This window comes from Lacticaseibacillus baoqingensis, from assembly GCF_003946165.1.
GTDB classification, from domain to species: Bacteria; Bacillota; Bacilli; order Lactobacillales; family Lactobacillaceae; genus Lacticaseibacillus; species Lacticaseibacillus baoqingensis.
Map to the genome: position 1 here is coordinate 1 of NZ_RHOI01000004.1, position 57671 is coordinate 57671.

Here is a 57671-nt window from a genome sequence, read left to right on the forward strand (position 1 = left end):
CGTTTTACTAAAGAAGTTTTCGGGTAAACCTGATAACTGACGGGCAAAGTCAGCTGCCCGATGATGCAGTCGCAGTAGGTGGGAGCCTGAAAGGCGTTTGACCACTGTGTCAATGACACGCGAGCTGCAAGCCACCGAATTTATTCGGTGGTAGTTGACATAGACATTTCCTGCCGTCAATTCTGCCAGCATTTGGTCAAGGCGGCGCTGCTGGGTCGCTTGTTGCTTGGCGAGAGCGATCCAATTGAGGTAGTCGGTCCGCTGGTATAGCGGCCGCGCCGCGTAAGCCGCCGTTACGCCTGCTGCTACCATGGCTTGGGCAATCGTTTCTGGCACCGGCACGGCTGCGCGCCGCTTTGCTGGGGTGTGCAGATCAGCATGCGTCAAACGGTAGTGGGCGATACGGGTGATCAAATCAAGCGGCAATGGCTGATCATAGGCAAACTGAATGGCGCCTTTTGACGTCTGATAGGCTTTGAGCTCCGCAGCAAACGCCGCGATTGGCGCTGCAGTCGGGTAGAAACCCACATGCGTTTTGTGCACGCCAAAATACACCAGCACGCGTTGTTGCCAAAAAGCAGGAATGCCATAGCTGATCCGCTCCTGTGCGTTGGGCAGGGCCGTTTTTAGCGTTGCATACAGCGTTTGCAGGTGCGGTTGGGCAGCAGGTGGTTGCGCTTGAATATAGTCTGTGATCACCGTCATCATGGTAACCTCCGATTTTTTGCTGATGCTGTCTACAAAATATCACATGCAGACGGTTTGATGTTGTGAAGTGCTGGATCCGGCATTGGGGCAGCAAGTCCGCCGTGAACTGATTCACCGCTTGGCTATTTGGGCTTGTTTCCCGGGCGGTCACGGTTAACAATCACGATATACAGCAGTTCCAGCACGAGCGGCAAGCCGATCACCGCGAGGATCACCCAGCCGATGATCGGGTGCGAATAGATGTGCCACTGAATGGTTTTATAGCCGCACCACAAAAATCCCAGGATAAATATGGAAGCAATCCAGTGGCTCAAGCGATTGTCACCATTGAACTTTTGGCCTGCTTTGAGATCTAAAACGGTGGTTTTGATCAATCTGATCATGAGCGGCCACGCCTTGATGGCAACAGGAGTGAAATCAATGATGAAGCGAACGGTCTTGCCGATGAACCAACCCACTCGGGCACCGACGTCTTTGGCCATTGGGTGATCGAGCTCGTCATAAGTCTTGACCTGGTGGGGGTTGCCATTTTCGTCATAAATCGTTTTTGGCATGATTTGCTCCTTAAAAGTTCAAATATTCTGGTGGGCAGAGGAACAATAAGACTGGCCCGAGAATAAACCCGCAATACCCGATGAAAAATCTTGCCCAAAGCCGCATCCAGGTTTTGACGCCCCAATCTTCTTGGACAGACTCCTTGGCCCAACGCGCCTTTTGATCATTGAAGGTGCGACTGACTTCGACGCTGCCATACTTCACCACGTCCCAGTGCTTTTCCGTGCGCTCATAAGCTGCGCGCGCTTCTTTTTGCACGTCAGCATATTTCTTTGGCACCACCAATCCGCTCAGTGGACCGTACACCAGATTATCAATGATCAATTTATAGAAGAACACGTCGATGCCAAAGACAAGCACCGCCAATATGGTCGTAAACAGCGCGCGGCTCAACGATATTTCAGTGAGATTTGAAAACATGACAAAGACGATGAATATCAAGGTGACCATATAAAGCAGCGGGATGGGGCTAAAGAGGTACTTGAAGTGGTTGCGTTGCATACTGGCCAAATATCTTTGAAAACGAGAGGGTGTGGATTGATTCTCCATGGTTGAAAGCTCCTTGAATTGTATTTTGGTGCTAGTGGTGAATAGATCGGTCAATTTTTAATAAAAACATAAAGAATAAAAGGGCCGTTTTTGAGTATACGCTGTGCAAGGGCCTGCGACAATTAAAAAGTGCCAAGCCGCAAAAAACCGTTAAGCACCAGCTTTTAAGCCAGTACCAAACGGCAAGGTGAAAATCAGTTTTAGCGGCATTCACCAACTCGGTCACTGGCCTGGTTCAGCCGCAAAGTCGCCGCTAACGCCAGTGCACCCATGGCGATCCCGCCTAACGGGGTGAACCATATGCCCCAATGTGTCAAGAGCTGCCCACCAGCAAAAGAGCCGATCATGATGCCGACATTGAACCCGGAAATGTTCATGGCCGAGGCTAGTTGGGCATCCGCTGGCAACTCGGCTTCGGCGATCTGCATGGTCATTAATTGCAAGCCAGGGACGTTCATAAACGCGAGCAAGCCTAAGATCATGACCAAAACCAAGCCGATGATATGCCCTTGCAGGCCCCAAAACATAGTCAGCATCAACAACGTCAGTGCCGCAAACATAGCACTTAATGCCTGCAACGGGGTGTGATTGGCGAACCGGCCGCCTATACTATTGCCAAGCGCCACGGCTGCGCCATAGCCGAGCAAGATCCAAACACTGGCGCTGGCAGACCAGCCTTGTTGCGTCAAAATCGCCCCTAGATACGTGTAAACTGGAAAGCTTGCACCATAACCCAGCGCGGTGATGACCAAGCCAGCACGCAGCCTGGGATTTTGCGCCAGCCGCCAGATTCCGCCGCGAGCACTGACTGGCGGCAGGGGCAAGTGGTTGGGGACCAACCAAATATTGGTCACCAACGCCACCACCCCTAAAGCGGCAATGAAGACAAAGGCCACGCGCCAGCTGGCATGTTGGGCGATGAAAGTCCCCAGCGGCACGCCAGTCACTGTGGCGACGGTTAAGCCGGTAAACATCGTTGCGATCGCGCTGGCGCGCTTATCGACGGTGACGACATTGGCTGCGATAACCGTTGCGACGGCCATAAACAAGCCATGGGCCAAGGCGGCAATGACGCGCCCCACAAGCAAGATGGCAAAGCTGCCGGCGCTGGCGGTGACGAGATTGCCGATGATGAAGGTGACCATCACCGCAAGCAGCAGCTGCTTGCGCGGCAATTTGGCGGTGGCTACGGTCAATAGCGGGGCACCAACCATGATCCCGGCGGCATAGGCCGACACCGTCAAGCCGGCGGTACTTAATTTGATCCCAAAGGCGTTGACGATCAAGGGCATCACCCCGACGCTGATGAACTCGGTCATGCCAATGGCAAAAGCGCTGAGTGCCAGCGCCAATAACGTTAGTTGCGCATCAAAATGATGCGTCGTGGTCATTTTTTGCATTTCTACCTCCTGAATGAGCTTGTCTTAGCAACAGAGATTGATTATACTTGCCAGGCACCAAACAACAAGCATGCACTATTTTGTGCCTTACGCACCTTTTAGTGCCTATGGAGGGCAATATGACCACTTACAATATTGGCGTCGAAGCGACGATGGAAATCATTGGCGGCAAGTGGAAGGCCATCATCTTGTGTCACTTGCGGCACCAAGCGATGCGCAACGGTGAATTGCGCCGGGCGATCCCGCAGATCACCCAAAAAATGTTGACGCAACAGTTGCGCGAGCTGGAACATGACGGTATCATCAGCCGCACGGTTTTTGATCAGATCCCGCCGCATGTTGAATATGCGTTGACAGCGCGCGGTGACAGTCTTAGCGGATTGTTGAATCAGCTTTGCCGCTGGGGTGAGGCGCTGATTGACAGTCGCCGGGCGGCAGGCGAGCAGATCACCTTGCGTCACCGCGATGATGTCAATTTGCTGCCGCCAGAGGACGCACACGGCGCCGAGAATCAAAAAGGCTAGCGCCGCTTGATTGCGGCGCTAGCCTTTGTTTGGTTTTGTTGGTGTATGGGTGACTGCGATCAGCCGCCACAAAGTCGTCTGCAGGGAATGCCAATCAGGAGATTCTCGGTTGGTTTAGGCCCACGCAATGTGGGCGATCGCGTATTCTTGAATGAGTTTAGGCCCCTTTTTCGTGGTGATCGTGACGGTGCTGCGCTCCTGGTATGGTTTGACGGTACCGGGGATGATCGCGTCGATGACGCCGTGGAGTTGTTGTTTGTCGATGGTCTTGACCTTGACTGGCCGCTTGGTCAACAAGGCATCCTCTAGTAAACTGATGATCTCCGTGGTGCGTTGGCTCATAGAGATTCCTCCTTTGCACATTGCAACCGATTACATGCCTAGTATATCCAATCTGAGGCGACTTGTCAGTAGGCAAAACCGCCTGCCGGCTTGCCTATTTGCGGCTTTCCCGTGGTGGCCAAGGCTTTGCGCGTCAAGGGAAAAGTTTACCGTGATCAAAAAACCCAAGTCGCTAGGACTTGGGTCAAGGGGATAGGGGTTAGCTGACTAATAAGTCGATAATGGCAGCAGTTGGGATCCCAGTGAAGTATTCATTGAGATCTAACGGGGCCAATGCCGCTTCGATGTGGTCGCGGTCGAAGATGACACCGGCCAGCGCATCGGCGACGGCTTGAACATCTTTGGGCCCGAAGAAATCGCCATAGAATTTGACGTTGGTCAACTTGCCGCCGTCAGTGGTCAAGCGCGCGTCGATGGTGCCCATATCAAAATGCTTACGCTTTTGGGTCGTGTATTCAGGCGACTTGCCGAAATTCCAATCCCAATTGGAGAAAACTTCAGCATTGATCTGATCGATCGCCACTTGGTCAGCAGCGGTGATGTGATATTCACGGTCTTTGATCGCATCTACTGAATCCACTCCAAACAACCGAGTGAGCAGGATATCGCGAAATTCTGGGACTTCCAATTGTTGATATTGCGCATCCAAGTATGGCCGCAGATTCGTCACGCGGCTGCGCACGCTTTGAATGCCTTTAGAGGCGATCTTGTCTGCAGGGACGTTTAAGACCTTCGGCACTTCACTCATGTCCACGTTGAGCATCAATGTCCCGTGGCAAAACGTTTTGCCATTGCGGCTATACATGGCACTGCCTGAGAATTTGCGTCCATCAACTAAGATGTCGTTGCGCCCGGAAACTTCTGCCGTCGTGGCGCCCATACTATGCAAGGCGTCGACGATCGGTTGCGTGAAAGATTTGAAGTCGCCGAATTCTTCAGAATCAGAATCGACCACAAATGAGAAACAAAGATTGCCCAGGTCATGATAAACCGCACCGCCGCCAGAAGTCCGGCGGGTGACGACCACATTGTGTTGTTCAATGTAGTCGAGGTTCAACTCTTCTTGAGCGTTTTGATTACGGCCAATGATGACACTTGGCGCTTCATAATAAAACAGCAACAATGGTTCATCAAAATGCTTTTGGTTCATCAAATATTGTTCGGTCGCAAGGTTTTCGCGAATGTCGTGCGACGGCATGATCACGTAATACATGAGATTTTTCCCTCCTTAGCGTACTGCCTAATTGTAAGCGTTAGCCGGCAAAATGAAAAGGCTTGCACACAAAGTAATTTGTGCACAAGTGTCTGATGCCGAGCCATCAGTGTAACACTGCCCAATTTTGACCAATACACCACCAAGCTCGTGCGCTACTGCACACGGCTCAGGTGCAAAGCCCTTCAGACTGGGGTATAATGGCTGGCATATAAGCAGGAAGGGGATTTGTGCATGACGACAAGGTATCAAGATGATCTCTATGAAGCAGTGAATGGGGAATGGGCGAAAACCGCCACGATCCCAGATGACAAACCAACGACTGGCGGTTTTGCTGATCTGGCTGATGAGGTCGAAAAAAAGTTGATGGCAGATTTTGATGCCGTAGCCACAGGCCAAAAGCAAGCACCTGACCAATATTTTGCCCAGGCCGTGCAGTTGTATCGATTAGCCGGCGATTTTGCCGCGCGGGACGCTGCCGGGATCCAGCCGGTGATCAAGCGTTTGGCCCCGCTGGAAGCAATCGCCGATCTTGCCAGTTTCAATGCGCAAGCAGCGCAATTAGATCAAGACTTATTCCCATTGCCATTTAGCGCAGGCGTTGAGCCGGACATGAAAGACACAGCCCATAACGCCTTTACGATTTCTGGGCCAGGCACGATCTTGCCGGATACGACGTATTATGCCAAAGACAACGCCCAAGGCCAGCAGCTTTTGAGCATGTGGCAGCAAATGGCGGCGCAAGTCTTAGCGCAAACACCTTTGAGCGCAGCAGACCAAGCCCAATACCTGCAAGATACGGTGGCTTTTGATGCTGAAATCGCTAAACACGTCAAAAGCTCAGAAGAATGGGCCGATTATCCTAAAGCCTATAACCCATATCCATTCGCTAAAGTCGCAGACCAATTTGGCCAGTTTGACTTCACCACCTATGCCGATACATTATTGCCGGCGCATCCAGATACGGTGATCGTGGCCGATCCGCGGTTTTTGGCAGAATTCACGCAGTTGTTCAATGCCGACAGCTTCACCGCGTATCGGCACTGGGCATATGTAACCGAGTTATTGAGCAACACCGGGTATTTATCCGATGAGCTGCGTATCTTAGGCGGCAGCTTCTCGCGGGCTTTATCTGGGTCCCCAGCCGCGCCAAGCCATGAAAAACACGCTTATCGTTTAGCCAATTCCTTCTTCGCCGAACCGATCGGCATGTATTATGGCCAAACGTATTTTGGCGCCGCTGCTAAGGCAGACGTGACGCAATTAGTTGAAAAAATGATCGCCACTTACAAGCGCCGGTTAGCCAATTCCGCATGGCTGTCGCAGCCGACCAAAGACAAGGCGATCGTTAAGTTAGACACGATGGTCTTGAAGATGGGCTATCCTGATCAAGTCAATCCGATGTATCAACAGCTGCACATGCCAGCTGACGCGGACTTATTAACGACGGTGACGGCTTTGGCGAAGACCCGGCATGCCTATCATTTAGCGCAGTTGACCCAACCGGTTGATCGTGGGGAATGGGCGATGCCAGGGCATTTAGTCAACGCCTGCTATGACCCATCGCGCAATGATATCACCTTCCCAGCAGCGATCCTACAGGCACCATTTTATGACCTGAAGCAATCGGATAGTGAAAATCTTGGCGGCATCGGCGCGGTGATCGCGCATGAAGTGTCGCATGGGTTTGACAATAACGGGGCGCAGTTTGATGAATTCGGCAATCTGGCCGACTGGTGGCAGCCAGACGATTACGACCACTTCCAGACGCTGACGCAAAAAATGATCGCGCAATTTGACGGCTTACAAACCGCTGCCGGCAAGGTCAATGGCAAACTGGTGGTGTCTGAAAACATCGCCGATGCCGGGGGCTTAGCGGCGGCGTTAGAGACTGCGCAACGCTTGGATGATACCGACTTGCACGCATTCTTTATCAATTGGGCGCAGATCTGGCGGCAAAAGGCGCGCAAAGAATATCAACAGCTGTTGTTATCGATCGATGTGCATGCGCCGGCTGAATTGCGGGCCAATGTTCAAGTGCAAAATCTAGAGGCTTGGTACACCACGTTTGATGTCCAACCCGGAGACGGCATGTACTTGGCGCCGGATCAGCGCATTACGATCTGGTGAGGATGACCAAGGCATCATAAAAAGCTGAGCAGGCATTTTGCTCAGCTTTTTGGTTGTCAAAAGGGGGATGGCAATGGAATTTTCAATTGATCCGCAGATTCAAGGCGGCTTGGCGCTTACGATGCTTGAATTTATCAATCACGATGAATGTCCGGCACTATGGCAGGAGAAATTAACGCCACTTTTGGCGCAGATCGCCGCACATGATGACTTGGCGACGCTGCGCGCAGATCCAGCGATTCAAGCGACTAAAGCGGCGTATAAAGCCGTGGGTAAAGACCCAAGCCGTTATCGCCCGTCTAGTGACAGCTTATGGCGGCGGGTGATCAACCACAAGGGCTTGTATCACGTCAATGCCTTAGTTGATTTGAATAATGCGCTGTCGCTGCAATTGCATTTGCCCATTGGCAGCTATGATCAAGCCCAGCTCACGCCGCCGTTGCGCTATACTGTCGCGGAAGCTGGCGCCAGTTATCCGGGAATCGGCAAAGCCGCGATCGACTTGAGCCAAGGGTTGGTGCTGGCAGATGCCAAAGGCTATTTTGGCAGCCCAACTGCGGATTCGAATCGGGCGATGATTACCGGCAACACCCGCCAGGCGCTGATGGTGGTGTATTTGTTTGGTGCTTGTGACCCTGAGGCGATCCAGCAATTGGTGGCTAACCAGGCGCAACACTATTTAGACCAGGCCCAAGTGCTGCAACAGGCAGTGATTTGGCCTTAATCCACTAAAAACACTCAGCCACGCCGTTGAAGACGTGGCTGAGTGTTTTTGTTAGTCGACGATCACATAAGACTTGATCGCTTGGCGCTGGTCCATCGCTTGGTAAGCGGCATCGATGTCATCCAAAGCGAATGTTTGAGTGAAGACTTTGCCAGGAGTGATCTGGCCGTTCAAGACGGCATTAAGCAAAACTTGCTTATCGTAAGTCGTGACCGAAGCCGGGCCGCCGGCGATCGCGGTATTGCGGAAGAAGACTGGCGTGAGGTCCATTTCTGGATTGTGCGGCACGCCGACGCGGCCGACTGTCGCGCCTGGGCGCCCGACTTTGACGGCGGTATCCACTGACTGTTCAGTGCCGACACATTCCAACACGGCGTCAGCACCGGCGCCATCAGTCAAAGCCATGACTTTGGCGACGCCGGCATCACCGCGTTCGGCGATGATATCAGTGGCGCCAAATTCTTTGGCTAAAGCTTGCCGATCAGCATGGCGGCTCATGGCGATGATCCGCTTGGCACCGTGCATTTTAGCTGCAATCACGGCGCATAAGCCCACAGCACCGTCGCCGACAACGACTACCGTGTCGCCAGGTTGCACATGCGCCACGCGAGCGGCGTGGTAGCCGGTGGCCATGACATCAGCCAAAGCCAGCAAAGATTTGAGCATGCCTTCGCGATAATCTTCAGGGTGGCCTGGAACCTTGATCAAGGCCCATTCACCATGTTGGAAGCGCAAGTATTGGGCTTGGGCGCCATTGCTGAAGTTATCCTTGTGATTCAAGCACCCGCCTTCAAACCCGGCGCGGCAAGCGGCACAATGACCGCAGCCATGGGTGAATGGGGCGATGACAAAATCCCCTGGGACCACGGTGGTAATGGCCTCTCCGACGGCATCAACAATGCCTAACGCTTCATGTCCGCTGTTTTGGGCGTGTGGGGCCATTTGATCTTGGCCGCGATAGCCCCATAAGTCAGAACCGCACACACAAGTGCGGACCACGCGAATGATCACGTCATCCGGGGCTTGGATGGCGGGCTTGGCGACGTCTTCGATGGCGACTTGGCCGACTTTGATAAAACGGGTTTCCTTCATTGATAGTGCCTCCATTTTAATTGATGGGTTAAGTATGCGAGTTTGTGGTCTAGAGCGCAAATACTTGTTGGTCGGTGCCAATATGCTTCAAAAGCATGGACAACGCCACGCCGATGGGCGATTACCTGACACGAGCGCTAGGCCAAAACGAGGACATGTCCTATAATTGGGCATGTCCTCGTTCAGGTTACTGCTTATTTTTTTTATCTGTGCGCGTCTTCTCGTCGGTTGAATCTTCCTTCTTGAGGTCTGCGTTCGGCTTGTTCTTCTCCAGCGGCACTGTGGCGAACTTGTCGAACATTTCGTTCCAATCATTCTTATTATTGATGTGTAAAGCCATCGCGGCCACCTCCAGTTGCGCTCAGTATAGCATGCTCTTGGGGTCGTGGCAAAGCCGTATCATTATACGCTTGACGCAACTGGCGACAAAAGCCGGTATCACTCCCGGATAACTGGATGCCGCACCCTATTTTTCTATGAATATTCATTGAATAAAAATGAATACTGGTGTATAGTATGGCCTATAGAAATTTGGGGAGGATGTTTTGTTTTGAAAAAGTTAATGCGTTGGTTCATGGCGCTGGCCTTGAGCCTAGTCGCCATCGGTGCAGTTGGGGCCCATTCGGTCTACGCGGCAGATGACAGCCTGGCGAAGGTAAAAGCCAAGGGTACCTTGGTGATGGGGACCAGTCCGGACTACGCACCGTATGAATTCTTGGTCAACAAAAACGGCAAGAACCAAGTTGTCGGCATTGATGTGGAAATCGCCAAGAAGATCGCCGCAGATATCGGCGTGAAGCTGGAGATCAAGCAAATGGACTTCGACTCGCTGTTGGTGGCATTGGAGACACACAAAGTGGACATGGTGTTATCGGCGATGACCCCGACGGCGGAGCGCAAGCAAAGCGTCGATTTTTCGCAGATCTACTACACCGCCAGCCAAGACATCATTGTCAACAAAGCAGACGCCAAAGTCTACAAGAACGCCGAGTCGTTTGTCGATAAAAAAGTCGGCGCCCAAACCGGGTCGCTGCAAGCCGACTTGGTCAAGAAGAACATGACCGATTCAAAATTGCTCGGCCTCTCTAAGGTCACCGACTTGATCTTGGCCTTGAAGTCCCATAAGGTCGAAGGCGTGGTCGCTGAAGAACCAGTGGCCAAAGCCTATGTCGAAAACGATCCCCAATTGGCATTAGTCAAATCCGGGTGGGCGTTAGATCCAGAAGAAAATGGCCAAGCCATTGGCTTTACCAAAGGTGATGATACCTTAGTGGCGGCGGCAAACAAGTCGATCGCTGAGATCAAGCAGCAACACTTGATCGCCAGCTACACCAAAACCGCCGGCCAGTATATGACTGAAAACACCGCCAACACCTCTATGTGGCACTATTGGCAGTATTTTGCCAAAGGGGTCGGCTATACGCTATTGATCACCGCGATCTCTGTGGTATTCGGGTTGCTGTTAGGCACGTTGTTTGCCTTGATGCGCTTAGGCCACAATCGGTTGTTCCATAGTTTGGCAGTCGCTTATATCGAATTCGTTCGCGGCACGCCATTGATGATCCAAGTGATGTTTGTCTACTTTGGGATCGGCTTGTTCGTGGATATTCCGGCCTTGACTGCCGGGATCATTGCCGTGGCCTTGAATTCTGCGGCTTATGTCGCTGAGATCATCCGCAGCGGGATCGATTCGATCCCTGTGGGTCAAACCGAAGCGGCCCGGTCTTTGGGACTGTCGACGCGCCAAACCATGACCAATGTGGTGTTGCCGCAAGCGGTCAAAAATATTTGGCCGGCATTAGGCAACGAATTCATCTCGTTGATCAAGGAAAGCTCCATTGTGTCGATCATTGGGGTCACAGATTTGATCTATCAATTGAAAGTCGTGCAAACAGCCACTTATAAAGGCGTCGCGCCGATCTTTGTCGCAATGGTGATCTATTTCGTCCTCACCTTCAGCTTATCGAAGGTATTGGGGCATTTTGAAAGGAAGATGCAACATGACTAAACCATTAATTCAAATCAACCATCTGGTCAAAAAATTCGGCGATAACGTCGTTTTGAATGATATTACCGAAACCATCAACCAAGGCGACGTAATCGTCGTGATCGGTGCTTCTGGTGGTGGGAAATCGACGTTCTTGCGCAGCTTGAACTTGTTGAACGTTCCGACAGCTGGAGATATCGAGTTTGAAGGGACCAACTTGGTCGGCTTATCTGAAAAAGCCCTTGATGGTGTCCGTGAAAAAATGGGGATGGTGTTTCAGCAATTCAACTTGTTCCCAAACATGACCGTCTTAGAAAATATCAAACTAGCCCCAATGAAGGTCAAAAATACCGACGATACCCAAGCCACTGCCAAAGCCCACGAATTGCTCAAGCAAGTCGGCTTGGAAGATAAAGCCGATGCTTATCCAGCCAGCTTATCTGGCGGCCAAATGCAGCGTGTCGCCATTGCCCGCGCCTTGGCGATGGAACCAGACGTGATGTTGTTTGATGAACCGACATCAGCACTGGATCCGGAAATGGTCGGCGAAGTGCTTAAGGTCATGCAAGACTTGGCGAAGTCTGGGATGACGATGGTGATCGTGACTCATGAAATGGGCTTTGCCCGCGAAGCCGCCGATCAAGTTTGGTTCATGGATCAAGGCGTGATCGCCGAAAAAGGCACGCCTGAACAGATCTTTACTGCACCTAAAGAAGCCCGGACCAAAGATTTCTTGTCTAAAGTCTTGGCCCAATAAGCAGGGATCAGCCGTTGGCAACTTGCCAGCGGCTTTTTTTTGCCGTTGGGACCCAGTCGTTTCCCGAAAAATTGGGAAAGCGGTGTCTTTTTTGCCCGGTTGGGTTGCTCAAACCGCATCAGACCGCTAAACTGGAATAGGCGCACGCCAAACCTCAAGAGTTAGAAGGAGTTAATATGCCACAAGCACTCATTATCAATGTCACCTTAAAAGACCAACCGCAACCTACATGGCGGCGGCTGGCGATCGCGACCGATACCACTTATGCGCAATTACACGAGATCATTCAGTTGGCTTTTGACTGGACGAATTCGCATCTGTGGGCGTTTTCCCCAGCTGGCCAAGCGCGCCAATATGTCGCTGAATTAGATCCTGATTGGCAAGCGCAAGGCCCAAAACAATTGCGGGCCGCCGACCATGCGGTGGATGCCGATTTGGCGGAAGGCAGCGTTGATTACGAGTACGATTTTGGCGACTCGTGGCACCATGAGATTACTTTAGAAGATATGCGCTGGGAATCGTGGTTATTGCCGACTTGCCTTGATGGCGCCGGCGATGGCGGCCTTGAAGATGGCGGGCACGCCTTTGACAAAGGCGCCACTGTGATCGCCTTGAACGGCTGGGGCAACTTGCAAAAGCCTAATTTTGATCTGAGTGCCGATTCCCCTTTGAAGACGACCATGGCCACCGGCTGGGAAGCGCTGCAAACCACTGGGGCGTTAGATGATCTGTTGAGCGATTATACCGCCGGGTCGATCACGGCGATCTTAGAAACCTTAGGCGCGGCAATGCAGCACCAAACCGCTGCACCGATGGATCAATGGCAAGCCAAGCAAATCGATGCCGCCATGCGCGCGGTGCATGAACAAGCCAGCGCGCATCCGCAGGGAGAACATCAATACGCCTTTTTTGTTGAAGTGGTGGCCACGTTCTTGTTATGCGCTGCCGATCAAAAGGTGCTGGCACTGGATATGAACACCGTCACCAAATTATTGACTGGCATTAAAGCCGCTTATCCAAAGGAATTAGACGTTTTGGAAATGGGCTTTGAACATCCTGACGATGTGCCGGCAATCGCCAACGAAGACGATGTGCGCGCCTTGGTCAAAGGCTGGACTGATGACTTTTTAAAGAGCAACGAATACCAGCTGCTGCCAGCCGGTGTCCCGGTCAAGACGGTGTATGACTTCACGCGGATGTTTGCCGAAGTGATGTACGAGCGCATGGCGCAGATTCCGCAAGCTTGGACTGTGGAAGGGGTATGGGAAGTCGTTGGCCGCTATTTCGTGACCAACGTCATCTTATCGCAACAAGAATTTCAACAGCTCGGACCAGTGTTGAGCGCCTTTTGTAAGTACTTGTACCGTGCTCAGCGAATCGATGAAGACTTGGCTGAAGATGTGGCTGATGCCGGGGCGCAAGCGGCGTTGCTGGCCCAAGATGAGACGAATTTTGGCCCGGCCAAAAAAATTGGCATTGCGATGAGCAAAGCCAATATCGACCCCCAAGATAAAGCGGCGGTGCATCAATTCGTTGATGACTACAATCGCGGCGAATCTGCGTATCAGCCTAGCCAAGACTACTTAGATTGGCCGCATGCCGAAAAATGGCAGCGCGGCGTGGCGACGCGCGTGCACAAAGCTGCGGTCGATAATGCCCAAGCAGTTGCAGATGAGCTGAACGATCAAGACCACGTCGTATTGGATACCATCGTCGCAATGGTCGATCGTATGTATGCCGCGCACCTGCAATCACCGCAAAAGTGGCAAGCCGACACGACTGAAGCCGTGGCCAAGCGCGTTTTGCAATCATTGCCAAGTACCCAGCGCGATGCTGGTGCCACCTGGTTGACCACTTACTTAACCCAGCTGCAGGCACATTCCAGCATGTCCAAAAAGAAGATGCGGGAATTGCAAGCTGCCATCCAAGCCGGGCGGGCACAGCTTGGCACCAGCGGGCGCAAGCTGTCCAAGAAACAAGCCAAGCGGCTATTGAAAAAGCGCCGCAAATAATTTAACCCAGGGCTTTGGGGCTGATCCTTAATTCGCGTCTTTGCCTCATGATCGCAACTTGTCGATCGTGGGGCAGAGGCGTTTTTTTATGGGCATAGGCGCAAGGGTCAGGTACAATGAAAGCGGATACAAGCAATCAGGCGGAGGAGGGTTCACCATGACGGACAACGAACGGCTGATTCGGGCTGGAAATGCACATTACGGCGTGCGTGGCAAACAGGCGATTTGGGCATATTTTGCCAATTTTGTGAATTATACCGGGCGCAGTACCCGCGCCGAGTGCTGGTGGGCGCTGTTGGCAGTCAGCGGCGCGATCGTGGTGATCGCCGGGGGGTTGTTGCTGGCAGTGTTTGGCTCGTTTCAGCGGTTGGCGTCTGGCAATAGCGGCGAATTACATGGGTTGCGCGTGGTTGCACTGTTATTATTGCTGGCATTTGCGTGGGCCGCGCTATGCTCGCTTTGGCCCACGGTGGCGTTGTTGATCCGCCGGAGTCGCGATGCTGGCGTGCCATGGTGGGGGACTGGGTTGCTGGCAGTCCTTTTGTTGGTCAGCTTGTGGGGGCGGCAATGGGGCGTGTGGGCCAATGCGGGTTTAGCGCTGGCGGCCATTGGACTATTGGGGATCAGTCTGTTGCCCAGTCGTCCGCTGCCGGTGATGGTTGCTGCACCTGGTTGGTCGCCGCGCGTCTTGACTTGGGTGCAAGTGGGGTCAGGGTTGATCGGATTGGTTTTATTCGTGGCGACGCTCATGTTTCCAGCTGGACTTTGGGGCTTTTTTGGCTATTTGGTCTGGGTGGGCATGGTACAAGCCTTTTCATACTCGCAATTGGCGGCTAACCGTCGGCGCTTGACGTTGCTGTGGCAGCTCGCAGACACATTAGGCTATGGGCCAAAAGACATTCAGCAGTTGGCTGGACGCTATGGGTCCTTAGACTGGGCAGCGACTCGCCCGGAAAACTTGCAATTTGTGCCTCGCCAATCTGTGCAACTGGCAGTGATCAGCCAATTACAAGCAAAGCTGGCTGCACAGGAATAACAAAAAAACGGCTGGACATTGTCCAACCGTTTTTTTGAGGTTAATTTCGGGCATGCCTAAAGCCGTAAGCGAAGTATACGATCATCCCAAAGGCAAACCAGATCAAGCTCATGATCCAAGTTTCCGCACTCAATTGGCTCATCAACAAGAGGCAAAACAAGAAGCTGATGATCGGCACGACCGGATACCCTGGCACTTTGAAGCCATCATTGCTGATTTTTTGATGGCGGCGCAAGGGGATGATGCCGATCGACACGAAGGCAAAAGCAATCAAGGTGCCGATATTCACCAAATTGACCAGTTGGGTCAACGGCACAAATCCACCCATGACAGCGATGATCAAGGTCACCGTCCACAAAGCGTTCAATGGCAGCTGGTGGGTGACTTTCCCAAACCACCGCGGCAGCAGCCGGTCACGGCCGATCGCATAGACTAAGCGCGACGACGAATAGATCATGGTGACCATCATCGTGAACATTCCGGCTAACGCGCCTAATGCGATCACCCCTGAAAGTTTGGGTTGATGGATCGCGTTCAAGGCAAAAGAGACGGGATCGGCGACGTCTAAGCGGGTATATTTGACGATCCCAGTTAACACGATCGCGACTAAGACATATAAGATGGTGGCGATGATCAAGGTGCCGATGATCCCGCGCGGCAAGGTTTTTTGCGGTTTTTTGACTTCTGGTGCTGATGCCGATACCGCATCAAAGCCCAGATAAGCAAAGAAAACCGTTGAAGCGCCGGCCAAGATCCCTTTGGCCCCAAAAGGCAGATACGGGTGCCAATTCACCGGGTGCACATAAAATGCGCCAACTATGATGAAAATCAAGATGATGCCTAACTTCACGACCACCATCACGCGGTTGACTGCCATTGACGTGCGCATCCCGCGGCTCAACAAGATCCCGATCAACAAGACCACCACCACGGCGATCAAGTTGAAATAGGTGCCATGAGCCGGATCAAACGCACCGGTGATCGCCTTGGGGATCTGCAAGCCAAAGCCGGCGATGAAGCTTTGAAAATAAGCAGCAAAACTTGTCGAAACCGCGGCGACTGCCAGCATATACTCCAAGATCAAGGCCCAGCCAATGACCCAGCCGAAGATCTGGCCAAAAACGATGTTGCCATATGCGTAAGCGGAGCCGGCGACGGGCAATGCCGACGCAAATTCGGCATAACACATCGCCGCCAAGCTGCACACCACTGCGGCTAAGACAAAGGCTAAGGTGATTGCCGGACCGGCAGTGGTCGCTGCCACTGTACCTGGGAGGATGAAGATCCCAGTGCCGATCACGGCGCCAATGCCTAAGGCAATCAAATCGCGCGTGGTCAAGGTGCGAGCAAGTTGGTGATCGGCTTTGAGGGTCTTATCTAAGTCGGGTTTTGCCGTGAGGCGTTGCCATAAACTCATGAGGATGATGACTTCTTTCTAATTTGTCAACGAGGGGGTCAGACTTTACCGTGTTCTTTTTCTTCAAGATACTTCTTTTGGTCAGGCACATATTTGAACGTTGGGTCGATCGCTTTGTCGATCGCATCAAAGCTGGCTTGCATTTGATCGCTCAATGCCTGAGTCACTGAGTCGGTCAATTTGCCGGCTGGCACCGTGATCGGGTCGCCAAAGCGTACGGTCACGCGCTTGCGCAAGAATAGATGTGAGAATTTCACCGGGCCTTGATAAACCGCTGGCACGATCGGCACCTTGCCTAACTTGGCGATCAAGATCGCGCCGCCTTTGAGTTGAGATGAATAGCGCGAACCAGAAGGGAAAATGATGATGGATAAGCCTTGATTTTTCATCATTTTCACTGGGGTCTTGATCACACTGGGACCAGGATGGGCGCGGTCAACGCCAAACGCGTTGGCATGCGTCAAGATCCACCGCAAAATCGGGTTTTGGAATAACTCGCGTTTGGCCATGAAGCCGACTTTGCGCGGACTGGCCGCCAGCGCAAAATAAATTGGATCCCACCAAGTGCGGTGCGGCCCGACTAACACATACGGGCCATCAGGCAAGACTTCCTTATTCTCGTAATGAGCGTTGCCATTGATGATCGCCACGATGATGCGGGCGACAACGCGGATGAACGAATAAAACATGAGGGAACTCCCTTCGTGATTTCAAAATTGAATCTATTATACCATTAACGATCTGTTCGAATCGCAGGTCTGTTTTAGTATACCGTATGCGGCAGCTGGCGTAAAAAGAGCCAGTGGTTGCGCCCCTCAGCGGATTTTAATGCGCAAGCGCTTACGTAAACGGTATAATGAACTTGAACCATAATGAAGGGAGTCTTGTGTATGCCTATCTTGATGACGCGGCCAACCACCACCGCGCAGATTGACCAACGGCTGGCGAATTTTTCTGGGGTGCCGACAACCGCTTGCCGGCCAGTGCCAAGCTTTGAGTTGCGTGCCGTGGCGCAAGCGGCCAGCCGCCAGCATCCCCAGATCACTTGTTTAAAAGTGCGCTTTGACGATCACGATCACTTGATCAGCGTTTCCGCCAGCGGCACCAGCAGCGGTGATGCCGTGGGCGATGACTTGCAAGCCGACGCTGAGGCGGTCGCGGAGTGGTTGACGCAAGCCGTGGCGGCTGAAACGCCGGCGCGGTTGTTTAGTTCAGACCACGAGACTTGGCTTTATTTGCATGAGGCGCCAGGCGATTGCATCCTTTTATACGAAGATTAACCTTGTGGCCGTTTTGTGACTAGAAACGGTCTTTTTGCATCTGATTAATAAAGGAGTGACGTGATGTCTGTCAATGATTCGCTGGACCCATATTGGGAAGACTTTCAGCAAGCACCTGAGTACCAGCGCTTAGCGCTATATGCTAACCCGCTGATCCAGCACTTTTTTGCCGCGGTGAGCCAAGCAATCATCGATTCAACGCTGCCGTTAAAACAGTGGCGAAAACAACAGCTGGCGGAACAAGTCACTGATTTTGTCACTGCCGCAGGCGATCCTCCTGACGCGATCGGGGATGTGATCTTGTTGGGCAAATATCGGGTGTTTGCGATGGTCATGACTTTTTTGGCGAAGCGGCAGAAGCTGGGGATCAGTGCTGAAGCGCTGCCGCTTGTGTGGCAGCAACTGGAACGCCAGTACGATCTGGACTCAGAGTCTTCGCGTGCAGATGAATACTTTTTATCGACGTTACCGTCGTCAGTTTCAGGTTTGGCTCAGTGGCAGTCGTATACGGCGGCGGATATCGCCGATTATACCCAAGCGTGGGTCGATGATTATGTCGCCAGCGCTGCTTGGCGGCAGCGGCCAATGGGGGTGTCTCGGGAATTCTTGAGTACGACGGTCGCTGATTTGACGACACTTGCATATGACCGCTACCGTAAAACGCCCAAGACTTGGACGAAGCGGGTGCTGCAAGAGACATTAAGCTGGAAATTTGTCTGGCAACAGCCGCTCACAGCGACTGGCGCAGCGCTGATCGTGCCAGCGTTGACCGCGTGGTTGGCGTGGCTTGGACAAACTGAGCGCCTCAATGCCAAAAAAGCCGCTAATTATCAACGGTATTTGCGCGCCCTTGAGCCTGAATTTCTAAAACAGATGCAAGATGAAGAGCTGTTTTCGACAGGCAAGCTTTTGTACACGCACATGGTTGCTTTTGGTATCGATCCCAACGCGGAAGCGGCCGTTGACGCCTTTATGGATCAAGTGATCGGCTATCGCGACGAAGACCTCATGCAAGAAGTGCAAGCGTTAATGCCGGAAGCGGCGTTGGCGGATCAAGCCGATTGGGAAGAGGACTTTGAAGCAGATGAATCAGCTCTCGTCCCTGACGACGTGCGCGCTATCCTCGACGACGAACAAGCGATGCAGCAAGCAGCTGAATTGTACGATCCCGACTCTGCCGCCAATTATTTGCAAGCTGACCATCTGCCGGCTAAAGGCCCTCGGCAATGGCAAAAAGCAGTGGCGCAGCAAGTGCATGCACAAGGGGTCCAAGCAGGGTTGCGCTTGTGGCTGCAACGCGATCGCTATGCGCTGCCACAAGGCTGGCAAGCACCGGCGATCGTGTTGCAAGTGACGCAACTATTCGATCTATTTTATGCCCAAGACTTAAGCACCCCCGCCAGCTGGACGCCTGCGATGTTTGCCGATTTTGGTGATTGGTTGCGCCAAAATGAAGCTGGCCAGGCGCTGTTGTTGCTGTATTCGAGCATGCTTGCGGCGCAAGCGGCGGCTGGATCGCTGCCAGCCGCTCAAAGTTCCAGCTTACAAGCCGCATTACGCGGTGAGCCTATGTCTGGAGCTTTCAAAGCCAAGCCGGGTAAAGTGATCTCACTGCAACAAGCAAAAGCGCAACTAAAACACAAACCCCGCGCTGAACGCTGATGACCACGCGAGACGCAAAAAAAGTTCCGGCCGCAATTGCAATCCATGCAAAGCTGACCGGAGCTTTATTCGCGTGTGCTGGCGGAGATTATAGCTTGTTGCCGCGCGCAGCAATGATTTTTTGGCCAAAAGTGCTATCGTATATTTTTGCGAGTTTTTCGCGAAACTCAGTCGTCGGAATCGCCTCACCAAAAAGCGGGCTGCCAGGCTCTAATAGCAAGCCAAAGCGCAAAGGCCCTAGGTCCAGCGGCGCAAAGCCAAAACCAGACAATATTTGAGTGACGACCGGCCGGATGTCGTCATGGTCGGTGGCAAAGGCCATCGCTCGCGGAAGCGTGGGTTTGCGATCAACTTCGATTTCCAAATCGTGGTAGCCCATATGGTTAAAGGCCTTGGCTACTTTGCTTTGGGCTAACCAGTCCTGGATCACTTCAGAGCTGGAGTGGGTCAGATCAGAGATCTCATTGACCGTGCCATCGACTTCGACCCAATAATTGGTTGCATCTAAAACGATCTTGCCCGCAAATGCTTGCGGGTCAAGGTCGCGGTAATGACTCAACGGGATGGCTAAGATGATCACATCTGCTTGGGCGACTAACGCGTCAGCAGTGGTGGTCACTGCGCCAGGCGCTAAGGTGTCGATCACCCATTGCAATTGGTCCACTGGACGGCGGCTGGCGATCAAGAGCTTGAAGCCGGCTTGAGTGCCAAGGCGGGCTAAGGTTGAGCCTAATTTGCCAGCGCCTAAAATACCGATCGTTAAATCAGGCATTAGCGGCACCTCCTAAGAGTTCTTTGACCCGCGGGATGACTTTTTGCGCATAGTTGCGAATCGTCGCGGTGCGCTGGTGCAGCAGCTGCCCGCCAGTACCATAAACCAAATCGAAGCGCTGCATGTCTAAGGCATTCATGTTTTTAGCAATTTTTTGGGCCACTTGTTCAGGGGTGCCAACGTAATAGGAACCTTTATCGATTTCAAATTCGAATCGATCCCGGGTCATTGGTGCCCATCCCCGGTCGATGCCAATGCGGTCCATTTCGGCTTTGATATATTGCCAGCCGACTTTTTTGGCCTCATCTTCATCATCGAGGATGATCCCATGGGCGTGCATCCCCAACGGCAGTTCTGGCTTATTCATTTGTTTGACAGCTTTGTGGTATAAGTCGACATATGGACGAAAACGTACTGGCTCGCCGCCGATGATGGCGATCACCACTGGCAGCTCATAGTAAGCGGCACGAATGATCGATTCAGGCGAGCCGCCGACAGCCAAAGTCGTGGCGATGGTTTCGCCAGCTGGCAGTTTTGGATACACAGTGGTGTCGGTGAGCTTTTGGGTGAATTTGCCTTCCCAATCGATCGCGCCGCCAGCCAGCAGCTTTTCCCACAGCTCGATCTTTTCTTCAAAAAGTTCGTTGTAGTTTTCCAAGTCATACCCGTATAATGGGAAAGACTCGGTAAAAGAGCCGCGCCCGAGCATGATCTCTTCGCGACCGTTAGCTAACGCGTGCAAGGTACTGAAGCGTTCAAAAACCCGTACGGGATCATCAGAACTCAATACGGTTACCGCCGTCCCTAATTTGATATGCCGAGTGGTCGCAGCCAATGCCCCTAAGACGATTTCAGGGCTGGAAATCGCAAATTCTGAGCGGTGATGTTCACCTAAGGCGATCAAGTCGATCCCTAAGCGGTCTGCCAGTTGGCCTTCAGCAACGACTTGGCGCAGGCTTTCTGCGCCGGTCATCGGCGTGCCATCATCTTTAAAGGCTAAGTCGCCAAACGTGTTTAAACCAAATTGATAAGTTGTCTTGTTCATGGGTACCCCTCTGTTTTCTCTTACTTTTAGTAAGTATAACGGATGTGGCCAATAATGCAAGTCCTGATCAAGGGGCTGAGCGTGAAAAGGCGGCTTTGCCGATCAACTATGGCAATTTTAGATGATGGAACAGGCCCACAACGATCGGTGAAAATCGCGATCAGCCCATGCAGGGTGCCGTTCAGGCGATGAGCTTAAGGAGGGATAAGATGACGAAGCAAACGCGCTTGCGCACATTGCTGATCGGCTTGGCGCTGGTCGCCTTGGTCATTTTAGTGGTGTATTATTGGCCGCTGCTCACTCAGCTGCAACATTGGCGCTTTGATCGCGCGGGTTTTATTCATGCCTTTCGCCACCGCGGGTGGTTGGCGGTAGGACCACTGGTGTTATTATTGATCGGCGTCAGTTTGATCCCCGGGGCCCCGAATTCGGTGATCGCGATTTTAAGCGGCGTGTGTCTAGGCGCCCCGTTGGGATTTGTCGTGAATGTGATCGGCTTAAGTGTCGGCAATTCAATAGGGGCACTGTTCGTTGATCGCGTCGAAGCACGCCGCCATCGGCAACAGCAGCCTTCGCGATTATTGGAGGCGCTCTTGAAAATGCGGCACCCGCGTTTAGGGGTGCTCATCGGCTATGCCGTGCCATTCATTCCCAATACCTTGGTGCATGTGGCGGCTGGCGAATTAGCCTTGTCTCGCCGCATGTTAGTGTCTACGGTGGCACTGGGAAGCATCCCGACCGCATTTTTTTATGCCTTTGGCGGGGATGCGGTGTTACAAGTCAAGCCGGCGCGGTTGGCAGTCGTGGCCGCGTTGCTTGGTGCGTCAGCATTGGCGATCGGGTTGATCCGGCACGATCAGCGTCAGCGGTGAGCAATTGCCGCTTGAAGCCGGATTGGGTATACTGATCAAGCAGATCAGCGCTGTGAACAGTGATTTTTGAGGTGAAAAGGAGTTCGTCATGGCATTACTTCCCGGGGAACGGATCGATCAACTGCAAAGCGCAGGCGTGGCGATCATTCAATCGAAACAAGTTTTTGCGTTTTCATTAGACGCGGTCTTGTTGGCAGATTTTGCGGTGGTTAAAAAGCATTCGCGGGTAGTCGACTTGGCGGCAGGCAATGGGGCAGTGGGGCTGTTTGTGGCGCCGCAAACCGACGCACAAGTGACCTTGATCGAATTACAAGCCCGCTTGGCCGATATGGCGCAGCGCTCTGTGGCCTTAAACGGGTTGACCAATGTCGATGTCTTGCAATTGGACTTGAAGCTGGCACCGACAGTGATCGCTAAAGATTCGGTGGATGTCGTCACTTGCAACCCGCCGTATTTCAAGGTGGCCCCAGGGCATGTGACTAATCCTAACGACCACTTAGCGTTAGCGCGCCATGAATTGACCACGGATTTTGCCACAGTGGCCAACACCGCTGCGGAATTGTTGAAATATCAAGGCAAGGCGTTTTTCGTCCATCGTCCGGACCGGTTGGCGGAGTTGTTGCAAACATTGGTTGACGCGCAACTGGCACCAAAGCGCTTGCGCTTCATTCACCCCAAAGCCGATCGTGAAGCCAACATGGTTTTGATCGAAGCAATCAAAGCCGGCAAGCCGGATGGCATCCGGATCTTGCCGCCATTGACGGTGTATCAAGCGGATGGCCAATATTCTCCGGCAGTGCAGGCGGTGTTATATGGCAAGTGAAGGTCCGTTTTATTTTTATGTCTTACAATGTGCTGATGGCAGTTTTTATGGCGGCTTCACCACCGATGTCGGCCAGCGCGTGGCCACGCATAATGCGGGGTTAGGGGCGAAATACACCAAGCAGCGTTTGCCAGTGCGGCTGCTGTATGCCCAAGCGTTTGCGTCGCGACATGACGCTTTATCTGCCGAGTGGCATTTCAAACATCAAAGCCGTGCTGCCAAAGAAGCCTTTTTAGCGGCGCATAAAGTTGCCTGGTAGGGCTTGTCAAAGCCTAATGGATAGCGTAAACTATTACGAGTGCGATATGCACAAACCACATTGGTGCTGATCATCGCTGGGGTGCTCGCAAGAGTCCGGCGGTGGCGTGAGGCCCCAAGAGGAAAAAAACCTATGGAGGATTCATAATGTCTGTATTAAGCATGAAACAACTGCTTGAAGCTGGTGTCCATTTCGGTCACCAAACTCGTCGCTGGAACCCTAAGATGAAGCCGTTCATCTACACTGAACGCAATGGTATCTACATCATCGATCTGCAAAAGACCGTTAAGATGATCGATGATGCCTACAACTTCGTCAAGGATGAAGCAGCGCAAGGCGGCATCTTCTTGTTCGTTGGGACTAAGAAGCAAGCCCAAGACTCGATTGCTGAAGAAGCAACTCGTGCCGGCCAATACTACGTTAACCATCGTTGGTTAGGTGGTACCTTGACCAACTGGAACACCATCCAAACTCGGATCAAGCGCCTTAAAGACATCAAGAAGATGGCCCAAGATGGCACCTTCGACAAGTTGCCTAAGAAGGAAGTTTCCTTACTCAAGAAGCAAGAAGACAAGCTGACCAAGTTCCTTGGCGGGATCGAAGACATGCCTCGCATCCCTGATGTGATCTTCATTGTTGATCCGCGCAAGGAAAAGATCGCGGTTTCTGAAGCCCAAAAGCTGAACATCCCGATCGTTGCGATGGTGGATACCAACACCGACCCAGACGACATCGATGTCATCATCCCGTCTAACGACGATGCGATCCGTGCCGTTCGTCTGATCACCGCGAAGATGGCTGATGCGATCATCGAAGGTAACCAAGGCGAAGACCAAGGTGAAGATGATCAACAACAAGCACCTGCTCAAGATGCGCCAGTTGATTCCATCGAAGACATCGTTGAAGCCGTTGAAGGCGACAACAAGTAATTCAATTTAATCGCCGTCTGAAGTTCTCGCTACTGCAAGAATCTGCAGGCGGCGATTTTTTAAGAAACCGCAAGCAACCGCTTGCTAAAACCTTAGGAGGAATAGATTTATGGCTATCACCGCTGCTCAAGTTAAGGAACTGCGTGACCGCACCCAAGTTGGGATGATGGATGCAAAGAAGGCTTTGGTTGCCGCTGACGGCGACATGGACAAAGCTATCGACGTTTTGCGTGAAAAAGGCTTGGCCAAAGCTGCTAAAAAAGCGGGCAATATCGCCGCTGAAGGCTTAGCAGAAATCGCTATCGACGGCAATGTCGCGGCTGTTGTAGAAGTTAACTCCGAAACGGACTTTGTCGCTTCAAACGACAAGTTCCAACATTTTGTGACTGGTGTTGCAAAAGCCGTTGCGGCTAACAAGCCGGCTGACCAAGCCGCTGCATTGGCATTGGATCTTGACGGCCAAACCATCGACGAAGCCGCTAAGGCATTAACCGCTGTGATCGGCGAAAAGATCTCCTTCCGCCGCTTTGAGATCGCAGAAAAAGCTGATGGGGATAACTTCGGTGCTTACTTGCACAATGGCGGCCAAATCGCAGCCTTAGTCACCCTTGAAGGCGGCGATGAAGAAACTGCCCGTGACATTGCGATGCACGTTGCAGCGATCAATCCGAAGTACTTGGATCGGTCCCAAGTGCCAGCGGCTGAATTACAACACGAAACCGATATCTTCACCGAAGAAACCAAAGCAGAAGGCAAGCCTGAAAAGATCGTGCCGCGCATCGTTGAAGGCCGGGTCAACAAGTGGCTCAGCGAAATTTCATTGGTCGACCAAGAATTCGTTAAGGATTCCGATAAGACGGTGGCTGAATTTGCCAAGAGCAAAGGCGCTACGGTCAAAGGCTTCGTCCGCTTTGAAGTGGGTGAAGGAATCGAAAAGAAGGCCAACGATTTCGTTGATGAAGTCATGGGTCAAATCAAATAATGTGCTTTTAGCGGTGAAACCATTGCGGTGAACTGCTGATCGATGGCTCTGTATCCCAACTGATCGTTGCGGTACAGAGCCATTTGTGTGTCGTCTTGGGGGTTGGCTGCTGGTGCAGTTGAATCAAACTCCCGCAAGCGCACAGATTATGGTAAGATATTAACAGCAAACAGAAGGGAATCGTGACAATGGTTAAATATAAACGTATCGTGTTGAAAGTGAGCGGCGAAGCGCTCGCCGGCAAAGAAGGCTTTGGGATCAAGCCCCCTGTGATCGCCGACATCGCCAAAGAGATCAAAGCGGTACATGATCTCGGGGTGCAAATTGCCATCGTTTGTGGCGGCGGCAACATCTGGCGCGGCGAAACCGGTGCGCAAATGGGCATGGAACGTGCTCAAGCCGATTACATGGGAATGTTGGCCACGGTGATGAACGGGTTGGCCTTGCAAGACAATCTCGAAAGCTTAGGGGTGCCGACACGGGTGCAAACTTCCATCGAAATGCGCCAGATCGCTGAACCCTACATTCGCCGCAAGGCCGTGCGTCACTTGGAAAAAGGGCGGGTCGTGATCTTCGCCGGCGGTACCGGGAATCCTTATTTTTCCACTGACACGACGGCAGCGCTGCGCGCAGCTGAAATCGATGCCGATGTCATCTTAATGGCCAAAAATGGGGTCGATGGGGTTTACAATGCGGATCCTAATAAAGATCAAACGGCAACGAAGTTTGATTCTCTGACCCACATGGACATCATCAACAAGCAGCTAAACGTCATGGACTCGACGGCCAGCACCTTGTCGATGGACAATGATATTCCGCTGGTGGTCTTCAACTTGAATGAACCCGACAACATCAAGCGCGTTGTTCAAGGCGAAAACATCGGCACAACGATTCAAGGGAGAGAATAAATCATGGCAAATGCTGTAATCGATCAAGCAAAAGCAAATATGCAAAAATCCGCAGACGCGTTGTCTCGCGAATTAGGCTCGATTCGCGCCGGCCGCGCCAATGCCGGCTTATTGAACCGAATCGAAGTCGAATACTACGGGGTGATGACCCCATTGAATCAAATGGCTGCGATCACGACCCCAGAAGCGCGGGTCTTGTTGGTCACGCCATATGATAAATCCGCTTTAAAAGAGATCGAAGCGGCGATCAACATGTCTGATCTGGGGATCAACCCGGCTAACGACGGTTCGGCGATCCGCTTAGTGGTGCCGCAATTGACTGGCGAACGCCGCCAAGAGCTGGCCAAAGAAGTCGGCAAGTATGCTGAAGAAGCTAAGATCGCGGTGCGCAACGTGCGGCGTGAGGCGTTAGACAAGCTTAAGAAGCAAGAAAAAGCCAGTGAGATCACCGAAGATGACTTGCATCGGTATGAAAAAGACATCCAAAAAGTGACCGATGATGCAACTAAAAACATCGATAAGATCGCTGCGGATAAAGAAAAAGAAATCACCGAAGGCTAACTGTCAAGCGGCGTTTTCCATAATAGGCTGGGCCCATGCGTGTGCCTAGCCTATTTTCGTGGCATCAAAGCGCTGCCGGACATGACAAGCCGTTAAACTTTACTGCGTCTTAAAGGTGAAAATCGTCGCGGCGCTTCTACCGTTGCGGGTTTTCTGCTACAATCAATAAGAATGGGCTCAAAAGCCACAGCGCGTATGCGCACTGCAAAAGGAGGCATCAGCCGTGAAGGCTAACCAAAATGCGCCCCGGCTAGATCCAGCCAAGATCCCAGCACATATTGCGATCATCATGGATGGGAATGGCCGGTGGGCGAAGAAGCGCCTTTTACCGCGGATCGCGGGGCATAAACAAGGGATGGAAGTCGTCAAAACGATCGCTAAAGCTGCCAGCCATCTCGGCGTCAAAGTTTTGACGTTATACGCGTTTTCAACCGAGAACTGGAAACGGCCAAGCAGTGAGGTCAATTATTTGATGAAACTGCCGGTCGATTTCTTTAATACCTTCGTGCCAGAACTGATTGCCGAAAACGTTAAAGTTCAGGTGATGGGGGAACTCGACGCCTTGCCTGCACACACTCGCCAAGCGGCAGAAAATGCGATGGCAGATACTGCCGCTAATACCGGGATGATCTTGAATTTCGCGCTGAATTATGGCAGTCGGGATGAGATCGTGCAAGCGGTACGCCAGCTGGGGCAGGCGGTGGCAACAGGCGAATTGGCGCCTGAAGCGATCAACGAAAAGACGATCAGTGCGCAGTTGATGACCGCTGACTTAGGGCCACTTGCGGATCCAGATCTCTTGATCCGTACCAGCGGTGAAGAACGGCTTTCGAATTTCTTATTGTGGCAGTTGGCTTACAGTGAGTTGGTGTTTTCACCAACTTTGTGGCCTGACTTCACCCCAAACACCTTGCGCGATGCGATCGCTGAGTATCAAAGCCGCGATCGGCGTTTCGGGGGTTTGACCAAATAATGAAGGAGTTTTTTAACTAATGAAACAACGTGTTATCACCGCCGTGGTGGCGTTAGCGATTTTTATCCCAATATTGATCGCTGGCGGGATCTGGTTGGAAATCGCTGCCAGTGTGTTGGCAGTTATTGCGATGTCGGAAGTTTTTATCATGCGCAAGCGGATCATCATGTCCAGCGACTTTTTGTTTGCGGCGATCGGGACCTTGTTGGTGGTTTTTCCTGACAGCTACTTTAAGTGGCTCCCGGCGCATATCAACCGCTTGGATCTGATCTATATCGCCGTGGCGTGCTTGTTGTTGGTGACGGTGGCCACTAAAAATCGGACCACGTTTGATGATGTGGCGGTTTCGACATTGAGCTTGTTTTACATCGGCACTGGTTTCCACAATCTGATCACGATCCGCAATGGGGCAGGGTTAGATACGTTGCTGTTTGCGATGGTGATCGTTTGGCTGACAGATTCTGGTGCTTATATGGTGGGACGCAAGCTCGGCAAACATAAGCTTTGGCCGGCGATCAGCCCGAATAAGACTTGGGAAGGCAGCATTGGCGGCAATGTCGTCGCGTTGGTGTTTGCGGCGATCTACCTGCGCTTCTTCCCGCAATTGTATGCCTTTTGGCCAATGATGGCGCTGGCTTTGTTCTTGTCAGTCGTCGGTCAGCTGGGCGATCTGGTGGAATCAGCATTGAAACGCTATTATGGGGTCAAAGATTCCGGCAAGATCTTGCCAGGACACGGCGGGATCTTAGACCGCTTTGACAGTTTGCTGTTAGTCTTGCCGATGCTGCATCTGTTTGGCATTGTCGCGTAAAGGAGTGAAGCAATGAGAACGATTATCGCGTTTATCATCGTTTTCGTGATCTTGGTGCTGGTGCATGAATTTGGGCATTTTTTCTTTGCCAAGCGCAGCGGGATCTTAGTGCGCGAGTTTTCCATCGGCATGGGGCCCAAGCTTTTTGCTACCCGGCGCAATAACACCACCTATACGTTGCGCTTGCTGCCTTTAGGCGGTTATGTGCGGATGGCAGGTTGGCAAGATGAAGACGATGAGATCAAACCAGGGACCATGCTGACCTTAACGCTCAATGAAGCCGGTGTGGTGACGCGGATCAACACGTCGAATAAAGTGACCTTACAAGGCGGCGTGCCTGTGCAAGTGGATCATTTGGATCTGGTGAATGATTTGTCGATCACCGGGTATGAAAATGGTGATGACTCGGCGTTAAAGACTTTTGTTGTGGATCATGACGCCACGATCATTGAAGCAGACGGTACCGAAGTGGTGATCGCACCTAGTGATGTGCAGTTTCAAAATGCCAGTGTTTGGCGGCGGTTGTTAGTCAACTTCGCTGGGCCAATGAATAACTTTATCTTGGCGATCTTAGCGTTTATCGTGGTCGGCTTCATGTCTGGTGCCCCGCAGATGAACACCAATCAAATCGGGCTGGTCCAGGCCAACTCGCCGGCAGCCAAAGCCGGCTTGCAACCAAACGCTTACATTCAATCGGTCAATGGCACCAAGATCACCGATTTCACCAGCTTGCAAGCTGCGATCCAAAAGCACCCAAAGGCGCCTTTGGCCGTGGTGGCTAAGCAATCCGGCCGCGTACAAACGATCACGATCAAGCCGAACAAAGCCGGGGTGATCGGCGTGGGGGTGCACACCGAAAAAAGCGTCGGCCCCGTGGTCAGCTATGGCTTCACCCAAACTTGGGATCTGACCACGCGCGTGTTGACGGTATTGAAGTCGATGGTCACCGGTCATTTTTCATTGAACAAACTAGCCGGGCCAGTCGGGATCTATAAGATGACAGAATCCTCGGCGCAAGGCGGTTTGGTTTCGTTGATCGTCTTTTTAGGGTATTTGAGCTTGAATCTGGGGATCATGAACTTGATCCCGATCCCGGTTTTAGACGGCGGCAAGATCTTACTGAACTTGTTAGAAATCGTGCGGCGAAAACCGCTATCGCAGGAAAAAGAAGGCATTGTCACGCTGATCGGTGCCGGGTTGATGGTCTTATTGCTGATTGCAGTGACCATCAATGATATCATGCGGGCGTTTTAGCTGAGCGGCACTGTATTGGCAACAACGGCGCAAGCGTTGGGCTTGGGCTGATCTCACTTTGGAGGCTTTTAATTTATGAAACAATCACGTATGTTTATCCCGACCGTCAAAGAGGTTCCAAACACCGCGGAAGCGAAGTCGCACCGCATGATGTTGCGTTCCGGCTTTATCCGCCAGGTATCAGCTGGGGTATACGCGTATTTGCCATTGGCAGAGCGCGTTTTACAAAACATCGATGATATTATCGATGATGAAATGCAAAAAATCGATGCCGTCAAAATGCGTATGCCGGCGATCATTCCCGCGGAACTCTGGGAAGAATCAGGGCGTTATGCCACTTACGGTCCGGAATTATATAAGTTCAAAAACCGCCATGATCGGGATATGATCTTAGGTCCGACTCATGAAGAAACCTTCACGGATATGGTCAAGAACTCCTTGAACTCGTACAAGAAAATGCCTTTGGTCTTATATCAGATCCAAGACAAGTTCCGTGACGAAGACCGCCCGCGTTATGGCGTGTTGCGCGGCCGTGAGTTCATCATGAAAGATGCTTATTCCTTCACCGCTAACGAAGCCGACTTAGACACGGTGTACAAGCAAATGGAAAAAGCCTACACGAATATCTTTAACCGAGTCGGTTTGAACTTCCGCACGATCATTGGTGACGGTGGGGCCATGGGCGGCAAAGACTCCAAGGAATTTTCCGCGATCGCCGAAATCGGCGAAGACACCATCGTGTATTCAGACGCGTCTGATTATGCGGCTAACTTGGAAATGGCCACCAGCATGGCGCTGCCGCAACAAGCTCACGCAGAAGCACTGCCGCTGGAAACGATCGACACTGCAGAAGCCAAAACCATTGCTGAAGTGGCCAAGCGCCTAGATGTGCCGGAAAGTCAGCTGATCAAAGCCGTCTTGTTCATCGCGGATGAAAAACCAGTGTTAGCGCTGGTGCGCGGCGATTACGAAATCAATGATACCAAGCTCAAAAACTTGCTGGGGGCAGATTTCTTAGATTTGGCCACGCCGGAACAAGTCCAGGCCACTATGCATTGTGAAATCGGCAACATCGGCCCAGTCGGGGTGCCAGATGATGTGCAGGTGATTGCTGACAATTCCTTGCAAGGCTTGACGAACTTAGTCGCTGGCGCTAATCAGCCGCAAAAGCATTTGCAAAATGTCAATCTTGACCGTGATTTCACTCCGGAACAATTTGCTGATATTCGCTTTGTGACCGAAGGTGAAGTGTCCCCAGACGGGCAAGGCGTCTTGCACTTCACGCGCGGGATCGAAATTGGTCATATTTTCAAACTTGGCACTCGCTATTCCAAAGCGATGGGGGCGGACTTCTTAGATGAAAATGGCCGCGCTCAACCGATCATCATGGGTTCTTATGGGATCGGGGTCTCGCGTTTGTTAAGTGCCATTGCAGAACAGCAAGCCGATGATAATGGTTTGGTTTGGCCAAAAAACATTGCGCCATTTGATGTGCATGTGATTCCTGTCAACACTAAGAAGCAAGAACAAGCCGACTTGGCCAACGCGATCACGGCGCAACTAGAAGCCGCAGGGTACGCTGTCTTGTTAGATGACCGCAATGAACGCCCTGGGGTGAAGTTTGCCGATTCTGATTTGATCGGGTTGCCGGTACGCATCACCGTTGGTAAAAAAGCGGCAGATGGCATTGTCGAATTGAAGCTGCGCAAGTCCGGTGAGACATTAGAAGTGAAGCAAGCCGAATTGATCAATTCGTTGAAGATCTTGCTTGACCAGTTGAACTAGCGCAACTGTACCCATTAAATTTTACCGGTTTTTAACGCAGGCTTTGACCGCGGATCCAACGCAGTCAGGGCCTGCGTTTGCTTATGCCATCAAGGTTTTAGCGGTGTTGTCGCCAACGCCAAAAACAGGTAAGCTAAGAGATGACTAAACGCACCGATCTGGGTGCCAAACGAAAGGGGCAGTCCGTTGGCCTTATCGAAACACGAAATGTTCATGAAATTGCTGGAACAACTCCAGCTGCCAGATGAGCTCAAAAACTATCCCGGCTTTGCGCAAACCACTGTTGAAACGGTGTTGGTCCACGCGCAATCACGCCGCTACGAATTCACGCTTGGGGTGCCGGCGATTTTACCGGTGGCTGTGTTTACCCCATTTGAGCAGCACTTGCAAGCGGCGTTTAAAGACATCGCCCAAGTCAGCTTGACGATCCATGCCGCAAAACCCGCGGTCTCTCAGGCCCTTTTGGCCGGATATTGGCCTTATGTCATCACCCACGCCGGCATCCAATCGAGCTTGGTGTATGAGCTATGTACCAAGCAAGAACCCCAATTAGAAGACGGGCGTGTCACCTTGATGGCCGAAAACGAACCAGTGCGGCAATTTTTGATCAATCAAGGTTTGGGCAAGCTCGAAGCCGTTTATCATCAAGTGGGTTTCAGCAGTTTACACCTCAATGCCGTCGTCGATGCCAAACAAGCGGATGCCCAAATCGAAGCATTCAAGGCGCAAAAAGCACAAGAAACCGCTGCAATGGCTAAACGTGCCGCCGCTGTCGTGCAAAAACGCCAAGCGGCTCAAGCGGCTGACCCCAATGCCGGTAGCGGCCCGATCCAACTGGGGCGCGGCATCAAAAGCAATGATGAACCGCAACAAATGGTCACCATCACCCAAGAAGAGCGTTCGGTCACCATCGAAGGTTATGTGTTTGATGTCGAAGTGCGGTCACTGCGCTCTAACCGCAAGCTGTTGATGTTGAAAGTGACGGATTATACGTCGAGTTTTTTGGTGAAGAAATTCTCCAATAACAGCGAAGATGAAGCGACCTTCGAGCGGATCAAGACGGGGATGTGGCTGCGGGTCCGCGGCAGCGTGCAAGAGGATAATTTCTCGCGGGAATTGACGGTGATGGCGATGGATGTGCAAGAAATCAAGCACCCGCAACCGCAAGATAACGTGGAAGGGCCCAAGCGTATCGAATTGCACTTGCACACGAATATGTCCACGATGGATGGCATGACCAGTATCACCGATTATGTCAACCGTGCGGTCAGCTGGGGCCATGACGCAATCGCTGTGACTGATCATGCCGGGTTGCAGGCGTTTCCAGAAGCCCATTCGGCTGCGGCCAAGAAGCTGAAAATGCTTTATGGCGTCGAAGTCAACTTAGTCGATGATGGCACGCCTGTAGCTTACAACGCTGATTCTGATCGCGAGTTGGCCAGTGCCGAATATGTCGTGTTTGATATTGAAACCACCGGGTTATCAGCGGTATACGATAAAATCATTGAAATCGCGGCGGTGAAGATGCAAGACGGGCAAGTGATTGGCGAATTTGAAGAGCTGATCGACCCTGGGTTCCCACTTTCCGAATTCACCATCAATTTGACGCACATCACCGACGATATGGTGCGCGGCAGCAAAACCGAAGCGCAAGTATTAGAAGCGTTTCGCGCGTTTTGTGGCGATGCGATCATGGTCGGCCATAACGTCACCTTTGACGTGGGCTTCATCAACGCGGGTTATCAACGCCTCAGCCAGCCGCTGATCGCCAATCCGGTGATCGATACCCTTGAGTTATCGCGGATGCTGCATCCTGAGCGGAAAAACCACAAGCTCGACACCTTGACCAAGGCATATAAGATCGCCTTGGAAAACCATCACCGGGCCAATGCCGATTCTGAAGCGACGGGTTATTTGCTCTATGCCTTAGAAAAAGAAGCGGCGAAACAATATGCCATCACCACTTTAGACCACCTGAATGATCGCGTCGGCACCGGTGATGCTTGGAAGCAAAGCCGGCCCACGCATGCGGTGATCTTAGCCAAAACGCAAGCAGGCTTGAAGAATTTGTTTAAGCTGGTGTCCATGTCAAATGTCGAGACGTTTTATCGGGTGCCGCGCGTTCCGCGCAGCCGGCTGCAGAAATTGCGCGAGGGGCTGATCGTCGGATCGGCTTGCAGCAATGGGGATGTTTTCACTGCCATGATGCAAAAAGGCTACGCTGAAGCCGCAGAAAAGGCCAAGTTTTATGATTACTTGGAAGTCCAACCATTAGCCAACTACTTGCCGCTAAAAGAAGCAGAATTGATCAAAGGCGACGCACATCTAAAAGACATCATCCAAAACATCATCAAGATCGGTCAAGCACAAGACAAACCGGTCGTTGCCACTGGTGATGCGCATTACCTTGATCCAAACGATGCCATTTATCGCAAGATCTTGATCCACTCGCAAGGCGGTGCGAACCCGCTGAATCGGCATAGCTTGCCTGATGTGCATTTTCGCTCCACGCAAGAAATGCTGGACGATTTTTCATGGTTGCCAAAAGAGCTGGCCCGCCAGCTGGTGATCGATAATACACATGTGGTCGCGGATTGGATCGATGATGATATTTCGCCGGTAAAAACACAGTTATATACCCCAGAGATCCCTGGTGTTAACGAGCACTTCGAAGCCGACGTCATGAAAACTGCCCATGAACATTACGGCGATCCATTACCAGAAATCGTTCAAAAACGCTTGGATAAAGAGCTAAAGTCGATCATTGGCAACGGGTTTGCGGTGATTTATAACATTGCCCAACAGCTGGTGCTGAAATCTAACAAAGACGGGTACTTAGTTGGGTCGCGGGGGTCTGTTGGCTCCAGTTTGGCTGCGACCATGTCTGGGATCACCGAGATCAATCCCTTACCGCCGCATTATCGTTGTCCGCAATGTCAGTATTCCGAATTTTATACTAAAGGGGAATATGGGTCCGGGTTTGATCTGCCTGACAAAAACTGCCCGCAATGTGGGACTGAATTGATCAAAGATGGCCAAGATATTCCGTTTGAAACCTTCTTAGGGTTCCATGGGGATAAAGTGCCTGATATCGATTTGAACTTCTCTGGGGACTATCAGCCAGTCGCGCATAATTACATCAAAGTCTTATTTGGTGAAGATCATGCGTTTCGGGCAGGGACGATCGGCACCGTGGCCGATAAAACGGCGTATGGTTATGTCAAGGCCTATGAACGCGACACTGGGCAGATGATTCGCGGTGCGGAAATCGATCGTTTGGCCAAAGGCGCTACTGGCGTCAAGCGCACCACCGGCCAGCACCCGGCTGGGATCTTGATCGTGCCGGAAGATATGGATATCTATGATTTTTCACCGATCCAATATCCTGCCGATGATCAAAACGCCGCTTGGAAAACCACTCACTTTGATTTTCATTCGATCCATGACAACATTTTGAAGATGGATGTTTTAGGTCATGATGATCCTACCATGATCCGGATGCTGCAAGATCTTTCCGGCGTCGAGCCGAAGTCTATTCCGATGGATGATCCTGGGGTGATGTCGCTGTTTTCCAGCACCGAAGCCTTAGGGGTGACCCCGGAACAGATCAATTCCAAAACCGGGACGCTTGGCGTGCCGGAATTTGGGACCCGCTTTGTGCGCGGGATGTTAGAAGAAACCCATCCCCAGAAGTTTTCTGAGCTGCTGCAGATCTCTGGCTTATCGCATGGGACGGATGTGTGGTTAGGCAATGCCGAAGAGCTGATCAAAAACAAAGTCGTTACCATCAAAGAAGTCATCGGTTGTCGGGATAACATCATGATGGATCTGATCCACTGGGGGATGGATGATTCCATGGCGTTTAATATCATGGAATTTGTCCGCAAAGGCCGCGGGATCAAAGATGAATGGCAAGAAGCCATGCGTGCCAATGAAAACGTACCGGATTGGTATATTGATTCTTGTTTGAAGATCAAATACATGTTCCCCAAAGCCCATGCGGCAGCATATGACTTGATGGGTTTGCGGATCGCATGGTTCAAGGTCTATTATCCGCTGGTGTATTATGCGGCATACTTTTCTGTGCGCGCCGAAGACTTTGATCTGGCCGCCATGAGTCATGGCAAAGACGCCGTGAAAGCAGCGATGAAAGAAATCACTGATAAAGGCATGGATGCTTCGGCTAAGGAAAAGAATTTGTTGACCGTCTTAGAGCTGGCCAACGAATGCTTAGAACGCGGTTTTAAGATCAAGATGGTGGATATCGAAAAATCCGCTGCCCATGATTTCTTGATCATGGATGATCACACCTTGCTGGCACCGTTTCGTGCGGTGCCAGGATTAGGGGATAACGTCGCCAAGCAGATCATTTCTGCCCGCGAAGAAAAGCCGTTCCTATCTAAAGAAGATCTGGCGACTCGCGGGAAAGTCTCCAAAACATTGATCGACTATATGAGTGATAATCACGTGCTGGATGCATTACCCGATGAAAACCAGTTGTCGTTGTTTGAAGGTCTGTTTTAAGCGAATGTTGCTGTCAAGGGTCAGACCCGTACACACAGTTGCAATCTGGTGTCATATGTGGTAAGTTATTTGTAGTATTTAAGACTTTGGAGGGGAGTGAGCAGCGATGCTCACTCTTTTTATTGGAATTACCAAAGCAGTCCAAATTTGATTAAAGGGGGGGAAGCATGAGTACAGTTGTCGATACCGTGTCAACGATCGTCAATCCGATCTTAGACGCGCATGGCTTCTATCTCAGCGATGTCGAATTCGTCAAGGAAGGCGGCAGTTGGTACTTGCGGGTTTATATCGATAAACCCGGTGGTATCTCGTTAGACGAGTGTGTGCTGGTCAGCGAAGCGTTGTCTGAAAAACTTGATGGGATGGATCCTGATCCGATCCCGCAAGCATATTTCCTTGAAGTCTCGAGCCCTGGTGCCGAGCGGCCGTTGAAAAACGAAGCTGATTATCGCAATGCGGTGGGTGAATATATCCACATCTCGCTATTCCAGAAGGTCAACGGCAAGAAGGTGTTTGAAGGCACCCTGAAGGACTTGACGGCAGATACCTTGACTTTGACACTCAAGGATAAAGCCCGCAAGTATGACGCGACGTTTTCACGCACAGCGATCGCCAAGGCGCGCTTAGCCATCGAGTTTTAAACTTTTTTGTTAGAGGGAGATCAACATGTCAAAGGAAATGATTGAGGCGCTAGACGCCTTAGAACAAGAAAAAGGAGTCAAGAAAGCCGTCGTCATCGACGCCTTAGAACAAGCCTTGGCCAGCGCTTACAAGCGCAATTATAACCAAGCGCAAAACGTTGAAGTGACCTTCGACCAAGATAAGGGCGACATTCATGTCTTTGCCGTTAAAGAAGTGACCGAGGAAGTCTTTGACTCACGTTTGGAAGTCAGCCTCAAAGAGGCTTTGACGATCAATCGCGCGTATGAGATCGGCGACGAGATCCGCTTTGAAGTGACGCCGAAGAACTTTGGCCGCATTGCTGCCCAAACGGCCAAGCAAGTAATCATGCAGCGTGTGCGCGAAGCTGAACGCAGCATTGTTTACGATGAATATTCACAATATGAAGAAGAGATCATGACCGGGGTCGTCGAACGCCGTGACAACAAGTTCATTTACGTCAACTTGGGTAAGATCGAAGCCGTTTTAGGCAAACAAGATCAAATGCCGAACGAGCATTACGAAGCCCATGATCGGATCAAAGTCTTCGTGACCAAAGTCGAAAATACTACTAAAGGCCCGCAAGTCTTCGTTTCGCGGACCAACCCTGGCTTAGTCAAGCGCTTGTTTGAACAAGAAGTCCCTGAGATCTTCGACGGGGTCGTTGAGATCGCTGGGATCGCGCGTGAAGCCGGTGATCGCACGAAGATCGCAGTGCGCTCGACCAATGATGCCGTCGACCCAGTGGGGACCACGGTGGGCCCTAAAGGGGCGCGGGTACAAGCGGTCGTGAATGAATTGTCTGGCGAGAACATGGATGTGGTCCAATGGGAAGAAGATCCGGTTGACTACATTGCCAATGCGTTGAACCCAGCCCAAGTCATCGCCGTTCAATTCAACGATGAGGACAACGATCGCTCATGTACCGTGATCGTGCCAGATTATCAATTATCCTTAGCCATCGGCAAAAAGGGCCAAAATGCCCGCTTAGCCGCGAAGCTGACCGGCTATAAGATCGACATTAAGCCAGAATCTGAAGTTGAATTTGTCGATGATGACGAACTCGCTGCAGAAGACGAAGCTTTGCAAGAAGAAACCGCACCAGTTGCAGCAGACGCTGAAACTGATGCGCAAGCCGCTGATACGCCAGCAGCAGACACACCGGCGAGTGCCGATGACAATGCTGCTGCAGACGCATCCGATACGCCGGAGGCATAACCATGGCCAAACAACGTAAGATTCCCATGCGTAAAGATCTGTTGAGCGGTGAGATGTTTCCCAAAAAGGAAATGGTCCGTGTCGTCCGCAATGCCGACAATACGGTCAGCATCGATCCCACTGGCAAAGCGGCTGGGCGAGGGGCTTATGTCGCTTTAGATCCCGCAGCCGTGAAGCAAGCCAAACGCAAGCAAGTGATCGATAAAGCTTTTGACATTAAAGTTGATCCGGCGTTTTACGATGAGTTGTACGCCTATGTCGATCACAAAAAGGCGCGTCAAGAATTGTTCGGAGAGTCCAACAAATGACGCCACAACAACAAGCTGAGCACCTGCTCGGGTTAGCGCGCCGCGCCGGCAAACTGACCATGGGCGAAGGGTTTGTCTTAGCCGCGATCCGCGATGGCAAAGCAAAATTGGTGATCGTTGCCAGTGATGCCAGCCCGCGAACGATCAAATTATTCCATGATAAAAGTAGCTTTTATGAGATCCCATACGTGAATGCGTTGACTAAACTAGCGATCGCTGGGGCAATCGGGGTCCCGCGCACTGCGCTAGCGGTAGTCGATCAAGGCTTTGCCACAAAGCTAATAAAGCTGCTCACCTAAACTAAACAGGGAGCGTGAAGAAATGGGCAAAAAACGAGTCTATGAATTTGCAAAGGAGTTGGATGTACCTAGTAAGACGGTGATCGATACCGCCAAGAAGCAGGGCATCGAATTCAAGAACCACATGTCGACGATGGAAGCCGATCAAGAAGCCAAGTTAAAAGCCGCATTAAAGCCGGCTGCTAATGCGGCAGCTAAACCTGCGCCAGCGGCTAAGCCAGCAGAACAGCCAGCTGAAAAAGCAGCGCCTCAAGCGGCGGCACCTGCTGCACCTGCGGCTAAGCCAGCGCCAGGCCCCCATCATACGACACAAAAGACGAAAGACGGCAAGACTTTGATCTCCAAGTCAGCGATCCGTCGCCCGCACCAAAATACCACCCAAAGCCCACAACGGCCAACCAACCAACGCAACAATAATAACGGCCGCAATGAGCGGACCAATAACGGTAATCGCGGCCCGCGGGATAACCGCAATAACAATCGCGACAATCGCAATAATAATCGTCCGCAACCTGCACCAAGCCCACGGCCGCGCGCCGGGCGGGCCACGCAAGCGAACGGCAATCCACGGCCAGTCGCTGGAAATGATGAGAAGTTTATCCAACAGTTAAAACAAAACCAGCGCAAGCAAGAAGAAAAGCGCGAAGCCAAGCAAGCCGCTGCCGCCAAGCCGGCGCCAGCACCGCGCCCAGCACAGCCCAAACCAGCGCCGCAACCGCAACCGGCGGCTACAGCTGCGCCACGGCCAGCGCGGAATCATTTTGAATCCGCGCCAAGCAGTAACAACAACAGCCGCGGAAACAGTCGTGGCGGCCGCAACAACTTCGGCAATAACCGTGGCGGCTATAATAACAACGGTCGCAACAACAACCGCCGCAATAAGAAAAACCGCAAGCGTCAGCAACAAAGTGCCCCAAAGAAGCCAATGCCACAGCGTAAAGACCGGCCATTACCAGAGACTTTGGTGTATACCGTGGGGATGAACGCTCAAGACCTCGGCAAGCTGTTGCACCGCGAACCAGCCGAGATCATCAAGAAGCTCTTCATGTTAGGCGTCATGGTCAACCAAAACCAAAGCCTGGACAAAGAAGCCATCGAATTGGTGGCCACTGATTATGGCATCAACGCCCAAGAAAAAGTCGAAGAAGACATCACCGACTTGGACAAGGTCTTTGAAGCAGAAACTACGAATACGGACCACTTGGTTTCGCGGCCGCCAGTGGTCACTATCATGGGGCACGTTGACCATGGGAAGACAACCTTGCTGGACAAGCTGCGTCACACCCATGTGACTGAAGGCGAAGCCGGCGGGATCACCCAGCATATCGGTGCTTACCAAACGCGCTTGAACGATCGGGTCATCACATTCTTGGATACCCCAGGTCACGCGGCCTTTACCAACATGCGGGCTCGTGGTGCGGATATCACCGATATCATCGTCTTAGTCGTTGCGGCTGACGATGGCGTGATGCCACAGACGATCGAAGCGATCAACCACGCCAAAGCGGCGCATGCGCCGATCATCGTGGCGGTCAACAAGATCGATAAGCCAGGTGCCAACCCGACACATGTGATGGAACAGCTTGCCGAATACGAACTGATCCCAGAATCATGGGGTGGCGAAACCATTTTCGTTGAGATCTCTGCGAAGTTCGGCAAGAACATCGATGAGCTCTTGGAAATGATCTTACTGGAAGCCGACGTTTTGGAACTCAAAGCCAACCCGGATCAAAAAGGGGTCGGTACCGTGATCGAATCTCGTTTGGACAAAGGCCGTGGTCCTGTTTCCACCGTCTTAGTCCAACAAGGGACGCTGCACATCGGCGATCCTGTCGTCGTCGGCAACACCTATGGCCGGATCCGGACGATGACCAACGATCGTGGTCGGCGGATCAAAGAAGCCTTGCCTTCCATGCCAGTGGAAATCACTGGGCTCAATGATGTCCCACAATCTGCGGATCGCTTCGTCGTCTTTGATGATGAAAAGACCGCGCGCGCAGCCGGTGAAGAACGGGCTAAGCGGGCATTGGATAAAGAACGGCAACAGACCCAACATGTCACCCTCGACAATTTGTTTGAAACGATGAAGGAAGGTCAACTGAAAGAAGTTGACGTCATCATCAAAGCGGATGTGCAAGGTTCTGTTGAAGCAATCGCCGGAAGCTTGAAGAAGATCGATGTTGAAGGCGTTCGTGTCAACATCATCCATCAAGCCGTTGGGGCGATCAACGAATCAGACGTCACCTTGGCTTCTGCTTCGAACGCGATCATCATCGGTTTTAACGTGCGGCCAACGCCACAAGCCAAAGCCCAAGCAGACACCGAAGATGTCGATATCCGCTTGCATTCTGTCATCTACAAGGCCATTGAAGAAGTGGAATCTGCGATGAAAGGGATGCTGGAGCCGACTTACGAAGAAAAGGTCACTGGCCAAATCACCGTCCGCGACACGATCAATGTGTCCAAGATCGGTACCGTTATTGGCGGTTATGTCGATTCTGGTTTCATCAAGCGCGACTCCAAAGTGCGCTTGATCCGTGATGGCATCGTGATCTATGAAGGCGAACTCGGTTCCTTGCGGCGTTTCAAAGACGACGTCAAAGAAGTCCGTGCTGGTTTCGAATTTGGGATGACCATCGAAGGCTACAACGACGTCAAAGTCGACGACCAAATCGAAGCTTACCAAATGGAAGAAGTGCCCGTGAAGTAACCAGTACCATCGGCTGCTTCACCGCCACGTTACCCATGGTTTTAGCGCATTACTATGGCTAACAAGGAGATACAGTTATGAAACATCGTATCGGACGGGTGGAAACCCAGATCCAACGTGAAGTCGATGATATCTTGCTCAAAGACGTCAACGACCCGCGGGTGCAAGGCGTGACGATCACAGGGATCAATTTGACCGGTGACTTACAAGAAGCCACACTGTACTTCAGCATTCTTTCTGATGATGAAAAGAAAATCGCTGAAGCGCAAAAAGGCCTCGATAAAGCTACTGGCTTGATCCGCAGTAAAGTCGGCCAGCGCATCAAGTTGTTCAAAACGCCAGAGCTGCATTTCGAGCAGGATAAGTCCGTACAATACGGCGCCCACATCGATCAGTTACTGGCAGACATGAAAAAAAAGCAATAAACCCCAAAAACGTGTTGGTGTCGTCACATGACGCCAACACGTTTTTTTGTATGGGGGACGGCGTTGTGAACTGATAAGAATCAAGCGAGAGTCGTGCATGGCTGCCCGTTTGCGGGTATAATGAAACAAGTTATAATGCGAAAGGAGCATCAGAATGGACGGCATTTTACCCGTTTACAAACCGGCCGGCGTGACCAGCCATGACGTGGTCGCGCAGTTGCGCCGCCTATTACACATGAAAAAGATCGGCCATTCAGGCACCTTAGATCCTAGTGTCGATGGGGTCTTGCCGATCGCATTAGGCGCTGCGACCAAAGCAGTGCCGGAATTAATGGCCGCAGGCAAGACCTACACGGGTGCGGTAACATTCGGCTTTGCCACCGAAACCGAAGATCTTGATGGTGCCACGATCGCGCGCCAAACCTTGACGGCAGGATTTTCGGATGCGCAAATCGATGCGGCGATGGCCCAATTGACCGGGACGATCACCCAGATCCCGCCGATGTATTCTGCGGTGAAGGTCAATGGCCGCAAGTTATACGAGTATGCGCGTGCTGGTGAAACCGTTGAGCGGCCCAAACGCCAGGTGACGGTGTATCGATTCGCGCGCACAAAACCGGCAGTATTTGATGCCGTTAAAGGGAAGCAGCACATCAACTTCATTGCCGAAGTGTCCAAAGGCACGTATATCCGCACGTTAGCGGTCGCAGTTGGCCGCCAACTGCAGGTGCCGGCGGTGATGAGCCAATTGACGCGCATCGCCAGCGGCGGATTTACATTGGATCAAACCCTTGATCTGCGGCCATTGACCCCAGAAACTGCACCAGCGGCTGTGGCCGCACAGCTGCGACCGATCGAATACGCCTATGCGCAATTACCGCTGTTAGCATTGACCGCCGATCAATACGATCGCCTGCAACACGGGCGTTTTTTACGTTTAGACGCAACCAGCCCGAAAGTCGGGTTGACCTATGACGGCTTGTTAAAAGCCGTATACCGGCGTGACGATGGCTTGTATCGGCCAGACGTCATGTATCTTAGTAATGAAGGAAGCCAAACGCATGCAAGTGATTGATATTCATCCCCCTTTAGCGCCTAAGTATCGCCCCCAGGAGCCGATCGTCTTGGCTTTAGGCTTTTTTGATGGGGTGCATCGCGGACATCAAGCCGTGATCCGCCAAGCACGCGTGGCAGCTGATGCGGCCAAGTGTCCATTAGCCGTGATGACGTTTGATATTCATCCGGCAGTGATCTACCAAAAGGTGCCAGCGGATACCATCAAGTATCTGTCGCCACGGCAGCGCAAAGTAGAGTTGATGGCAGAACTGGGCGTAGATTGCTTGTATTTTGTGCATTTTACGCCGGAATTTGCCCGTCAAGCGCCGCAAACCTTCGTGGATGACTATTTAGTCGGACTCAACGCCCAAGTGGTCGTGGCCGGATTTGATTATACTTATGGCAAAAAAGCCATCGCCAATATGCAGACCTTGCCGCAATATGCACGCGGCCGTTTTGACATCATCACCGTGCCCGAACATGTCGAAGACGGCACAAAAATTTCCTCGACGCGCATTCGAGATGCACTTGATCAAGGTGACGTGGACACTGCCAATGCGTTGTTAGGTTACGCGTATCGCACGACGGGGATCGTTGTGCATGGTGAAGCGCGCGGGCGGACGCTAGGCTTTCCCACGGCCAATATTGACACACCCAATTCCCAACGCCTTCCTGGTATCGGGATTTATACCGTTAAAATGAAGGTGCGCGGGCAATGGTACCCTGCCATGGCCTCAGTTGGCCGCAACGTGACTTTTGGCGCTGGGCGCGCGGTGACGCTTGAGATCAATTTGTTTGATTTTGATGCCGATATTTATGATGAACCGGTGGTCGTGGAGTGGCGGCATTATTTACGCGGTGAGATCAAATTTGCTGATGCGGCTGGGTTGATCACCCAATTAGAACATGACCGTGCTGCTAGCAAGGCATTTTTGGAGGCGCGACCGTAATGGCAGGAGCTTACATCCATATCCCGTTTTGTGCGCATATCTGCTATTATTGCGACTTCAACAAGGTCTTCATTGAAGGGCAGCCGGTGGACGATTACGTCAGCATGCTGTTGCGGGAAATGCAAATGGTCATGGCCCAATATCCTGATGAGCCGATTAAAACCGTTTATGTTGGCGGGGGGACACCGACAACGTTGACCCCGGCGCAGCTTGACCGCTTGTGTCGCGGGATCCGTGAGACCTTGCACTTTGAGCAAGGCGAGTTTACTTTTGAAGCCAATCCTAATGATCTGCTGACGACCGAAAAGCTCCAAGTCCTGCATGATAATGGGGTCAATCGCTTGTCCATTGGCGTGCAGAGTTTTGACGACGCGATCTTAAAGCAAATCGGGCGCACCCATCGCAGTCAAGATGTGTATACGGCCATTGCCAATGCGCGCCAGGTCGGGTTTGACAACTTGTCGATCGATTTGATCTTTCGCCTGCCTGGGCAAAGCCGCGACAACTTTTTGCATAGTCTGCAAAAGGCCTTGGCACTTGATCTGCCGCATTATTCCACTTATTCGCTGATCCTTGAGCGCAAGACGATTTTTTATAATTTGATGCGCAAAGGCAAGCTGACGCTGCCGACGCAAGACGTGGAAGCAGATATGTATCAAGATGCGATCGATTTGATGCAAGTGCATGGCCGCCAACAATATGAGATCGCCAACTTTGCGCAGCCGGGGTTTGAATGTCGGCACAACTTGTTATACTGGCAAAATGCCCATTACTTTGGCTTTGGCGCCGGGGCGTTTGGCTATATCGGACGTGATCGTTATCATAATTATGGACCGATCCAGCAATATCTCGCACCGCTAAAAGCGCATAAATTACCTGTGATCGAGCATCACTTGGTCCCATTGGAAGAACAGATCGAAGAGGAGATGTTTTTGGGCTTACGCACGCGCGCCGGCGTCAGCCGCCAACGCTTTTTCGACCGCTATCATTTGCGTATCGAAGACGTCTATGGGACGCTTTTGGCGCAGCTGCAGGCGCAAGGGCTGCTCACCGATGCAGATGGGCAGGTGTGCTTGACGAATCGCGGGATGTTTTTAGGCAATGAAGTTTTTCAACAGTTTTTGATCGATGGCCCATTGCTCTAGGTCAAAAGGCTGATTTCCAGCGGATTGGCAGTCTGCTATTGACTTTGCTAAGCGGCGTTGGTAGTATAGAACTTGTGTTAGGTTAGCACTCGCAAACGTTCAGTGCTAAAAAGAAGGTGGCAATATGTTGACGAAACGCCAACTGCTCGTCTTAAAAGAGATCATTCGCTCCTTCACCGAAACCGGCCAGCCGGTCGGGTCAAAGACGCTCATGGCAGAATTGCCGATCCATGTTAGTTCGGCAACGATCCGCAATGATATGAAGGCGTTGGAAGAAGCTGGGTTGATCGCTAAGACGCACAGTAGCTCGGGGCGCGTGCCCTCGACGAAAGGCTACCGCTACTACCTGGATAATCTGGTTGAACCGGCTGCGGCGACTCCTTATGAGATCGCAGCGATCCAGCAAGGCTTCGGCGGCCATTATTATAAGATCGATGAGATCGTCGCCCAAAGCGCGCGGATCTTATCGAATTTAACCAATTACACGGCAATCACCTTAGGTCCGGAAGTGGCCAATCTCAAATTGACCGGCTTTCGGATGGTGCCTTTAGGCAATCATCAAGTGATGGCGATCTTAGTGACAAACAATGGCAATGTGGTCAATCAATTATTCACGTTGCCAGGGGCGGTCGACTCCGATGAGGTGGAAAAAGCGATCCGGATCGTGAATGATCAGTTGGTCGGCTTACCACTAGGACAAGTTGCCCGCAAATTGCAAGGTGACGTTCCGGCATTGTTGTTCAAGTATATGACCAGTCCTAAAGGTTTCTTAGATATCTTCGGCAATGTATTGAAACAAGCTGCGGCCGAACGCTTTTATGTTGGCGGCCGCTTGAACTTGATGGATTATCTGGATGATTCTGATGTCCGCAAGGTCAAGCAGATCTTTTCTTTGTTTGATGATGACACCAGTGACATCAACCAGTTGATCGGTCCAGTCGAAGGCGATCCGGGCGTCCGCGTCCAATTGGGACAAGAGCTGACGCCAGATGTGTTAGATGATCTCAGCTTGATCACTGCCAGCTATAGCGTGGGCGATCACGGCACCGGAATGATCGCGCTTTTGGGACCGACGCAAATGCCGTATTCGAAGATGATCGGTTTGCTGGATGCGTTCCGAGAAGAATTAGCCAAACGCTTGACCGATTATTATTCACATTTTGATCAATAACGTGGCCGCTCAAGCGACCCACGATAAGGAGGCCACTATGACGAAAAAATCCGAAGATAAAGCGTCAACTCAAGCAGATCCTGCAGCTGATGCTGCAGCACAACCACAAAAACCGGATCAAACCAAAGCCGCGACTAAGTCGTTGAAAGACGAGATCGCTGATGAAATGGCACAAGACCTGGATGAACAAGTGTCAACGGCTGATGTTGATGTCGAAAAGCTCCAAAAAGAACGTGACGAGTTTGAAGACAAATACTTGCGTGCCGCAGCTGAGATCAGCAACATGAACAACCGTTTTAAAAAAGAGCGTGCTCAACTGTTGCAATATGATGGCCAAAAGTTAGCCACTGCGGTATTGCCCGTGTTGGATAATCTCCAACGGGCTTTAAGCAGTGCGACAGACGACAGCGATCCGTTGAAAAAAGGCGTCGAAATGGTGTATAGCCATTTACAAAACGCCTTGAAAGAAAACCATGTCGAAGCCGTACCGGCGGAAGGTCAATTTGATCCAACGATGCATCAAGCGGTGCAAACCGTACCGGCTGACGACGACCATCCTAAAGATACGATCGTGCAAGTTTTGCAGCCAGGCTATAAAATGAAAGACCGGGTCTTGCGTCCGGCAATGGTCGTCGTGGCCAATTAAGTGATTTTTCCACCCTCATATTCAGCCCTCAACACGGTTGAAGGTTGAATCCGAGGGTGGAGACGCTCGCGTATGAATATGTTTATCAATCTTGAAAAGAAGGTATGACAATGAGTAAAGTTATTGGGATCGACTTAGGGACCACCAACTCCGCCGTCGCGGTGCTTGAAGGTGGCGAACCGAAGATCATCACCAACCCTGAAGGCAACCGGACCACGCCTTCTGTCGTCGCATTCAAAGACGGCGAGATCCAAGTCGGCGAAGTGGCCAAACGCCAAGCGATCACGAACCCAGATACCATCGTGTCCATCAAGCGGCACATGGGTGAAGCCGGCTATACCGTGAAGGTCGGCGATAAGGATTATACGCCGCAAGAGATCTCCGCGCAGATCCTCCAATACATCAAGGGCTTTGCCCAGGACTATTTGGGTGAAGACGTGACGGATGCGGTCATTACCGTGCCGGCATACTTCAACGATTCTCAACGTCAAGCCACTAAGGACGCTGGCAAGATCGCCGGATTGAACGTTTCGCGGATCGTCAACGAACCGACTGCTTCTGCCTTGGCTTATGGGCTGGACAAAGGCGACGCGGACGAAAAGGTCCTGGTTTATGACCTTGGCGGCGGGACTTTTGATGTGTCCATCTTGCAATTAGGCGATGGGGTCTTTGAAGTCTTATCCACTAATGGGGATACCCACTTAGGCGGGGATGATTTTGATGATAAGATCATCAACTGGTTAGTCGATGAATTCAAGTCAGAAAACGGCATCGATTTGTCCAAAGACAAAATGGCGATGCAACGGCTGAAGGATGCTGCTGAAAAGGCGAAGAAGGATTTGTCTGGCGTTTCTTCGACGCAGATCTCCTTGCCATTTATTTCTGCCGGCGCCAATGGGCCTTTGCATTTGGAACGGACTTTGACTAAGGCCCAATTCGAACAAATGACTGAAGATCTGGTCCAAAAGACTAAGATCCCAGTGGACAATGCCTTAAAAGATGCTGGTTTGACTGCCAATGATCTGGATAAAGTCATCTTAAATGGTGGCTCAACGCGGATCCCAGCGGTCCAAGAAGCGGTTAAGAGCTGGACGGGCAAAGAACCGGATCACTCTATCAACCCTGATGAAGCCGTTGCTTTAGGCGCTGCGATTCAAGGCGGGGTCATTTCCGGGGATGTCAAAGACGTGGTCTTGCTTGATGTGACCCCATTATCCTTAGGGATCGAAACCATGGGCGGCGTCTTCACGAAGCTGATCGATCGCAATACCACGATCCCAACTTCCAAGAGTCAAGTCTTCTCAACGGCAGCCGATAACCAACCAGCCGTTGATATCCATGTCCTCCAAGGCGAACGGCCAATGGCAGCAGATAACAAGACGCTTGGGCGCTTTCAATTGACGGACATTCCGCCTGCACCGCGTGGCGTGCCGCAAATCGAAGTCAAGTTTGACATCGATAAAAACGGGATCGTGCAAGTTTCCGCTAAGGATATGGGCACTGGCAAGTCTCAAGACATCACGATCAAGAGTTCCAGCGGTTTATCCGATGAAGAAATCGATCGCATGATGAAAGAAGCCAAGGAAAACGAAGAAGCCGACAAGAAACGCAAGGAAGAAGTCGACTTGAAAAACGACGTTGACCAACTCTTGTTCCAGACCGACAAGACCTTGAAGGACTTGAAGGGCAAAGTTTCCGACGACGAGATCAAGCAGGCCGAAGATGCCAAGGAAGCTTTGAAGAAGGCCCAACAAGAAAACAACGTCGAAGACATGAAGACCAAGCGCGATGAACTGAACAAGATCGTGCAAGATCTGACGGTCAAGTTGTATGAACAAGCCCAAAAGGAGCAACAAGCCAAGGGTGCTGCTGATGGGGCTGAAAAGGCCACCGACAAGAAAGACGATGACGATACCATCGACGGCGAATACAAAGACGTCAATGACAAAAAATAATCGTCTGTGATCAAAAAGCCAAAGCCAGCTGGCTTTGGTTTTTTGGTTAGTGCAGGAAATCGCTGGCCACACTAACCCTCTCGTGCTTGGTGCAACCGGTATGGTGGTCACCACCTTGCCCCATGCTGGGCGGGTGTGTTATTCTGTACTAGCTTTTTCGTACAGACTTTAGGAGGCAATAATGGCAGAGCAGAAAGATTACTATGATATCCTTGGAGTCAGTCGTGATGCCGACGACGCGACGATCAAGAAAGCCTTTCGGCAACTTTCCAAAAAATATCACCCAGACTTGAACCATGAGCCAGGCGCCGAAGCAAAGTTCAAGGAGGTCAACGAAGCGTATCAAGTCTTATCTGATCCGCAAAAGCGTGCCGCTTATGATCAATACGGTTCCGCTGATGGCCCGCAAGGCTTCGGCGGCGGTGCTGGCCAAGGCTTTGGCGGGTTTAGCCAAGGCGGTTTTGGCGGCGGCGGTTTCGAAGATATTTTCAGTCAATTCTTCGGCGGCGGTGGCGGCTCGCAACAGCGTGCTAATGGTCCGCGGCAAGGCGCCGATCTCCAATACAGAATGGATCTGAAATTTGAAGAAGCCGTGTTTGGCAAAGACACCAAGATCTCTTATGATCGCGAAGCGCTTTGCCACACTTGCGACGGTTCCGGTGCCAAGCCGGGAACGAGTCCGGTCACGTGTTCCAAATGTCATGGTTCTGGTTACATTCGGGTGCAGCGCAATACGCCCCTTGGCGCGATGATGAGCCAAGAAGTCTGTGATGTTTGCCATGGTACTGGCAAAGAAATCAAAGATAAGTGCCCAACTTGTCACGGGACTGGTCATGAAAACGAACGCCACACTATTGACGTCAAGGTGCCAGCCGGCGTTGAAGATGGTCAACAAATGCGGTTGCGCGAAGCTGGAGAAGCCGGGACTAATGGCGGCCCTTATGGGGATCTATACATTGTGTTCCGCGTCGCGCCAAGCGATAAGTTTGAGCGGGACGGGGCAACGATCTACTTGAAGATCCCGATCAGTTTCGCCCAAGCCGCCTTAGGTGATCAGATCAAAGTGGATACGGTGCATGGCGCTGTTGAGTTGAAGATCCCAGCAGGAACGCAAACTAATAGCAAGTTCCGCTTACGCGGCAAAGGCGCCCCGCGCTTGCAAGGCAGCGGCATGGGGGATCAAATCGTCACCGTGACGGTGCAAACGCCGAAGAGCTTGAATAACAAGCAAAAAGAAGCGCTGATGGCGTTTGCCGCTGCCAGCGGTGAAGACGTCACCCCTCACGAAGGCCGGTTATTTGACCGAGTCAAAGAAGCTTTTAAAGGTAAATAGTGGATTTGCAGTGCGGCCGCGTCATTGAGAGATGATGCGGCCGCATTTTTTGGCACGATCGGAGCCAAAATCACGCTGCAGCAAATCATTTGTCATTTGCGCAGCCAGGGTGTATAGTCACTCTAGTTATCACCAGACAGTCGGTTTGACGCAACATCTGTCATTGACCGCAAGGCGATAAATCTGAGGAAAGGCAATATAAACGCATTGAGACAGCTTTGGCTGGGTCAATGGTTTATAGTGGGTGAAAGCAATGGATCGGCGGTGGTTGCTGGCATTGGCCGGCATCTGGCTACTGGTTAGCCTAGGTTTGATCGTGGGGTGCGCCAATCGGGATCGTCAGCATCGGGGTCTTGATCGGCGCCCAGTCATGGATCACCAGCGCTTTGCGTCAAAAGCAGGCGCGCTTGCAGATGCTGTGGACGTTAGCTGATGAATTGGAATATCGCCCGGAAAAACTCAAGCAGCTTGCCGGGCGCTATAGTGAAGCGGCTTGGGCTGCCACGCGCGGCGAACGCTTGCAGTTTTATCCGTCTGATCGGGTGTTAAAGCAAGTGATCATCCGCTTGCAGCGCGATCAAGCGTGCTTGCACTTGCAGTCAAAAGCAAACAAACCAGGTTGAACCGCAAAACGCCTTTAGCCCATGAAAAAACGCCTTGGGGCCACGATTCGTTATCAGAATCGCGGTCCCAAGGCGTTTTTGTCGCTGGTCGTGGCTTGCCAAAACTGAGGTCTAAGCCACATTTCTTGGCACCAGTCAGGCGTGAAAATGGGCCAAGTGCGCGCGCAGAAACGCTGCCGTGTGGCCGCTGGCACTGGCAACGGCTGTCGGCGTCCCGAGCGCGACGATCTGGCCGCCGAAGTCGCCGCCTTCAGGCCCAAGATCCAGCAGGTAATCAGCATTAGCCAGCATATCCAAGTCGTGTTCGATTGCTAAGACCGTCCCCCCATTGTCGATCAGCCGCTGGAAGACTTGTAATAAGACTTGGACATCTAACGGGTGTAAGCCAACACTTGGCTCATCAAACACAAACAAAGTGCCTTTTTGCGTGCGGCCCATGTGACTGGTTAAGCGCAAGCGCTGGGCTTCACCGCCAGATAAGGCAGGGGTGCTTTCACCCAAGTGCAAATACCCCAGTCCCATATCATGCAGCGTTTGTAAGGTGCTTAAAATCGCCGGTTCGTTGGCAAACACTGACAGCGCTGCGTCGACTGACAGCGCCAATAAGTCGGCAATGCTTTGGCCATGCCACTGGATCGCTAAGACCTCAGGGTTATAGCGTTTGCCGCCACAAGTGGGACAAATTTCTTGCATGTCAGGCAAATATTGGATGTCTAATCCGATCGTCCCGGTACCGCCGCATGTTGGACAGGCGCCTTGCTTGACATTATACGAAAAATGGCTGGCGGTGTAGCCGCGTGCTCGACTTTGTGGCAAGGCCGCAAACAGCGCGCGCAAATGATCCAAGATGTCGGTATATGTGGCCACTGTTGAGCGTACGTTCTTGCCTACTGGACTGGCGTCGATCGCCACCACCCGGCGAATGCCGCCGCGCTGCAATGCGGAAACATAGTTTGGTGCCGGATGATTTTTGGTGGCCGTTAACGCAGGGACTAACGCATCGAACACTAGCGTGGATTTACCCGCACCAGAAAATCCAGATACCACTGAAAAGCGGTTGATGGGAAAGTGCACTGTCAAGTTGTGCAAGTTAAAGCGGTCGTTGACGGTCACGCCAAAGGTCTTGGCGGGGTCAGGCAGACTTGGCCGCACGCGCAATTGTGCAGCACCGGTCAAAAACGGGCCGATCAACGATTGCTTGGCCGCGGCGATCTGCGCTGGCGTGCCGATATTGAGCAAACGACCGCCAGTTTCACCGGCCCCAGGCCCGATTTCTAATACCGTATCGGCAGCTTGGATGATCGCGGTATCATGGTCCACCACGACGACTGAATTTCCTTGTGCCACTAAGCCTTGCATGACATCGATCAAGCCTTGGACATTGGCTGGATGCAAGCCAATGCTGGGCTCATCTAAGACGTATAACACCCCAGTCGTTTCAGTTCGCAGCGTCCGGGCCAATTGGATGCGCTGCAGCTCGCCGGTGGATAGGCTGGCACCAGCACGGTCTAAAGACAAATAACTCAACCCCAAGGCAATCAATGGGGCAAGAATCTGAGTCAATTCGCGGATGATATCATGGGCCAAGGCGTGCATGTCTTGCGGCAGCCATGCCATCACCGCAGGCAGCCAGGTTTTGAGATCAGCCAAGCTTAGCGCACTGACTTGGGCAATGTTTTTGCCTGCCACCAACTGGCTCAGCAATTCGGGCTTCAGCCGTATCCCATGGCAAGTCGGGCAGACGCCAAATTCATAAAAGCGGTTGAGGCGGGCAATGGCGCGTTCGTTAGTTGTGGTGGCCATGGAATCGGTGACGGCGTTATAGGCATTTTCATACACCGCATTATCCATATGAAAGATCTTACCGGTTTTGCTGGGAATGTTGATTGCATAAGTTTGCTTGGGGCCATGCCAGACGAATGCTTGTTGCGCTTTGGGCAGGTCTTGAAAAGGCGTATCGATGTCAATACCGGCGTATTGGGCCACAATGTGCATGAAGTTGCGTCCTGGCAAACGCCAAGACGCAACGGCTCCTGCTCGGATTGTCTTGGTGGGATCTGGGATCAGCCGCTCGACCGCTAATGTTTTCGCTTGGCCGGTACCGTCGCAAGTGGGGCAAGCGCCAACTGAATTAAACGCAAAACTTTCAGCCCCAAACAAAGGCACCACCGCCCCACAACTGGGACAAGTCAGTTGCGCGTCGGCACCTTTAGTGTCCATTAAGTGCGCAATGGCAAGCGTCGGCGGTAATTGATGACCATTCGGACAGCGCGGCGAGCCTAACCGGGAAAACAACAAGCGCAACACGTTAAACGCCTCAGTCATGGTGCCTACAGTCGAGCGGATTCCAGGGACGGCAGGGCGCTGACGCAACGCAATGGCACTGGGAATGTGTTCGACTTTGTCGACTTTTGCATGGCCTGCTTGGCCTAGGCGCCGGCGGGTGTATGTCGATAAGGCAGAGACATAACGCCGCATCCCTTCAGCGTATAACACCCCCATGGCCAAGCTGGATTTGCCAGATCCCGACCGTCCCGTGATGGCCACTAACTGATGCAAGGGAATATCGACATCCAGGTGCTTCAAATTATTCACTTGCGCGCCGCGGACAGAAATATGAGTAGGTATGGACATGACAAGCAACAACTCCTTTACTCGTTTAGTCTAGCACACCATGATCACAACCGGTGGGCACAAAAAAACCTTGATTTGCGCAATCAAGGTTTTTTGGAAAACATGTTCAGATTAGTGGACCACTTCAACCGTGGCATATAAGATCCCAGCAGATGGGATCTGGTTGCTTGGCATCGCGACGTCCAATTGGTGCGGATTGCTGGCAGCAAATGCCCCTGTATCATTAACGGTCCGATACCAAACGGTGCCATCAGAAAGGGTGATCTTTAAACGCGTTCCTTTAGGGAAAACGGAAAGGTTAGCAGCAACGCCGCTATAGCCCATGTTTGAGCCTAAAACCGCTGGATCATAAAATGATAACTTGAACGTCCCATAACTAGTGGTGCTGGTCGTTGCCGGTGCGGCAGCAGGAGCTGGGGTGGTGGCTGTTTGCGTTTGGGCAGCCGGTGCTGGGGTCGCCGCTTGCGGAGTTGCTTGCGCAGCTGGCGCACTCGTCGGATTAGCAGTTGCAGTTGTGGCCGTCAATTTCAACGTTTGCCCAACCAAGATCAAGTCTGGGTTGCTCAGCTGGTTATAGCTGACCAAGTTGGCAACGGTGGTGTTGTGCTCAACGGCGATTTGAGAAAGCGTATCGCCCGCTTTGACGGTATAAGTGGTGTCAGCCGCAGGAGTCGCAGTTTTCAACTTCAACTTTTGACCAACTAAGATCAGGTTTTGGTTTGTGATATTGTTCGTCGATGCCAGTTCAGACACTGTTGAATTTTGGTCAAGCGCGATTTGGGAAAGCGTATCGCCGGCTTTAACTGTATATTCTGGATCGCTGGTATCTGCTTTGACCACATGCCCTTGTGTCATCAGTGTGCCTGGCAATAAAGCCAACGCAGGAGAGAACAATAGTGCTAATTGTGATTTTTTGATAATACTCACTCCTCAAGTAGTTTACTTGTCCAACCGTATGTATCTAACAGTTAGTATAGCGGCTGCAAGTGACAGCGGTAGAGCAAAACGATGACAAAATATTTAATTTCAGTAACACCGTCATCCGCTTGTAATATATTTGTCATAAATGCGCATAAAAAAATAGGTCATCATCTCGATGACCTTAAACTGCGGCTACAGTGTGGGCTTTTGCCGCAAGCGGGCGACTTGCTCGGCTGCTGGGGTCACCGTCACCGTGCGTTGGCCTTCATACACGACAAATCCAGGTTTAGCGCCGTTGGGTTTGCGGATCTTCTTGACCACGATCCAATCAACCGGCACATTGGCACTGTTGCGTGATCTGGAGAAATATGCCGCTAGTTGGGCCGCTTCCATCAGCGTTTTTTCACTCGGGTCCGCCGAATCGATGATCACATGTGACCCGGGAACGTCTTTGGCATGCAACCAAATATCGGTTTTTTTCGCCAGCTTCAAGGTAAGCTGGTCGTTTTGCAAATTGTTTTTGCCAACGAAGATCTGGGTGCCGTCGCTGGCCCAAAACTGTTCTGGTTTGGCCACTTTTTGCTTTTTCGCCGTTTTTTTACCCTTATGTTGCGGCTTCAAATAGCCGCCTTGTTGCAATTCTAAGCGAATATCGTCAAGGTCTTTAGGTGCTGCCAGTTCGATCTGGGTCATGATCCCAGTCAGGTATTCCAGCTCTGCTTGGTTTTCAGCCATTTGTTCGTGGACATACGCCACGGCATTGCGCAGTTTTTGGTACTTGGCAAAATACTTTTGGGCATTTTTAGACGGCGACAGCTGATTAGACAACGTGATTTTCAACGGCTGCATGTCGGCATAAAAATTCGGCAAGGTGATACTGGTCATCCCGCGTTCGACTTGACTCAAATAAGTGGTCAAGATCTCGCCGCGAATGCGATAATCATCCGCTTTTTGCGTGGCTTTTAGGGTTTGGGCCAGCTTTTTTTGCTTCTTTTTATCCTTGTCGATCAAGTTCTTCAGCGGGTGGATCAAGTTGCTGCCGAGTTGGCGCACGCGATCATGCTCGGCTTTTTGAGCATAATACGCGTCTAACATGTCACTGAGCGTCGGGTACGTTTGCACTGTTCCTGACAAGCTGTGATAAGGCGTCGCACTGAAGTTGACCTTGTCGCCGGTCGTGATCGTCGGGGTGGGGTGGTCAAAAGCGGACAAGAATGCTGTCCATTGTGTGTTGGCATCGCCACTTAACAAACGCGCGGCTAATTCATTGGCAGAATCTGCCGCCAAGCCTTGATAATGCCGCTGAAGCAATTGCGGCAGCGGCACGCCGGCAGTTTTCATCAGTTCTTGATACCCGGCACTTTCGTCAGTGAACGGATCGATTTTATCTTGGATCGGCGGCTGCACATAATCAGCGCCTGGCAACAGCAGTCGATAGCGATTTTGATCAGGGGATACATGGTGGATCAAGTCGATGATCTTATTGGTGCGCAAGTTGACCAGCGTAATATTTGAATGCCGCCCCATGAATTCAACCACGAGGCGCAGTGACAGATCATCACCCAGCTCGTCGCGAGTTTTAAAGTCCAAATGCATCACCCGATCATTGGCCACTTGCACGAGGCTCAACAGACTCGCACTTTGCAAGTATTTGCGCAGCGTCATCGTGAAGGTGCTGGGAACATCAGGATTGGCAAAGGGGATGCGGGTGATTTGCGCGCGGGCGTATTCTGGATGCGCCGACAATAATAACGGCCAGTTTTTGCGTTCGGCGCGAATGGTTAAGATGATCTCGTTTTGATAAGGTTGTTGGATCTTGTTCACGCGGCCGCCAACTAACCAGGAACTAAGTTCGGCGGCCATGGCGTGGGTGAATAGGCCATCAAATGACATAAGGGCCCTCCTTCTATATAAAAAGCGTCTGTCACCATTGTACCAGTTTTACCGGGAACGTTGTGATGATACCGCCTTCAATCAGGGGTGCGGTTCAATTATTCCAGGATTCATGTTAAAGTGTTAAGGTACAAAAATCAAAAGTGGGTGAATCGCATGAAGATCGCCGTCGTCACCGACAGCACCGCGTATCTTTCAGAAGAACAGATCCAAGCCAACCACATTAAGGTGGTCCCGATCCCAGTGATCCTCGATGGCACCGTTTATGATGAAGGCAAGGATATCCAATCGGCACAATACTATGAACTGCTCCGTACCGCTAAGACGTTTCCTAACACGTCACAGCCGCCTTTAGGCGAAGTTTTGAAACTTTATGAAAACTTAGCACATGAAGGTTACGATACGATTTTAAGCATCCACCTCGCCAGCACGATCTCTGGGTTTGTCAATACGCTCAAAGGTGCCGCCAGTGAGATCCAAGATGCCAATGTGGTCGTGTATGACTCACAGATCACGGTGATCTTAATGGGTGAACTGGTGTTGACTGCTGCGAAAATGGCGGCTCAAGGCGCTGATATTCAAGCAATCTTAGCCAAGATGGACGAATTGCGCGCCACGACTGGGGAGTATTTTATCGTCAATGACTTGCAAAACTTAGTGCGCGGCGGCCGTTTGTCTAATGCCGCTGGGTTTATCGGTGGTATGTTGAAAATCAAGCCGCTGTTAACCTTTGACGATGACAGCCATAAGATCGTGGCTTTTGAAAAGATCCGCTCTTTAAAAAAAGCCTATGCGCGCATTGAAGACTTATTCACGCAAGAACTTGAGCGCGTGGATTATCCGCTGAAAGCTTGGGTGATCCATGCCAACGACCCGGAAGCGGCGGCGCAATGGCGCCAAGAATTAGAAGCAAAGTTTCCCCAAGTTGAGTTTGCAACGTCTTATTTTGGCCCAGTGATCGGCACACATCTTGGCGAGCGTGCCATCGCGCTAGGCTGGATCAAAGACGAAAGATGAGCGCCTTAAAGGTAAGCCCCCGGCTTACCTTTTTTTGTGCAAGCGAACAGTGATCTGCAGGGTTTCAAGGCGGACTCGTGCGAGGGCTTAGTTGGTTGTGATACTATGATTAGTAATCAGAGGAGTGATGAGTAAATGTTCATTCAACCAACCAACGAAACCGGTCGGATCTTAGCAGCGCGAACTGCTTATTCTGGCCATATTTTCGATGTGATCCAACAAACCATTGAAACACCAGACGGCTTGCGTGTTGAGCGTGATTTGATCAAGCATGCGCCAGCCGTCGCTTTATTGGCCATGACGGCAGATGATCAGGTGCTGGTCAACCGGGAGTATCGCGTGGGGATCAATGCTGAAGCCTATGCCTTACCTGCTGGTTTGATCGATCCAGGGGAAACGCCTGATGCGGCGGCAAAGCGCGAATTAGAAGAAGAAACGGGCTATGTGGCCCAATCTTTGCAACCTTTGTGTGCGGTGCGCTCCAGCGAAGGGATGACTGATGAAGTGGTGCATTTGTATTATGCACAAGTCGATCAAAAAAAACGCATCAAGCAGCATTTTGATCGAGATGAATTTGTCACGAGTCAATTTGTGCCGCTGCCAGATGTGATCGCGGCGGTGCAAGACGGGCGGATCGCTTCTGCGCAAAGTGTGTCGGCTTTGAGTTATTACCTGGCATTCGTGCGCAACGCATGAGGTTTTTTAGCCCAGAGGGTTGACTTCTGAGCGAAAACGATTATTATGAAAGACATATTAAATAAACGTTAATCAAATGAAGTTGTGATTAGAAACCGCGTGTTGTTCAGGGTGTCAAGAGAGTC

General features: G+C 51.7%; 52 protein-coding genes. 37 read left to right on the plus strand and 15 right to left on the minus strand.

Translation table 11 applies throughout. The annotated features are described in order from the left end of the window. The 4 genes from EKM91_RS02170 to EKM91_RS02185 form a co-directional block, all read right to left on the minus strand. The coding region (locus EKM91_RS02170) for a DUF1801 domain-containing protein (RefSeq protein ID WP_191987980.1) at window positions 1-705 on the minus strand (705 nt) is incomplete at its 3' end. A 125-nt stretch (window positions 706-830) separates the two neighbouring features. Then, the gene (locus EKM91_RS02175) at window positions 831-1262 is read right to left on the minus strand and encodes a hypothetical protein (protein ID WP_125749080.1); all 432 of its coding nucleotides are present in this window, start codon (window positions 1260-1262) and stop codon (window positions 831-833) included. A 10-nt stretch (window positions 1263-1272) separates the two neighbouring features. After that, on the minus strand, window positions 1273-1812 hold the full coding sequence (locus EKM91_RS02180; protein ID WP_125749082.1) for a hypothetical protein: 540 nt from the start codon (window positions 1810-1812) through the stop codon (window positions 1273-1275). A gap of 200 nt (window positions 1813-2012) precedes the next feature. Beyond that, window positions 2013-3203 carry an MFS transporter gene (locus EKM91_RS02185; RefSeq protein ID WP_125749413.1) on the minus strand — a complete coding sequence of 397 codons (1191 nt, stop codon included), beginning with the start codon at window positions 3201-3203 and terminating at the stop codon, window positions 2013-2015. Window positions 3204-3319: 116 nt separating this feature from the next. Here EKM91_RS02185 and EKM91_RS02190 point away from each other — a divergent pair, with 116 nt between their 5' ends. Then, on the plus strand, window positions 3320-3736 hold the full coding sequence (locus EKM91_RS02190) for a winged helix-turn-helix transcriptional regulator (RefSeq protein WP_125749085.1): 417 nt from the start codon (window positions 3320-3322) through the stop codon (window positions 3734-3736). Window positions 3737-3850: 114 nt separating this feature from the next. On the opposite strand, the gene EKM91_RS02195 is transcribed toward EKM91_RS02190, so the two are convergent. Together EKM91_RS02195 and EKM91_RS02200 are read right to left on the minus strand one after the other, a co-directional pair. After that, on the minus strand, window positions 3851-4078 hold the full coding sequence (locus EKM91_RS02195; RefSeq protein ID WP_125749089.1) for a hypothetical protein: 228 nt from the start codon (window positions 4076-4078) through the stop codon (window positions 3851-3853). Between the two features lie 199 nt (window positions 4079-4277). Further along, complete coding sequence (locus EKM91_RS02200) at window positions 4278-5291, minus strand: lipoate--protein ligase (RefSeq protein WP_125749093.1); 1014 nt, start codon at window positions 5289-5291, stop codon at window positions 4278-4280. A 228-nt stretch (window positions 5292-5519) separates the two neighbouring features. Between EKM91_RS02200 and EKM91_RS02205 the strand changes: the two genes are divergently transcribed. Together EKM91_RS02205 and EKM91_RS02210 are read left to right on the plus strand one after the other, a co-directional pair. Continuing rightward, window positions 5520-7421 (plus strand): M13 family metallopeptidase, encoded by a 1902-nt coding sequence (locus EKM91_RS02205; RefSeq protein ID WP_379896709.1) that lies wholly within the window; start codon window positions 5520-5522, stop codon window positions 7419-7421. Window positions 7422-7494: 73 nt separating this feature from the next. Beyond that, window positions 7495-8145, plus strand: a complete 651-nt coding sequence (locus EKM91_RS02210) for a B3/B4 domain-containing protein (protein WP_164508423.1) — start codon at window positions 7495-7497, stop codon at window positions 8143-8145. Window positions 8146-8196: 51 nt separating this feature from the next. Here the strand turns inward: EKM91_RS02210 and EKM91_RS02215 are convergent, their stop codons facing one another. Next, entirely contained in the window at window positions 8197-9237 is a 1041-nt protein-coding gene (locus EKM91_RS02215; RefSeq protein WP_125749103.1) for a zinc-binding dehydrogenase, read from the minus strand. 187 nt (window positions 9238-9424) lie between these two features. After that, window positions 9425-9577: an SPJ_0845 family protein gene (locus tag EKM91_RS13775; protein ID WP_164508424.1), complete on the minus strand. Its 153-nt coding sequence runs from the start codon at window positions 9575-9577 to the stop codon at window positions 9425-9427. A 210-nt stretch (window positions 9578-9787) separates the two neighbouring features. Here EKM91_RS13775 and EKM91_RS02220 point away from each other — a divergent pair, with 210 nt between their 5' ends. From EKM91_RS02220 to EKM91_RS02235, 4 genes are all read left to right on the plus strand, one after another. Further along, complete coding sequence (locus EKM91_RS02220) at window positions 9788-11245, plus strand: ABC transporter substrate-binding protein/permease (protein WP_379896706.1); 1458 nt, start codon at window positions 9788-9790, stop codon at window positions 11243-11245. Then, window positions 11238-11981: an amino acid ABC transporter ATP-binding protein gene (locus tag EKM91_RS02225; protein WP_125749106.1), complete on the plus strand. Its 744-nt coding sequence runs from the start codon at window positions 11238-11240 to the stop codon at window positions 11979-11981. The genes EKM91_RS02220 and EKM91_RS02225 overlap by 8 nt, the downstream gene beginning before the upstream one ends. A gap of 176 nt (window positions 11982-12157) precedes the next feature. Further along, window positions 12158-13993 carry a plasmid pRiA4b ORF-3 family protein gene (locus EKM91_RS02230; protein ID WP_125749109.1) on the plus strand — a complete coding sequence of 612 codons (1836 nt, stop codon included), beginning with the start codon at window positions 12158-12160 and terminating at the stop codon, window positions 13991-13993. Between the two features lie 157 nt (window positions 13994-14150). Next, window positions 14151-15029, plus strand: coding sequence for a DUF805 domain-containing protein (locus EKM91_RS02235; protein ID WP_125749112.1), 879 nt, complete (start codon window positions 14151-14153; stop codon window positions 15027-15029). A gap of 40 nt (window positions 15030-15069) precedes the next feature. Here the strand turns inward: EKM91_RS02235 and EKM91_RS02240 are convergent, their stop codons facing one another. Further along, window positions 15070-16446, minus strand: coding sequence for an APC family permease (locus EKM91_RS02240; RefSeq protein ID WP_125749115.1), 1377 nt, complete (start codon window positions 16444-16446; stop codon window positions 15070-15072). Between the two features lie 38 nt (window positions 16447-16484). Next, on the minus strand, window positions 16485-17135 hold the full coding sequence (locus EKM91_RS02245; RefSeq protein WP_125749118.1) for a lysophospholipid acyltransferase family protein: 651 nt from the start codon (window positions 17133-17135) through the stop codon (window positions 16485-16487). Window positions 17136-17336: 201 nt separating this feature from the next. Here EKM91_RS02245 and EKM91_RS02250 point away from each other — a divergent pair, with 201 nt between their 5' ends. Further along, complete coding sequence (locus EKM91_RS02250) at window positions 17337-17726, plus strand: hypothetical protein (RefSeq protein ID WP_125749121.1); 390 nt, start codon at window positions 17337-17339, stop codon at window positions 17724-17726. Window positions 17727-17789: 63 nt separating this feature from the next. Next, the gene (locus tag EKM91_RS02255) at window positions 17790-19388 is read left to right on the plus strand and encodes a hypothetical protein (protein ID WP_125749125.1); all 1599 of its coding nucleotides are present in this window, start codon (window positions 17790-17792) and stop codon (window positions 19386-19388) included. An 88-nt stretch (window positions 19389-19476) separates the two neighbouring features. Here the strand turns inward: EKM91_RS02255 and EKM91_RS02260 are convergent, their stop codons facing one another. Together EKM91_RS02260 and EKM91_RS02265 are read right to left on the minus strand one after the other, a co-directional pair. Continuing rightward, entirely contained in the window at window positions 19477-20160 is a 684-nt protein-coding gene (locus EKM91_RS02260) for an NADPH-dependent F420 reductase (RefSeq protein WP_125749128.1), read from the minus strand. Then, window positions 20153-21205, minus strand: coding sequence for an LLM class flavin-dependent oxidoreductase (locus EKM91_RS02265; RefSeq protein ID WP_125749131.1), 1053 nt, complete (start codon window positions 21203-21205; stop codon window positions 20153-20155). The genes EKM91_RS02260 and EKM91_RS02265 overlap by 8 nt, the downstream gene beginning before the upstream one ends. A 209-nt stretch (window positions 21206-21414) precedes the next feature. Here EKM91_RS02265 and EKM91_RS02270 point away from each other — a divergent pair, with 209 nt between their 5' ends. The 26 genes from EKM91_RS02270 to EKM91_RS02395 all read left to right on the plus strand — a co-directional run bounded on the left by EKM91_RS02270 (window position 21415) and on the right by EKM91_RS02395 (window position 50385). Beyond that, a complete protein-coding gene (locus tag EKM91_RS02270) occupies window positions 21415-22077 on the plus strand; it encodes a TVP38/TMEM64 family protein (protein ID WP_164508425.1) in 663 nt (220 codons plus the stop codon). An 88-nt stretch (window positions 22078-22165) separates the two neighbouring features. After that, a complete protein-coding gene (locus EKM91_RS02275) occupies window positions 22166-22900 on the plus strand; it encodes a tRNA1(Val) (adenine(37)-N6)-methyltransferase (protein WP_125749135.1) in 735 nt (244 codons plus the stop codon). After that, entirely contained in the window at window positions 22890-23159 is a 270-nt protein-coding gene (locus EKM91_RS02280) for a GIY-YIG nuclease family protein (protein WP_125749138.1), read from the plus strand. The genes EKM91_RS02275 and EKM91_RS02280 overlap by 11 nt, the downstream gene beginning before the upstream one ends. 146 nt (window positions 23160-23305) lie before the next feature. Next, on the plus strand, window positions 23306-24088 hold the full coding sequence (gene rpsB / locus EKM91_RS02285) for a 30S ribosomal protein S2 (RefSeq protein WP_125749141.1): 783 nt from the start codon (window positions 23306-23308) through the stop codon (window positions 24086-24088). Window positions 24089-24197: 109 nt separating this feature from the next. After that, window positions 24198-25070 carry a translation elongation factor Ts gene (gene tsf / locus EKM91_RS02290; RefSeq protein ID WP_125749144.1) on the plus strand — a complete coding sequence of 291 codons (873 nt, stop codon included), beginning with the start codon at window positions 24198-24200 and terminating at the stop codon, window positions 25068-25070. 182 nt (window positions 25071-25252) lie between these two features. Beyond that, window positions 25253-25978: a UMP kinase gene (gene pyrH / locus EKM91_RS02295; RefSeq protein WP_164508426.1), complete on the plus strand. Its 726-nt coding sequence runs from the start codon at window positions 25253-25255 to the stop codon at window positions 25976-25978. 3 nt (window positions 25979-25981) lie between these two features. After that, window positions 25982-26539, plus strand: a complete 558-nt coding sequence (frr, locus tag EKM91_RS02300) for a ribosome recycling factor (RefSeq protein WP_125749152.1) — start codon at window positions 25982-25984, stop codon at window positions 26537-26539. 223 nt (window positions 26540-26762) lie between these two features. Next, window positions 26763-27512 (plus strand): isoprenyl transferase, encoded by a 750-nt coding sequence (locus tag EKM91_RS02305; protein ID WP_125749155.1) that lies wholly within the window; start codon window positions 26763-26765, stop codon window positions 27510-27512. 19 nt (window positions 27513-27531) lie between these two features. Beyond that, on the plus strand, window positions 27532-28323 hold the full coding sequence (locus EKM91_RS02310) for a phosphatidate cytidylyltransferase (RefSeq protein ID WP_125749157.1): 792 nt from the start codon (window positions 27532-27534) through the stop codon (window positions 28321-28323). A 12-nt stretch (window positions 28324-28335) separates the two neighbouring features. Then, entirely contained in the window at window positions 28336-29577 is a 1242-nt protein-coding gene (rseP, locus tag EKM91_RS02315; protein WP_125749160.1) for an RIP metalloprotease RseP, read from the plus strand. A 75-nt stretch (window positions 29578-29652) separates the two neighbouring features. Further along, window positions 29653-31362 (plus strand): proline--tRNA ligase, encoded by a 1710-nt coding sequence (locus EKM91_RS02320; RefSeq protein WP_125749163.1) that lies wholly within the window; start codon window positions 29653-29655, stop codon window positions 31360-31362. Window positions 31363-31548: 186 nt separating this feature from the next. Beyond that, window positions 31549-35886, plus strand: coding sequence for a PolC-type DNA polymerase III (locus tag EKM91_RS02325; protein ID WP_125749166.1), 4338 nt, complete (start codon window positions 31549-31551; stop codon window positions 35884-35886). A 167-nt stretch (window positions 35887-36053) separates the two neighbouring features. Further along, window positions 36054-36527: a ribosome maturation factor RimP gene (rimP, locus tag EKM91_RS02330; RefSeq protein ID WP_125749169.1), complete on the plus strand. Its 474-nt coding sequence runs from the start codon at window positions 36054-36056 to the stop codon at window positions 36525-36527. Window positions 36528-36552: 25 nt separating this feature from the next. Then, a complete protein-coding gene (gene nusA, locus EKM91_RS02335; protein ID WP_125749172.1) occupies window positions 36553-37764 on the plus strand; it encodes a transcription termination factor NusA in 1212 nt (403 codons plus the stop codon). A 2-nt stretch (window positions 37765-37766) separates the two neighbouring features. Beyond that, a complete protein-coding gene (gene rnpM, locus EKM91_RS02340) occupies window positions 37767-38072 on the plus strand; it encodes an RNase P modulator RnpM (protein ID WP_125749176.1) in 306 nt (101 codons plus the stop codon). Beyond that, complete coding sequence (locus tag EKM91_RS02345) at window positions 38069-38371, plus strand: L7Ae/L30e/S12e/Gadd45 family ribosomal protein (RefSeq protein WP_125749179.1); 303 nt, start codon at window positions 38069-38071, stop codon at window positions 38369-38371. Before rnpM ends, EKM91_RS02345 begins: the two co-directional genes overlap by 4 nt. A gap of 22 nt (window positions 38372-38393) precedes the next feature. Continuing rightward, complete coding sequence (infB, locus tag EKM91_RS02350; protein ID WP_125749182.1) at window positions 38394-41081, plus strand: translation initiation factor IF-2; 2688 nt, start codon at window positions 38394-38396, stop codon at window positions 41079-41081. Between the two features lie 77 nt (window positions 41082-41158). Continuing rightward, a complete protein-coding gene (gene rbfA, locus EKM91_RS02355) occupies window positions 41159-41506 on the plus strand; it encodes a 30S ribosome-binding factor RbfA (protein WP_125749185.1) in 348 nt (115 codons plus the stop codon). A gap of 154 nt (window positions 41507-41660) precedes the next feature. Beyond that, window positions 41661-42581, plus strand: a complete 921-nt coding sequence (gene truB, locus EKM91_RS02360) for a tRNA pseudouridine(55) synthase TruB (RefSeq protein ID WP_125749188.1) — start codon at window positions 41661-41663, stop codon at window positions 42579-42581. Beyond that, window positions 42568-43512 (plus strand): riboflavin biosynthesis protein RibF, encoded by a 945-nt coding sequence (gene ribF / locus EKM91_RS02365; protein WP_125749191.1) that lies wholly within the window; start codon window positions 42568-42570, stop codon window positions 43510-43512. Before truB ends, ribF begins: the two co-directional genes overlap by 14 nt. Then, window positions 43512-44657 carry a radical SAM family heme chaperone HemW gene (gene hemW / locus EKM91_RS02370; RefSeq protein ID WP_125749194.1) on the plus strand — a complete coding sequence of 382 codons (1146 nt, stop codon included), beginning with the start codon at window positions 43512-43514 and terminating at the stop codon, window positions 44655-44657. The genes ribF and hemW overlap by 1 nt, the downstream gene beginning before the upstream one ends. A 124-nt stretch (window positions 44658-44781) precedes the next feature. Next, complete coding sequence (gene hrcA, locus EKM91_RS02375) at window positions 44782-45828, plus strand: heat-inducible transcriptional repressor HrcA (RefSeq protein WP_125749196.1); 1047 nt, start codon at window positions 44782-44784, stop codon at window positions 45826-45828. Window positions 45829-45865: 37 nt separating this feature from the next. Continuing rightward, window positions 45866-46474 carry a nucleotide exchange factor GrpE gene (gene grpE, locus EKM91_RS02380; RefSeq protein ID WP_125749199.1) on the plus strand — a complete coding sequence of 203 codons (609 nt, stop codon included), beginning with the start codon at window positions 45866-45868 and terminating at the stop codon, window positions 46472-46474. A 110-nt stretch (window positions 46475-46584) separates the two neighbouring features. Beyond that, window positions 46585-48429 (plus strand): molecular chaperone DnaK, encoded by a 1845-nt coding sequence (gene dnaK / locus EKM91_RS02385; protein WP_125749202.1) that lies wholly within the window; start codon window positions 46585-46587, stop codon window positions 48427-48429. Window positions 48430-48610: 181 nt separating this feature from the next. Further along, window positions 48611-49762 carry a molecular chaperone DnaJ gene (gene dnaJ / locus EKM91_RS02390; protein ID WP_125749205.1) on the plus strand — a complete coding sequence of 384 codons (1152 nt, stop codon included), beginning with the start codon at window positions 48611-48613 and terminating at the stop codon, window positions 49760-49762. A 386-nt stretch (window positions 49763-50148) separates the two neighbouring features. Continuing rightward, the gene (locus tag EKM91_RS02395) at window positions 50149-50385 is read left to right on the plus strand and encodes a hypothetical protein (RefSeq protein WP_164508427.1); all 237 of its coding nucleotides are present in this window, start codon (window positions 50149-50151) and stop codon (window positions 50383-50385) included. Between the two features lie 135 nt (window positions 50386-50520). On the opposite strand, the gene EKM91_RS02400 is transcribed toward EKM91_RS02395, so the two are convergent. From EKM91_RS02400 to EKM91_RS02410, 3 genes are all read right to left on the minus strand, one after another. After that, on the minus strand, window positions 50521-53019 hold the full coding sequence (locus EKM91_RS02400) for an excinuclease ABC subunit UvrA (protein WP_125749211.1): 2499 nt from the start codon (window positions 53017-53019) through the stop codon (window positions 50521-50523). Between the two features lie 111 nt (window positions 53020-53130). Next, the gene (locus EKM91_RS14215; protein WP_164508428.1) at window positions 53131-53874 is read right to left on the minus strand and encodes a LysM peptidoglycan-binding domain-containing protein; all 744 of its coding nucleotides are present in this window, start codon (window positions 53872-53874) and stop codon (window positions 53131-53133) included. A 258-nt stretch (window positions 53875-54132) separates the two neighbouring features. Further along, the gene (locus EKM91_RS02410) at window positions 54133-55833 is read right to left on the minus strand and encodes an NFACT RNA binding domain-containing protein (protein ID WP_125749218.1); all 1701 of its coding nucleotides are present in this window, start codon (window positions 55831-55833) and stop codon (window positions 54133-54135) included. A 156-nt stretch (window positions 55834-55989) separates the two neighbouring features. Here EKM91_RS02410 and EKM91_RS02415 point away from each other — a divergent pair, with 156 nt between their 5' ends. Both EKM91_RS02415 and EKM91_RS02420 read left to right on the plus strand, forming a co-directional pair. Continuing rightward, window positions 55990-56850 carry a DegV family protein gene (locus tag EKM91_RS02415; RefSeq protein WP_125749222.1) on the plus strand — a complete coding sequence of 287 codons (861 nt, stop codon included), beginning with the start codon at window positions 55990-55992 and terminating at the stop codon, window positions 56848-56850. 135 nt (window positions 56851-56985) lie between these two features. After that, window positions 56986-57546: an NUDIX hydrolase gene (locus EKM91_RS02420; RefSeq protein WP_125749225.1), complete on the plus strand. Its 561-nt coding sequence runs from the start codon at window positions 56986-56988 to the stop codon at window positions 57544-57546. The last annotated feature ends 125 nt before the right edge of the window (window positions 57547-57671 follow it).

Coding starts and splice junctions, on each gene's coding strand:
- EKM91_RS02175 (WP_125749080.1), bottom strand. CDS start 1,262: ATGCCAAAAACGATTTATGACGAAAATGGCAACCCCCACCAGGTCAAG.
- EKM91_RS02180 (WP_125749082.1), bottom strand. CDS start 1,812: ATGGAGAATCAATCCACACCCTCTCGTTTTCAAAGATATTTGGCCAGT.
- EKM91_RS02185 (WP_125749413.1), bottom strand. CDS start 3,203: ATGACCACGACGCATCATTTTGATGCGCAACTAACGTTATTGGCGCTG.
- EKM91_RS02190 (WP_125749085.1), top strand. CDS start 3,320: ATGGAGGGCAATATGACCACTTACAATATTGGCGTCGAAGCGACGATG.
- EKM91_RS02195 (WP_125749089.1), bottom strand. CDS start 4,078: ATGAGCCAACGCACCACGGAGATCATCAGTTTACTAGAGGATGCCTTG.
- EKM91_RS02200 (WP_125749093.1), bottom strand. CDS start 5,291: ATGTATTACGTGATCATGCCGTCGCACGACATTCGCGAAAACCTTGCG.
- EKM91_RS02210 (WP_164508423.1), top strand. CDS start 7,495: ATGGAATTTTCAATTGATCCGCAGATTCAAGGCGGCTTGGCGCTTACG.
- EKM91_RS02215 (WP_125749103.1), bottom strand. CDS start 9,237: ATGAAGGAAACCCGTTTTATCAAAGTCGGCCAAGTCGCCATCGAAGAC.
- EKM91_RS13775 (WP_164508424.1), bottom strand. CDS start 9,577: ATGGCTTTACACATCAATAATAAGAATGATTGGAACGAAATGTTCGAC.
- EKM91_RS02225 (WP_125749106.1), top strand. CDS start 11,238: ATGACTAAACCATTAATTCAAATCAACCATCTGGTCAAAAAATTCGGC.
- EKM91_RS02230 (WP_125749109.1), top strand. CDS start 12,158: ATGCCACAAGCACTCATTATCAATGTCACCTTAAAAGACCAACCGCAA.
- EKM91_RS02235 (WP_125749112.1), top strand. CDS start 14,151: ATGACGGACAACGAACGGCTGATTCGGGCTGGAAATGCACATTACGGC.
- EKM91_RS02240 (WP_125749115.1), bottom strand. CDS start 16,446: ATGAGTTTATGGCAACGCCTCACGGCAAAACCCGACTTAGATAAGACC.
- EKM91_RS02245 (WP_125749118.1), bottom strand. CDS start 17,135: ATGTTTTATTCGTTCATCCGCGTTGTCGCCCGCATCATCGTGGCGATC.
- EKM91_RS02250 (WP_125749121.1), top strand. CDS start 17,337: ATGCCTATCTTGATGACGCGGCCAACCACCACCGCGCAGATTGACCAA.
- EKM91_RS02255 (WP_125749125.1), top strand. CDS start 17,790: ATGTCTGTCAATGATTCGCTGGACCCATATTGGGAAGACTTTCAGCAA.
- EKM91_RS02260 (WP_125749128.1), bottom strand. CDS start 20,160: ATGCCTGATTTAACGATCGGTATTTTAGGCGCTGGCAAATTAGGCTCA.
- EKM91_RS02265 (WP_125749131.1), bottom strand. CDS start 21,205: ATGAACAAGACAACTTATCAATTTGGTTTAAACACGTTTGGCGACTTA.
- EKM91_RS02270 (WP_164508425.1), top strand. CDS start 21,415: ATGACGAAGCAAACGCGCTTGCGCACATTGCTGATCGGCTTGGCGCTG.
- EKM91_RS02275 (WP_125749135.1), top strand. CDS start 22,166: ATGGCATTACTTCCCGGGGAACGGATCGATCAACTGCAAAGCGCAGGC.
- EKM91_RS02280 (WP_125749138.1), top strand. CDS start 22,890: ATGGCAAGTGAAGGTCCGTTTTATTTTTATGTCTTACAATGTGCTGAT.
- rpsB (WP_125749141.1), top strand. CDS start 23,306: ATGTCTGTATTAAGCATGAAACAACTGCTTGAAGCTGGTGTCCATTTC.
- tsf (WP_125749144.1), top strand. CDS start 24,198: ATGGCTATCACCGCTGCTCAAGTTAAGGAACTGCGTGACCGCACCCAA.
- frr (WP_125749152.1), top strand. CDS start 25,982: ATGGCAAATGCTGTAATCGATCAAGCAAAAGCAAATATGCAAAAATCC.
- EKM91_RS02310 (WP_125749157.1), top strand. CDS start 27,532: ATGAAACAACGTGTTATCACCGCCGTGGTGGCGTTAGCGATTTTTATC.
- rseP (WP_125749160.1), top strand. CDS start 28,336: ATGAGAACGATTATCGCGTTTATCATCGTTTTCGTGATCTTGGTGCTG.
- EKM91_RS02320 (WP_125749163.1), top strand. CDS start 29,653: ATGAAACAATCACGTATGTTTATCCCGACCGTCAAAGAGGTTCCAAAC.
- rimP (WP_125749169.1), top strand. CDS start 36,054: ATGAGTACAGTTGTCGATACCGTGTCAACGATCGTCAATCCGATCTTA.
- nusA (WP_125749172.1), top strand. CDS start 36,553: ATGTCAAAGGAAATGATTGAGGCGCTAGACGCCTTAGAACAAGAAAAA.
- rnpM (WP_125749176.1), top strand. CDS start 37,767: ATGGCCAAACAACGTAAGATTCCCATGCGTAAAGATCTGTTGAGCGGT.
- EKM91_RS02345 (WP_125749179.1), top strand. CDS start 38,069: ATGACGCCACAACAACAAGCTGAGCACCTGCTCGGGTTAGCGCGCCGC.
- infB (WP_125749182.1), top strand. CDS start 38,394: ATGGGCAAAAAACGAGTCTATGAATTTGCAAAGGAGTTGGATGTACCT.
- rbfA (WP_125749185.1), top strand. CDS start 41,159: ATGAAACATCGTATCGGACGGGTGGAAACCCAGATCCAACGTGAAGTC.
- truB (WP_125749188.1), top strand. CDS start 41,661: ATGGACGGCATTTTACCCGTTTACAAACCGGCCGGCGTGACCAGCCAT.
- ribF (WP_125749191.1), top strand. CDS start 42,568: ATGCAAGTGATTGATATTCATCCCCCTTTAGCGCCTAAGTATCGCCCC.
- hemW (WP_125749194.1), top strand. CDS start 43,512: ATGGCAGGAGCTTACATCCATATCCCGTTTTGTGCGCATATCTGCTAT.
- hrcA (WP_125749196.1), top strand. CDS start 44,782: ATGTTGACGAAACGCCAACTGCTCGTCTTAAAAGAGATCATTCGCTCC.
- grpE (WP_125749199.1), top strand. CDS start 45,866: ATGACGAAAAAATCCGAAGATAAAGCGTCAACTCAAGCAGATCCTGCA.
- dnaK (WP_125749202.1), top strand. CDS start 46,585: ATGAGTAAAGTTATTGGGATCGACTTAGGGACCACCAACTCCGCCGTC.
- dnaJ (WP_125749205.1), top strand. CDS start 48,611: ATGGCAGAGCAGAAAGATTACTATGATATCCTTGGAGTCAGTCGTGAT.
- EKM91_RS02400 (WP_125749211.1), bottom strand. CDS start 53,019: ATGTCCATACCTACTCATATTTCTGTCCGCGGCGCGCAAGTGAATAAT.
- EKM91_RS14215 (WP_164508428.1), bottom strand. CDS start 53,874: ATGACACAAGGGCATGTGGTCAAAGCAGATACCAGCGATCCAGAATAT.
- EKM91_RS02410 (WP_125749218.1), bottom strand. CDS start 55,833: ATGTCATTTGATGGCCTATTCACCCACGCCATGGCCGCCGAACTTAGT.
- EKM91_RS02415 (WP_125749222.1), top strand. CDS start 55,990: ATGAAGATCGCCGTCGTCACCGACAGCACCGCGTATCTTTCAGAAGAA.
- EKM91_RS02420 (WP_125749225.1), top strand. CDS start 56,986: ATGTTCATTCAACCAACCAACGAAACCGGTCGGATCTTAGCAGCGCGA.